61 protein-coding genes are annotated in these 55,140 nt (G+C 64.3%); 30 read left to right on the top strand and 31 right to left on the bottom strand.

Annotation, left to right across the window (positions count from 1 at the left end; genetic code table 11):
• Positions 1-12 precede the first annotated feature (12 nt).
• The 6 genes from KVT37_RS20810 (at position 13) to phnN (ending at position 4,261) form a co-directional block, all read left to right on the top strand.
• A complete protein-coding gene (locus KVT37_RS20810) occupies positions 13-225 on the top strand; it encodes a DUF3329 domain-containing protein (protein WP_217576479.1) in 213 nt (70 codons plus the stop codon).
• Between the two features lie 377 nt (positions 226-602).
• Entirely contained in the window at positions 603-1,415 is an 813-nt protein-coding gene (gene iolB, locus KVT37_RS20805; protein ID WP_217576477.1) for a 5-deoxy-glucuronate isomerase, read from the top strand.
• Positions 1,397-1,645, top strand: coding sequence for a hypothetical protein (locus tag KVT37_RS20800; protein ID WP_217576475.1), 249 nt, complete (start codon positions 1,397-1,399; stop codon positions 1,643-1,645). The genes iolB and KVT37_RS20800 overlap by 19 nt, the downstream gene beginning before the upstream one ends.
• A 12-nt stretch (positions 1,646-1,657) precedes the next feature.
• On the top strand, positions 1,658-2,365 hold the full coding sequence (locus KVT37_RS20795) for a DUF1045 domain-containing protein (RefSeq protein ID WP_217576473.1): 708 nt from the start codon (positions 1,658-1,660) through the stop codon (positions 2,363-2,365).
• 133 nt (positions 2,366-2,498) lie between these two features.
• Positions 2,499-3,638, top strand: coding sequence for an alpha-D-ribose 1-methylphosphonate 5-triphosphate diphosphatase (locus KVT37_RS20790; protein WP_217576471.1), 1,140 nt, complete (start codon positions 2,499-2,501; stop codon positions 3,636-3,638).
• Entirely contained in the window at positions 3,635-4,261 is a 627-nt protein-coding gene (gene phnN, locus KVT37_RS20785) for a phosphonate metabolism protein/1,5-bisphosphokinase (PRPP-forming) PhnN (protein ID WP_217576469.1), read from the top strand. Before KVT37_RS20790 ends, phnN begins: the two co-directional genes overlap by 4 nt.
• Before the next feature lie 163 nt (positions 4,262-4,424).
• On the opposite strand, the gene KVT37_RS20780 is transcribed toward phnN, so the two are convergent.
• From KVT37_RS20780 to KVT37_RS20750, 7 genes are all read right to left on the bottom strand, one after another.
• Positions 4,425-5,237 (bottom strand): ABC transporter ATP-binding protein, encoded by an 813-nt coding sequence (locus tag KVT37_RS20780; protein ID WP_217576467.1) that lies wholly within the window; start codon positions 5,235-5,237, stop codon positions 4,425-4,427.
• Complete coding sequence (locus tag KVT37_RS20775; protein WP_308642693.1) at positions 5,237-5,974, bottom strand: ABC transporter permease; 738 nt, start codon at positions 5,972-5,974, stop codon at positions 5,237-5,239. Before KVT37_RS20775 ends, KVT37_RS20780 begins: the two co-directional genes overlap by 1 nt.
• 3 nt (positions 5,975-5,977) lie before the next feature.
• Positions 5,978-6,724, bottom strand: a complete 747-nt coding sequence (locus tag KVT37_RS20770) for an ABC transporter permease subunit (protein WP_308642692.1) — start codon at positions 6,722-6,724, stop codon at positions 5,978-5,980.
• A 77-nt stretch (positions 6,725-6,801) separates the two neighbouring features.
• Complete coding sequence (locus KVT37_RS20765) at positions 6,802-7,644, bottom strand: transporter substrate-binding domain-containing protein (RefSeq protein ID WP_217576465.1); 843 nt, start codon at positions 7,642-7,644, stop codon at positions 6,802-6,804.
• A 184-nt stretch (positions 7,645-7,828) separates the two neighbouring features.
• Positions 7,829-8,824 (bottom strand): ABC transporter permease, encoded by a 996-nt coding sequence (locus KVT37_RS20760; RefSeq protein ID WP_217576463.1) that lies wholly within the window; start codon positions 8,822-8,824, stop codon positions 7,829-7,831.
• On the bottom strand, positions 8,821-10,386 hold the full coding sequence (locus tag KVT37_RS20755; RefSeq protein ID WP_217576535.1) for a sugar ABC transporter ATP-binding protein: 1,566 nt from the start codon (positions 10,384-10,386) through the stop codon (positions 8,821-8,823). Before KVT37_RS20755 ends, KVT37_RS20760 begins: the two co-directional genes overlap by 4 nt.
• A 122-nt stretch (positions 10,387-10,508) precedes the next feature.
• Positions 10,509-11,471 carry a sugar-binding protein gene (locus KVT37_RS20750; RefSeq protein WP_217576461.1) on the bottom strand — a complete coding sequence of 321 codons (963 nt, stop codon included), beginning with the start codon at positions 11,469-11,471 and terminating at the stop codon, positions 10,509-10,511.
• Between the two features lie 609 nt (positions 11,472-12,080).
• On the opposite strand from KVT37_RS20750, the gene KVT37_RS20745 reads away from it, so the two are divergent.
• The 4 genes from KVT37_RS20745 to KVT37_RS20730 all read left to right on the top strand — a co-directional run bounded on the left by KVT37_RS20745 (position 12,081) and on the right by KVT37_RS20730 (position 15,332).
• On the top strand, positions 12,081-13,196 hold the full coding sequence (locus KVT37_RS20745; RefSeq protein ID WP_217576459.1) for a LacI family DNA-binding transcriptional regulator: 1,116 nt from the start codon (positions 12,081-12,083) through the stop codon (positions 13,194-13,196).
• A 93-nt stretch (positions 13,197-13,289) separates the two neighbouring features.
• Positions 13,290-13,589, top strand: a complete 300-nt coding sequence (locus KVT37_RS20740; RefSeq protein ID WP_217576457.1) for a DUF1778 domain-containing protein — start codon at positions 13,290-13,292, stop codon at positions 13,587-13,589.
• Positions 13,589-14,125, top strand: coding sequence for a GNAT family N-acetyltransferase (locus KVT37_RS20735; protein WP_217576455.1), 537 nt, complete (start codon positions 13,589-13,591; stop codon positions 14,123-14,125). Before KVT37_RS20740 ends, KVT37_RS20735 begins: the two co-directional genes overlap by 1 nt.
• A gap of 82 nt (positions 14,126-14,207) precedes the next feature.
• Entirely contained in the window at positions 14,208-15,332 is a 1,125-nt protein-coding gene (locus KVT37_RS20730; RefSeq protein ID WP_254634147.1) for a nitronate monooxygenase family protein, read from the top strand.
• Positions 15,333-15,365: 33 nt separating this feature from the next.
• On the opposite strand, the gene KVT37_RS20725 is transcribed toward KVT37_RS20730, so the two are convergent.
• The 4 genes from KVT37_RS20725 to KVT37_RS20710 all read right to left on the bottom strand — a co-directional run bounded on the left by KVT37_RS20725 (position 15,366) and on the right by KVT37_RS20710 (position 19,616).
• A complete protein-coding gene (locus KVT37_RS20725; protein ID WP_217576453.1) occupies positions 15,366-16,121 on the bottom strand; it encodes an ATP-binding cassette domain-containing protein in 756 nt (251 codons plus the stop codon).
• On the bottom strand, positions 16,114-17,175 hold the full coding sequence (locus tag KVT37_RS20720; RefSeq protein WP_217576451.1) for a ribose ABC transporter: 1,062 nt from the start codon (positions 17,173-17,175) through the stop codon (positions 16,114-16,116). The genes KVT37_RS20725 and KVT37_RS20720 overlap by 8 nt, the downstream gene beginning before the upstream one ends.
• Before the next feature lie 103 nt (positions 17,176-17,278).
• The gene (locus tag KVT37_RS20715; protein WP_217576449.1) at positions 17,279-18,256 is read right to left on the bottom strand and encodes an ABC transporter substrate-binding protein; all 978 of its coding nucleotides are present in this window, start codon (positions 18,254-18,256) and stop codon (positions 17,279-17,281) included.
• Positions 18,257-18,707: 451 nt separating this feature from the next.
• The gene (locus KVT37_RS20710) at positions 18,708-19,616 is read right to left on the bottom strand and encodes a sugar-binding transcriptional regulator (protein WP_217576531.1); all 909 of its coding nucleotides are present in this window, start codon (positions 19,614-19,616) and stop codon (positions 18,708-18,710) included.
• A gap of 266 nt (positions 19,617-19,882) precedes the next feature.
• Between KVT37_RS20710 and KVT37_RS20705 the strand changes: the two genes are divergently transcribed.
• The 3 genes from KVT37_RS20705 to KVT37_RS20695 all read left to right on the top strand — a co-directional run bounded on the left by KVT37_RS20705 (position 19,883) and on the right by KVT37_RS20695 (position 23,249).
• A complete protein-coding gene (locus KVT37_RS20705; RefSeq protein ID WP_217576447.1) occupies positions 19,883-20,788 on the top strand; it encodes a tagatose-bisphosphate aldolase in 906 nt (301 codons plus the stop codon).
• Positions 20,789-20,941: 153 nt separating this feature from the next.
• On the top strand, positions 20,942-22,375 hold the full coding sequence (locus KVT37_RS20700; protein ID WP_217576445.1) for an ROK family protein: 1,434 nt from the start codon (positions 20,942-20,944) through the stop codon (positions 22,373-22,375).
• Between the two features lie 76 nt (positions 22,376-22,451).
• Positions 22,452-23,249, top strand: a complete 798-nt coding sequence (locus KVT37_RS20695) for a class I SAM-dependent methyltransferase (protein ID WP_217576443.1) — start codon at positions 22,452-22,454, stop codon at positions 23,247-23,249.
• A gap of 15 nt (positions 23,250-23,264) precedes the next feature.
• Here the strand turns inward: KVT37_RS20695 and KVT37_RS20690 are convergent, their stop codons facing one another.
• Positions 23,265-23,969 carry a YafY family protein gene (locus KVT37_RS20690; protein ID WP_217576441.1) on the bottom strand — a complete coding sequence of 235 codons (705 nt, stop codon included), beginning with the start codon at positions 23,967-23,969 and terminating at the stop codon, positions 23,265-23,267.
• A 127-nt stretch (positions 23,970-24,096) separates the two neighbouring features.
• Here KVT37_RS20690 and KVT37_RS20685 point away from each other — a divergent pair, with 127 nt between their 5' ends.
• On the top strand, positions 24,097-24,732 hold the full coding sequence (locus KVT37_RS20685) for a LysE family translocator (RefSeq protein ID WP_217576439.1): 636 nt from the start codon (positions 24,097-24,099) through the stop codon (positions 24,730-24,732).
• Between the two features lie 97 nt (positions 24,733-24,829).
• Here the strand turns inward: KVT37_RS20685 and KVT37_RS20680 are convergent, their stop codons facing one another.
• Positions 24,830-25,921 (bottom strand): 3-deoxy-7-phosphoheptulonate synthase, encoded by a 1,092-nt coding sequence (locus KVT37_RS20680; RefSeq protein WP_217576436.1) that lies wholly within the window; start codon positions 25,919-25,921, stop codon positions 24,830-24,832.
• On the opposite strand from KVT37_RS20680, the gene KVT37_RS20675 reads away from it, so the two are divergent.
• On the top strand, positions 25,908-26,384 hold the full coding sequence (locus KVT37_RS20675; protein WP_217576434.1) for a hypothetical protein: 477 nt from the start codon (positions 25,908-25,910) through the stop codon (positions 26,382-26,384). The genes KVT37_RS20680 and KVT37_RS20675 overlap by 14 nt on opposite strands.
• A 32-nt stretch (positions 26,385-26,416) precedes the next feature.
• Here KVT37_RS20675 and KVT37_RS20670 read toward each other — a convergent pair whose 3' ends face one another.
• The 8 genes from KVT37_RS20670 to KVT37_RS20635 form a co-directional block, all read right to left on the bottom strand.
• Positions 26,417-26,839, bottom strand: coding sequence for a type II toxin-antitoxin system VapC family toxin (locus KVT37_RS20670; RefSeq protein WP_217576432.1), 423 nt, complete (start codon positions 26,837-26,839; stop codon positions 26,417-26,419).
• On the bottom strand, positions 26,836-27,102 hold the full coding sequence (locus KVT37_RS20665; RefSeq protein WP_217576430.1) for a type II toxin-antitoxin system prevent-host-death family antitoxin: 267 nt from the start codon (positions 27,100-27,102) through the stop codon (positions 26,836-26,838). The genes KVT37_RS20670 and KVT37_RS20665 overlap by 4 nt, the downstream gene beginning before the upstream one ends.
• Before the next feature lie 137 nt (positions 27,103-27,239).
• Positions 27,240-28,034: an SDR family oxidoreductase gene (locus KVT37_RS20660; protein ID WP_217576428.1), complete on the bottom strand. Its 795-nt coding sequence runs from the start codon at positions 28,032-28,034 to the stop codon at positions 27,240-27,242.
• An 83-nt stretch (positions 28,035-28,117) separates the two neighbouring features.
• Positions 28,118-29,110, bottom strand: a complete 993-nt coding sequence (gene iolG / locus KVT37_RS20655) for an inositol 2-dehydrogenase (RefSeq protein ID WP_217576426.1) — start codon at positions 29,108-29,110, stop codon at positions 28,118-28,120.
• Positions 29,111-29,192: 82 nt separating this feature from the next.
• On the bottom strand, positions 29,193-29,963 hold the full coding sequence (locus KVT37_RS20650; protein WP_112097201.1) for an ATP-binding cassette domain-containing protein: 771 nt from the start codon (positions 29,961-29,963) through the stop codon (positions 29,193-29,195).
• A 2-nt stretch (positions 29,964-29,965) separates the two neighbouring features.
• Complete coding sequence (locus tag KVT37_RS20645; protein ID WP_217576424.1) at positions 29,966-31,042, bottom strand: ABC transporter permease; 1,077 nt, start codon at positions 31,040-31,042, stop codon at positions 29,966-29,968.
• 191 nt (positions 31,043-31,233) lie between these two features.
• On the bottom strand, positions 31,234-32,175 hold the full coding sequence (locus KVT37_RS20640) for a sugar ABC transporter substrate-binding protein (RefSeq protein ID WP_217576422.1): 942 nt from the start codon (positions 32,173-32,175) through the stop codon (positions 31,234-31,236).
• Positions 32,176-32,531: 356 nt separating this feature from the next.
• Entirely contained in the window at positions 32,532-33,563 is a 1,032-nt protein-coding gene (locus tag KVT37_RS20635) for a LacI family DNA-binding transcriptional regulator (protein WP_217576420.1), read from the bottom strand.
• Positions 33,564-33,739: 176 nt separating this feature from the next.
• Between KVT37_RS20635 and KVT37_RS20630 the strand changes: the two genes are divergently transcribed.
• From KVT37_RS20630 to KVT37_RS20615, 4 genes are read left to right on the top strand one after another with little or no spacing between them, the layout of a single operon-like run.
• Complete coding sequence (locus KVT37_RS20630) at positions 33,740-34,846, top strand: fatty acid desaturase family protein (protein WP_217576418.1); 1,107 nt, start codon at positions 33,740-33,742, stop codon at positions 34,844-34,846.
• A 39-nt stretch (positions 34,847-34,885) separates the two neighbouring features.
• Entirely contained in the window at positions 34,886-35,200 is a 315-nt protein-coding gene (locus KVT37_RS20625; protein ID WP_217576416.1) for a MocE family 2Fe-2S type ferredoxin, read from the top strand.
• Positions 35,201-35,205: 5 nt separating this feature from the next.
• Entirely contained in the window at positions 35,206-36,435 is a 1,230-nt protein-coding gene (locus tag KVT37_RS20620) for an NAD(P)/FAD-dependent oxidoreductase (RefSeq protein ID WP_217576414.1), read from the top strand.
• Between the two features lie 35 nt (positions 36,436-36,470).
• Complete coding sequence (locus KVT37_RS20615) at positions 36,471-37,280, top strand: 3-methyl-2-oxobutanoate hydroxymethyltransferase (protein WP_217576413.1); 810 nt, start codon at positions 36,471-36,473, stop codon at positions 37,278-37,280.
• Positions 37,281-37,296: 16 nt separating this feature from the next.
• Here the strand turns inward: KVT37_RS20615 and KVT37_RS20610 are convergent, their stop codons facing one another.
• The 7 genes from KVT37_RS20610 to hslV form a co-directional block, all read right to left on the bottom strand.
• Positions 37,297-38,256, bottom strand: a complete 960-nt coding sequence (locus KVT37_RS20610) for a DUF1402 family protein (protein ID WP_217576411.1) — start codon at positions 38,254-38,256, stop codon at positions 37,297-37,299.
• 200 nt (positions 38,257-38,456) lie between these two features.
• On the bottom strand, positions 38,457-38,900 hold the full coding sequence (locus tag KVT37_RS20605) for a type II toxin-antitoxin system VapC family toxin (protein ID WP_217576409.1): 444 nt from the start codon (positions 38,898-38,900) through the stop codon (positions 38,457-38,459).
• The gene (locus tag KVT37_RS20600) at positions 38,897-39,136 is read right to left on the bottom strand and encodes a hypothetical protein (protein WP_217576407.1); all 240 of its coding nucleotides are present in this window, start codon (positions 39,134-39,136) and stop codon (positions 38,897-38,899) included. Before KVT37_RS20600 ends, KVT37_RS20605 begins: the two co-directional genes overlap by 4 nt.
• 136 nt (positions 39,137-39,272) lie before the next feature.
• On the bottom strand, positions 39,273-40,583 hold the full coding sequence (gene hslU / locus KVT37_RS20595; RefSeq protein WP_217576405.1) for an ATP-dependent protease ATPase subunit HslU: 1,311 nt from the start codon (positions 40,581-40,583) through the stop codon (positions 39,273-39,275).
• A 5-nt stretch (positions 40,584-40,588) separates the two neighbouring features.
• Positions 40,589-41,185: a DUF2585 domain-containing protein gene (locus KVT37_RS20590; RefSeq protein ID WP_217576403.1), complete on the bottom strand. Its 597-nt coding sequence runs from the start codon at positions 41,183-41,185 to the stop codon at positions 40,589-40,591.
• A gap of 4 nt (positions 41,186-41,189) precedes the next feature.
• Positions 41,190-41,714 carry a GNAT family N-acetyltransferase gene (locus KVT37_RS20585; RefSeq protein WP_217576402.1) on the bottom strand — a complete coding sequence of 175 codons (525 nt, stop codon included), beginning with the start codon at positions 41,712-41,714 and terminating at the stop codon, positions 41,190-41,192.
• A 23-nt stretch (positions 41,715-41,737) separates the two neighbouring features.
• Complete coding sequence (hslV, locus tag KVT37_RS20580) at positions 41,738-42,289, bottom strand: ATP-dependent protease subunit HslV (protein ID WP_217576400.1); 552 nt, start codon at positions 42,287-42,289, stop codon at positions 41,738-41,740.
• Between the two features lie 216 nt (positions 42,290-42,505).
• Between hslV and hisB the strand changes: the two genes are divergently transcribed.
• The 11 genes from hisB to KVT37_RS20525 all read left to right on the top strand — a co-directional run bounded on the left by hisB (position 42,506) and on the right by KVT37_RS20525 (position 51,210).
• The gene (hisB, locus tag KVT37_RS20575; RefSeq protein WP_217576398.1) at positions 42,506-43,102 is read left to right on the top strand and encodes an imidazoleglycerol-phosphate dehydratase HisB; all 597 of its coding nucleotides are present in this window, start codon (positions 42,506-42,508) and stop codon (positions 43,100-43,102) included.
• Positions 43,103-43,105: 3 nt separating this feature from the next.
• Positions 43,106-43,579 (top strand): DUF2628 domain-containing protein, encoded by a 474-nt coding sequence (locus tag KVT37_RS20570; protein ID WP_217576395.1) that lies wholly within the window; start codon positions 43,106-43,108, stop codon positions 43,577-43,579.
• A gap of 1 nt (position 43,580) precedes the next feature.
• The gene (gene hisH / locus KVT37_RS20565; RefSeq protein WP_217576393.1) at positions 43,581-44,231 is read left to right on the top strand and encodes an imidazole glycerol phosphate synthase subunit HisH; all 651 of its coding nucleotides are present in this window, start codon (positions 43,581-43,583) and stop codon (positions 44,229-44,231) included.
• A 94-nt stretch (positions 44,232-44,325) separates the two neighbouring features.
• Positions 44,326-45,072, top strand: coding sequence for a 1-(5-phosphoribosyl)-5-[(5-phosphoribosylamino)methylideneamino]imidazole-4-carboxamide isomerase (hisA, locus tag KVT37_RS20560; RefSeq protein ID WP_217576391.1), 747 nt, complete (start codon positions 44,326-44,328; stop codon positions 45,070-45,072).
• On the top strand, positions 45,069-45,908 hold the full coding sequence (locus KVT37_RS20555) for an arginase family protein (protein WP_217576389.1): 840 nt from the start codon (positions 45,069-45,071) through the stop codon (positions 45,906-45,908). The genes hisA and KVT37_RS20555 overlap by 4 nt, the downstream gene beginning before the upstream one ends.
• Positions 45,905-46,699, top strand: a complete 795-nt coding sequence (hisF, locus tag KVT37_RS20550) for an imidazole glycerol phosphate synthase subunit HisF (protein WP_217576387.1) — start codon at positions 45,905-45,907, stop codon at positions 46,697-46,699. The genes KVT37_RS20555 and hisF overlap by 4 nt, the downstream gene beginning before the upstream one ends.
• Positions 46,700-46,708: 9 nt before the next feature.
• Positions 46,709-47,032, top strand: coding sequence for a phosphoribosyl-ATP diphosphatase (locus KVT37_RS20545; protein ID WP_217576385.1), 324 nt, complete (start codon positions 46,709-46,711; stop codon positions 47,030-47,032).
• Between the two features lie 23 nt (positions 47,033-47,055).
• Entirely contained in the window at positions 47,056-48,015 is a 960-nt protein-coding gene (gene coaA, locus KVT37_RS20540; RefSeq protein WP_217576383.1) for a type I pantothenate kinase, read from the top strand.
• Positions 48,016-48,087: 72 nt separating this feature from the next.
• Positions 48,088-49,122: a glycosyltransferase family 2 protein gene (locus KVT37_RS20535; RefSeq protein ID WP_217576381.1), complete on the top strand. Its 1,035-nt coding sequence runs from the start codon at positions 48,088-48,090 to the stop codon at positions 49,120-49,122.
• A gap of 14 nt (positions 49,123-49,136) precedes the next feature.
• Positions 49,137-49,607 carry a GtrA family protein gene (locus KVT37_RS20530; protein WP_308642689.1) on the top strand — a complete coding sequence of 157 codons (471 nt, stop codon included), beginning with the start codon at positions 49,137-49,139 and terminating at the stop codon, positions 49,605-49,607.
• 37 nt (positions 49,608-49,644) lie between these two features.
• Complete coding sequence (locus KVT37_RS20525; RefSeq protein WP_217576380.1) at positions 49,645-51,210, top strand: hypothetical protein; 1,566 nt, start codon at positions 49,645-49,647, stop codon at positions 51,208-51,210.
• A gap of 76 nt (positions 51,211-51,286) precedes the next feature.
• On the opposite strand, the gene KVT37_RS20520 is transcribed toward KVT37_RS20525, so the two are convergent.
• From KVT37_RS20520 to KVT37_RS20510, 3 genes are all read right to left on the bottom strand, one after another.
• Complete coding sequence (locus KVT37_RS20520) at positions 51,287-52,261, bottom strand: ketopantoate reductase family protein (protein ID WP_217576378.1); 975 nt, start codon at positions 52,259-52,261, stop codon at positions 51,287-51,289.
• Positions 52,262-52,355: 94 nt separating this feature from the next.
• On the bottom strand, positions 52,356-54,011 hold the full coding sequence (locus KVT37_RS20515) for an FAD-binding dehydrogenase (RefSeq protein WP_217576376.1): 1,656 nt from the start codon (positions 54,009-54,011) through the stop codon (positions 52,356-52,358).
• A gap of 36 nt (positions 54,012-54,047) precedes the next feature.
• On the bottom strand, positions 54,048-55,034 hold the full coding sequence (locus KVT37_RS20510) for a Gfo/Idh/MocA family protein (RefSeq protein WP_217576374.1): 987 nt from the start codon (positions 55,032-55,034) through the stop codon (positions 54,048-54,050).
• Positions 55,035-55,140 lie beyond the last annotated feature (106 nt).

Raw genomic sequence — 55,140 nt, 5'->3', positions numbered from 1 at the left:
TGGATTGGCGCGATGAAAGACTATGAGCACCCCTTCTTCCGGCCGCTGTGGCGACGCATCGCCGTCGTCGCCGTCTGCCTGGTCTGGTCGGTGATCGAATTCGCTTCCGGCACGCCCTTCTGGGGCGTTATCGCGCTCGGCTTCGCCGGTTATGCGGTGTGGCAGTTTTTCTATCTCTACAAGCCGGCCGAGGAGAACAAGTCTCCGGTCGAGCCGAAGGAGTGAAGCGGTCGATGGGGTGGAGGTCCCGATGTTACCTGCATGGAGGATCGCAAGCGTTGGCGATTGGCCGCAACGCTCCTCGCATCGTCATCCTAGGGCGGAGCAAGGAGCGCAGCGACGCGGCGCAGACCCTAGGATCCATGCCATGACTTTGACGTGTTGCAACTGTGCAGAATTCTGCTCCGCTGCGCCCTTCGACAGAGGGAACGGCATGGATCCTAGGGTCTTCGCGACGGAGCTTCGCTCCTGCTTCGCCCTAGGATGACGAAGTTGAGAGGAACCGGCCAATCTCCAAGGTTTTCGCCATGGTCCAACGAACGGTGAAAAATCCTGCAACCGGGTCTGAAAGTCAAAGCGTCGAGGAATTAGGAGAGACAAAAATGTCGAAACTGATCGTCAAGGCCGATAAGGGCCACGGCCACGTCGCTCATGTCACGCCGCAAAGCGCCGGCTGGACCTATGTCGGCTTCGACCTGCATCGGCTGAAAGCGGGCGAGACGGCGTCCGGCAAGACCGGCGACCGCGAGGTCTGCCTGGTCTTCGTCACCGGCAAGGGCAAAGCCTCGGCCGGCGGCGAGGATCTCGGCCTGCTCGGCGAACGCATGTCGCCCTTCGAAGGCAAGCCCTGGTCGGTCTATGTGCCGCAAGGCACCGAATGGTCGGTGACCGCCGATACCGAACTGGAGCTGGCTGTCTGCTCGGCGCCGGGCTTGAGTGGCGGCCTGCCGGTGCGCGTCATCGGACCGGACGATCTCGGCCAGGAAGTGCGCGGCAAGGGCACCAACACCCGCTACGTCACCAACATCCTGCCCGAGGGCAAGCCGGCGGATTCGCTGCTGGTGGTCGAAGTCATCACCCCCGGCGGCCACACTTCCAGCTATCCGCCGCACAAGCACGACCGGGACAATCTCCCCGTGGAATCCTATCTCGAGGAGACCTATTACCACCGCCTCAACCCGCCGCAGGGCTTTGCCTTCCAGCGCGTCTATACCGATGCCGACCGCAACGGCGTGCGCGAACTCGACGAGGCGATGGCGATCGAGGACGGCGATGTCGTGCTGGTGCCGAAAGGCTATCATCCCTGCGCGGCCTGCCACGGCTACGACCTCTATTATCTCAACGTCATGGCCGGCCCGAAGCGAACGTGGAAATTCCACAACGCCGCCGAGCATGAGTGGCTGATGAAGGCCTGAACAGGCAGCTCGGCAAAGCCGTTGGTCCAGTTGGGAAAAATCGTCGGCTAACGACCTTGCGGCTGGACTTGCCTTCGAAAACCCATGAAAGCTTCGTCAATCCGTCATGGAAATCACCTATGGCAGCGGGTCTGATGCATGTCGCCGCAAGCGCTGACGCGTTTTTGGGACCTGCCAAAAACAATGACTTGAAGCGCGTCGCATACTCCTTCGGGCGCAGCGCGCTTTGATGAGGAACGTTCATGCGCTACGCCATCTACTACACCCCGAGACAGGACGAGGCTCTGGCGCGCATTGCCGCCAACTGGCTGGGTCGCGACCCGTTTGGCGCGGCGACGCGACCGGTCGAGGCCGTGGGTGATCTGTCGGCGGCGGAAGTCGCTTTCCACACCGCTTCCGCCAGGCGCTATGGGTTCCATGCGACGCTGAAAGCGCCGTTCCGGCTGGCGCCCAACGAAACGGAAACTTCGCTGCGCGCCGCGCTCGACGCCTTTGCCGAAGCGACGCCGCCGGTCGTCATTCCGCGTCTGGTTCTCGGCCAGATCGACGGCTTCTTCGCGCTGGTGCCGGAGACCCAGTTTGCGCCGCTCAACGATTTCGCCGGCGAGGTGGTGCGCGCCTTTGATCGCTTCCGCGCACCCCTGACGGAAGCCGAGATCGAGCGTCGCAGCCCGGATGCGCTGAAGCCGGACGAATTCCGTAACCTCTGCCAATGGGGCTATCCTTACGTCTTCGACACATTCCGCTTCCACATGACGCTGTCCGGGCGCGTCGGGCCACAGGAAAGCCCACGTCTTCGCGCGGCGATCGACGGCCTGTTCACCGACGTGCTGCGGCAGCCGGTGCTGGTGGATGGGTTGACATTGTTTGTCGAAAGCGAGCACGGCGCCCCGTTCATGGTGCTTTCCCACCATGCGCTTGGCCGTGGCCCGGCCCGCAAGACCGCATAGGGCGGATCAGCGGGAACGCTGAACCGCCCTATCTCTTTGTTTTTACGCAATTCCGAACGGAAAACCACAAAACACTTTTCCTGGAATTGCTCTATTTGATCGCCGACCGACCGCTCGAGATAGGACGCCTGAGATGACCGCCGAAACCGTTCTCACCAATGCCCGCATCGTGCTGCCCGACGAAATCGTCGAGGGCTCGCTCCTGTTGCGCGACGGCCTGATCGCCGCCGTCGAGCCGGGTGCTGCCCGCACCGGCGAGGACATGGGCGGCGATTACATCATTCCGGGTCTCGTCGAGCTGCACACCGACCACCTCGAAGGCCATTACGCGCCGCGCCCGAAGGTGCGCTGGAACCCGATCGCCGCCGTGCTTGCCCATGACGCCCAGGTCGCGACCGCCGGCATCACCACGGTGCTCGACGCCCTGCGCGTCGGCATGGACGAGGACGCCGACCTCACCTCCGACGATATCCGCAAGCTTGCGGACGCGATCGAGGACAGCGTGCGCGAGGATCGGCTGCGCGCCGATCACTTCATCCATCTACGCTGCGAGGTCTCGGCGCCGGATTGCCTCAAGGCCTTCGCCAATTTCGAGACCGACGACCGGGTGAAGCTCGCCTCGCTGATGGACCATGCGCCGGGACAGCGTCAGTTCGTCAACCTTGAGACCTATGCCTATTACTACCAGCGCAAGCTGAAGCTGAGCGATCAGGATTTCAAGAAATTCTGCGACAAGCGGATGGGCGAATCGGCCCGCAATTCCGGTCCGAACCGCGTCTTCATCTCGGCCGCCTGCCATGAGCGCGGCATCGTGCTGGCCAGCCACGACGACGCCACCACCCGCCATGTCGACGAAGCCATCGAACAGGGCGTGCGCGTCGCCGAGTTTCCGACGACGGAAGAAGCGGCCAAGGCCTCCAAGGCAGCCGGCCTCGGCGTGCTGATGGGCGCGCCGAATGTCATGCGCGGCGCTTCGCATTCCGGCAACGTCTCGGCGCGCACGCTTGCCGCCGAAGGCCTGCTCGACATCCTGTCGTCCGACTACATTCCCTTCAGCCTGATCCAGTCGGCCTTCTTCCTCGGCGATGTCGTCGAGGGCATCTCGCTGCCGCAGGCGGTCGCGATGGTGACGAAGAACCCGGCCGAGGCGATCGGCCTTGCCGACCGCGGCGTCATCGAACCCGGCCGCCGCGCCGATCTGGTGCGCGTGCGCGTCGACGACCATGTGCCGGTGGTGCGCACCGTGTGGCGTCAGGGCAGCCGGGTCGCATGATGGTCTCGGCTTTGATCGAGCGCGAGCTGGCGGAGAGCCTGCCGATCCGCAACGGCGTCTTCGTCGCGGTGGTCGGCCCGAGCGGCGCCGGCAAGGATACGGTGATCGGCTACGCCAAACAGCGCTTTGCCGGCGAGACGCGGCTGGAATTCGTGCGCCGCGTCATCACAAGGCCGAGCGACGCGGCGAGCGAGGACCACGATACGCTGGCCGATGCCGCCTTTGCAGAAGCTGAGGCCGACGGCGCCTTCTCGCTGTGCTGGGACGCGCACGGCCTGCGCTACGGCCTGCCGGCCGATGTCGACTGGGCCGTGGCGAACGGCCATGTGGCGGTCGCCAACGTGTCGCGCGCGGTGATCCCGGCGCTGCGCGAGCGCTACGCCAACCTGGCCGTGGTCGAGATCACCGCCACGCCGGAGATCCTGGCCGAACGGCTGGCGGCGCGCGGCCGCGAGTCTCGCGGCGAAGTGCTGGCGCGGCTGGCGCGCAGCACGAGCGTGCAACTGTCGGGGCCGGACGTGACTTCCATCGACAACAGCGGCGACAAGGACATCGCCGGCGAACGCTTCGCCGAGGTGCTGCGCAAGGCGATGGCGTTCTCCGATCTGTCGGACATGATCTAAGATGTGCTGATATTCAGGTGAGGCCGGCCTGCAAGTGGCGGCTCCCTGCGCTTCCGGTGCTCACGTACTTAAGTACGCTCCGCTCCGGTTTCTCGGAAGCCACCACTTTCGGCTCGGCCTGACCTGAATCTCAACACATCTTGGCGCCGAGCAAGGTCTGTCTTCACTTGTTGAAGTTGGCGATGAACTGCTTGAACTGCGGCGTCGGCGGCCTGGCGAACATCTCCTTCGGCTCGCCGACCGAATCCACCTCGCCCTTGTGCAGGAACATAACCTTGCTCGACACGTCGCGGGCAAAACCCATCTCATGCGTGACGACCAGCATGGTGCGGCCTTCTTCGGCGAGCGATCGCATGACGCGCAGCACCTCGCCGACCAGTTCCGGATCGAGCGCGGATGTCGGTTCGTCGAACAGCATCACCTTGGGATTCATCGCCAGCGCCCGCGCTATGGCCGCGCGCTGCTGCTGGCCGCCCGACATATGAGGCGGGTAGTAGTTGCGGCGTTCCCATATGCCGACGCGCTTCAGCAATGCCTCGGCCTGCTCCAGGCACTCCGCGCGCGGCCGTTTCAGCACATGCGTCGGCGCGGCGACGAGGTTTTCCAGCACGGTCATGTGCGACCACAGATTGAAGCTCTGGAAAACCATGGCGAGGTTGGCGCGGATGCGCTCCACCTGCCGAATGTCCGCCGGCGCTTGATGGCCGTCCCGAATTTGCTTCATCTTGATCAGCTCGCCGTCGACCCGCACCTCGCCGGAGTCCGGGGTCTCCAGCAGGTTGATACAGCGCAGCATCGTGCTTTTGCCCGAACCCGAGGAGCCGAGGATCGAAATGACATCGCCCTTGTGGGCTTCGAGCGAAATTCCCTTGAGCACCTCATGATCGCCGAAGCACTTGCGCATATCCTTGACGCTGATGGCGGGCGTATCAGCGGACGGCGCGGCTTTCGCGGCAGCGGCGACATTTGCCGACATCACAACACCTCCGGTACGGGTTTGATTTGCTGGCTCTGCTCGGGCGGGGGACGCAGATGCGGCGAAAGCCGGTATTCGACCCAGGCGAACAGACGGGCGATCGACAGGTTGAGCAGCAGGTAGATCACGCCGGCGCAGGTCAGCACCTCGATCGGCCGGAACGTGTCATGCTGGATCTTCTGCGCCGTTCCCATCATCTCCATGATGGTGACCACGGAAGCGAGCGCGGTCGCCTTGGTCATGAGGATGATCTCGGTCGAATAGGCCGGCAGTGCCAGCCGCAGCGCGATCGGCAGCGTGACAAGGCGGAAGCGGGTGAACGCCGGCATGCCGAACGCCTTGGCCGCTTCGATCTGGCCGACCGGCACCGCCCGCAGCGCGCCCCGGAAAATCTCGCTCTCATAGGCGGCCGTGTTCAAGGCCATGGCGACGATCGTGCAATACATCGGATCGCGCAGGATCGGCCACAGGATCGGGCTGTGGCGAACGAAATCGAACTGGGAAAGCCCGAAATAGATCAGATAGAGCTGAACCAGCAGCGGCGAGCCGCGGAAGATGAAGACATAGGCGCGGGTGAAATATTCGCCCAGTTTGTGACCGGAAGCCCGGAGCCAGGTCAGGCCGGTGGCGATGACGAGCCCGAAGGCGATGCCGAAGAACCAGATCTCGAGCGTCAGCGGCAGCGCCTTGAGCACGCTCCACATGGTCGAAAGGTAGAAGTCGAAATCCACCGCCACCTCTCACTTCGGCCGCGTGAAGCTGCGGGAGGTGTAACGCTCGGCTTTCTCGAAGATCGGCGTCGAGACCGAGGTCATCACCAAATAAAGGATGCCGGCGACAGTGTAGAAAAGCAGCGAATGGTGCGTCGAACGCGCCGCCTTGTTTGCGGTGAGCATCAGCTCGGCGACGCCGGTGACCGAGATCAAAGCAGAATCCTTGATAGTGAGCTGCCAGACATTGCCCAGTCCCGGCACGGCCAGGCGCAGGACCTGCGGCATGATCACGAGGCGAAACCGCAGCCAGGCCGACATGCCGTAGGCACGCGCCGCCTCCAGCTCGCCGCGATGGATCGCCAGGAACGAGCCGCGAAAGACCTCGGCCTGGTAGGCGCCGGAAATGATGCCGACCGCAAGCACGCCGCCGAGGAAGCTCGGCATGTTCAAAATGTCGGTCGAGCCGATCGATCCGGTCGACCGCGCCACGCCGGTCAGAACCTGCGTGCCGCCGTAATAGAACAGATAGATGATCAAAAGTTCCGGTTCGCCGCGGAAGACGGTGGTGTAGCTCTCGCCGATAAACCTCAGTCCGCCGCGAGGCGAAAGCTTGGCCGCCGCCACCAGCGACCCGAGCATCGCGCCGATCAGCATCGAGACCATGGTGACGGCGAGCGTCCAGGCGATGCCCCAGAGCAGTTGCACGCCCCAGCCGGCGGCCAGCAGCTCATAGGCCGTCGACACCTGCGCCTGCAGATCGCTGAGAAACTCCACGTACGCCTTCCCTCCCGGCGACGGTTGCTCATCTCAAATGCAAAACGGGAGCAGCCTTGGCTGCTCCCGTTGCGACATCACTTGGTAATGTCGATCTTGAACCACTGCAGGCTGTATTTCGACACCGAGCCGTCATCGATAGCGGCCTTGAGCGCCTTGTTGTAGATATCCTGCAGGTCCTTGTCGGTCTTGCGGAAGGCAGCACCAATGCCCGGTCCGAGGATCGGGCCGCCCTTGAACTGCGGGCCGACGAATGCCAGGTCCTTGGCATCGGGCTTGGCCAGCGTGCCGAGGAAATAGGTGGTGTCGGCGAAAGCCACATCGATGCGGCCGGCCATCAGGTCGAGGTCGTGCTCGTCGGTGGTCTTGTATTCATGGACGTTGGCGACGTCCTTGAGATACTTGTCGGCAAAGGTCGCCTCGGTGGTCGAAACCTGCAGGCCGAGATTCTTGCCGGTAAGCTCCTTGCGCAGCGTGTCGAGCGCCGCCTTGGATTCGGCGTCGTCCTTCGACAGATCGATCATCTTGCCGCTGTTGGACAGCTTGGCCAGCGGGCCGTTCTTGTCGGCAAGGAAAGCCACCGGCGACGACGCGTAGGGGATCGAGAAGTCGATGGTCTTCATGCGCTCTTCGGTGATCGACATGCCGTCCATCACGATGTCGAACTTGCCTGCCGTGAGGCCGGGAATGACGCCGTCCCAGTCCTGCGCCACGATGTTGCATTCGAGCTTCGCGCGGGCGCAGACGTCGTTCAGGATGTCGACCTCGAAGCCAACGATCTTGCCGCTGGCATCCGTCTGGTTCCAGGGGGCATAGGAGCCCTCCATGGCGACCGACACGGTCTTCCAGTCCTTGGCCATTGCAGGCGTCGAACAGGTCAATGCTAGCGCGGCCAGCGCAATCCAACGTGATGATGTCACGATACTTTCTCCCATTTTTTGTTCTTGGAACCCTCAGATACCAATTGCTTAGCCCAGCCCCAATTCTGCGACAAGGGCTGTTTTCCGGTTCACGTGTTGTTGCAATCCGCCAGCGAATCCGGACCGGCGCGCCGGCTTCCACCGCGAGCATCGATCCAATCAGGATCTTAACGGAAAACCGAGGCTACTCCGCCGGCGCGCCGGCGACGTTCTGGCGCGTCGCCTCCACCATGCGGCGGCGGGCGCGGAAGACACCCCATTGCTGGTCGACCAGCACGCCGATCAGGATCACGCCGCCCATCACCGCGAAGTTGAGCGAGGACGGGATGCCGAGCAGATTGACGAGGTTCTGTAGCTCCTGCAGCAGCACCGTGCCGAGGATGACGCCGACCAGCGAGCCCTCGCCGCCGCGCAGCGAGAAGCCGCCGAGCACCGCCGCCGCGATGGCATAGAGCTCGTAGAACTGGCCGTGGCTCGCCGGCGAGATCGAGCGCGTGTACATGGCGAAATAGATGGCTGACAGCGCCGTCAGCACGCCGCAGATGACGTAGGCCGCGATAACGATGCGCCCGGTGCGGATGCCCGAATATTTCGCCGCTTCCTCGTTCTTGCCGATGGCATAGAGATAGCGGCCGAACACCGAGCGATGCAGCACCACCCACATGACGATGGCGATGATGATCAGGGCGATGAAGCTGTTCGGCACGCCACCCGAACGGCCGGCCGTCAGGAATTCGAGGTCCGGGAAATTCTGACCGAAGGCGAAGCCGGCCGTACCGTCGGCGGTGTAGAAGCGCGCCACGCCGCGATAGATGAGCAGGCCGCAGAGCGTCACCACGAAGGGCTGGAGCTTGAGCCGCGTGATCAGCCAGCCATGCACGAAGCCGATGATGGCGCCGAGCAGGATGATCACCACGAAGGCCAGCGGCCAGTCGAGCTCGCGCACGGCGATGAAGTCGATGAACAGCGTGCCGAGCAGCGCGACCAGCGAGCCGACGGAAAGCTCGATGCCGCCGGTGATGATGACGAAGGCCTGGCCGATGGAAAGGATGCCGAACAGGCCGATCAGGTTGGAGGTGTTGGCGAGGTTGATCGGCAAGAGGAAGCGCGGGTTGATGGCCGTCACCACCGCGCCGACCACCAGGATCAGCACCAGCAGGCCGAGATCTTTCTTGCTCATTCAACTCCTCCCGCCGCCTGCAGCAATTTCGGCTTCTTGCCGACCGCCAGCAAGAGCACGTTCTCCTGGCTGAAATCGTCTTTGTCGAGGATGCCGGAGATCTGCCCCTCATGCATGACCGCGATGCGGTCCGAGACGCCGATCACCTCTTCCATGTCGCTGGAGATCATCAGCACCGCGACGCCGGCATCGGCCAGCGCCCGCATCAGCCCGTAGATCTCGGCCTTGGCGCCGATGTCGATGCCGCGCGTCGGCTCGTCCAGGATCATCACCTTCGGGTTCATCGCCAGCCATTTGGCGAGAACCACCTTCTGCTGGTTGCCGCCCGACAGCGTGCCCGTGCGGGTAAGCACCGACGGCGCCTTGATGCCGAGGTTCTTCTTCTGCTTTTCGGCCGTCGCGAGCTCGGCGCCGGTCGAGACCAGCTGATGCTTCGCATGCGCCGGCAGATTGGGCAGCGAGATGTTCTGCGCGATCGACAGATCGAGCAATATGCCGGTCAGCTTGCGGTCCTCCGGCACCAGGAAGATGCCGGCCGCCACAGCGTCGGCGGCGGAGCCGACATCGAGCGGCTTGCCGTCGAGCGCGACGCTGCCGCCGAGCCGTTCGTCGATGCCGAACAGCACGCGTGCCAGTTCGGTGCGGCCGGAGCCGACCAGGCCCGCAAGGCCGAGGATCTCGCCACGCCTCAGCTCCACGCTGACCGGCCGATCCGGATAGGTGCTGGTGCGTATGGCATTGGCCGACAGGGCCACGCCGCCTGGAGCCCGCGCGGCCTCACCCGCCTTCTCGCGCTCCTTCAGCATGCGGCCGATCATCAGCCTGACCATCTCGTCGTGGTTGATCTCAGCCTTCGCCAGCGTGCCCGCCAGCGTACCGTCGCGCAGCACCACCACACGGTCGGCGACGCGCTCGATCTCGTGCAGCCGGTGCGAGATGAAGATGACGCTGATGCCTTGCGCCTTCAGTCCCTTGATGACGTCGAGCAGCTTTTCCGTCTCGGCGATCGGCAGGCTGGAGGTCGGCTCGTCGAGGATCACAAGGCGGGCCCTGATCGACAGCGCCTTGGCGATCTCGACCATCTGCTGCTGGGCGAGCGACAGCGAGGCGACCGGCGCATCGGCCGAGAAATTGGCGCCGACACGTTTCAGGAGCGGCGCCACCATGTCGCGCAATTTCGCGCGGTCGACCAGCTTCAGCGGCCCGGCGCGCAGCGGCTCGCGGCCGAAGAAAATGTTGGCGGCGACATCAAGATTGTCGAAGAGGTTCAGTTCCTGGTGCACGAAGGCGATGCCGGAACCGATGCTTTGCTCGACGGTCAGGCCGTCATGCGCCGCGCCGTCGACGGTGACGGTGCCGCTGTCCGGCCGCGTCACGCCGCCGAGGATCTTCATCAGCGTCGATTTGCCGGCGCCGTTTTCGCCGACGAGGCCAATGACCTCGCCGGGCCGGACCTCCATCGAAAACCTGTCCAGCGCCACAACACCCGGATAGGTCTTGCGCACGGCCTCCAGGCTCAGGAACGGAGCGGTGTTTGGGTGAGTGGTGTCGGTAGAGATCATCACGCCATAATAACCGCACTTGGCAGCAGCCGGTGGGCCACAGACTGACGAGCCTCGGCGGCTCCGTCAATACGAACGCCGGCTCAAGGTGCACCCTTGAGCCGGCGCAACTGTTTCTGGGCTTATTTGCCCGCCATCGCCTTGAGGTTGGCGGCATAGGCGTCGACATCATCCTTGCCGATGATCTTGGTCGGGATGATGATCAAATTGCCCGCCGGGATGCCCGACTTGTCGCCCTTGAGATAGGCGGCCATCAGTTTCATGCCCTGATAGGCCCATTCGAAGGGCTGCTGCACGACGGTGGCGGCGACGGTGCCTTCCTTGACGCCGCCCAGCGTGATCGGATCGTCGTCGAAGCCGACGACGGTGATCTGGCCGAGCTTGCCGGCGTCGCGCAGCGCTTCATAGATGCGCGGCGTGTTGTAGGAGTAGAAGCCGACCATGCAGGTGATGTCGGGGCTGGCGACCAGCGCGTCCTCGACATTCTTCTTGGCGCGCGCCTGGTCGATATCGTCGCCGCGCACGTCGACCAGCTCGATCTTGCTGCCGGCGAGCCCGTCCTTCATGCCCTGGATACGCTCCTTGGCGTTGTCGGCGCCGAGCAGGCCTACGAAGCCTAGGCACTTGCCGCCGTTCGGCATCGCCTTCTTGGCGATCTCGGCGGCCTGCTTGCCTGCATCGACGTTGGACGAGCCGATATAGGCGACGCGCTTGGTCTGCGGCGCATCCGAGTCGGTGGTGAACAGCGCGGTTTCCGACGCGATCTTGTTCAGCCCGTCGGTCGAGGTCTTGGGATCGACGGCCGAGACCATGATGCCCTTGACGCCCGCCGTCACCAGATCGTCCATCAGCCGCTGCTGAATGGCGACCGAGGACTGTTCCGGATATTTGAGCTCGAGATTGTAGTCGGGCAGTTCGCCCTGCGCCTTCTTCACGCCGGCTTCCGCCGCCTTCCAGAAGTCTGACGCACCGTTGACGACGAAGGCCAGCGTCGGCTTGTCGTCCGCGCGGGCAACCGCTGTGGCCGTAAGCCCGATGAGCAAGGCCGCCGCGGCGACAGATGCGTTACGGATCATGGATTTCATAGTTCAACCTCCCTTGTAGAACTCGTCGCTGATGTCTCGGCTGCGGCCTGGATAACCCTCCTCCTCAAGGGTCCGGCGAAGGTCCGCCGACTCAAGAACGGTGCCGATCCGGGCCGCTACGCGAGACACTAGACACTGATGTGGCGTTCGTAAATAGTCCGATTTGTCTGACATTTTCGTGAGATGGACACGAGTCCGATCCGGCGATGCAGCCGGGCTGTCGAGCGGGCGTCCTTCGCAGTTGCCGGCACCGATCCGACGTCCGGACGGCTACGGCGAGTTGACAGTAGAACGCTTACGGCTATTAGTAAATAGTATTAGTTATGAAGCCAGGAGGCGCGATTTCGAAGCGGAGGAGACGCTGGTCGAAAGACGCGCCGGGAGTGAGGAGAATGAGCGCGGCAAAGTCCGCAGTTCGCGCGGAAAACTCCAGAAATTGTCAGCATTGCTTGTCGTCGATTTCGTCGCGATGCAGCGGGGCTAGTGATTTGCGCGTCGCGCATGCTAATACCTATTAGTTTGTCGCGATTCCGATAAACGCATCGACCTCGACCATCTTGCCGTTGCCGCCGCCTTTGCTCTAGAGCCGGCTGGGTTTGGGAAACGACCATGAGTGAACCGACGGAACACCGCGATCCTCCCGGGGCTTCCAGGCGCCGCAAGCCGGCCGCCAAGCCCAAAGGGCGAGTCACCATGACCGACATTGCGCGCGCCGCCGGCTGCTCGCAGGCGACGGTGTCGTTCGTGCTCAACAATTCGCCGGGCATCAGGCTGTCGCAGCAGACGCGCGACCGGGTTATCGAGGCAGCCAAAGCGCTGGGCTACTCGCCGCCGGTCTTCTCGGCGCTGCGGCCGCCGGTGATGCCGTTCGAAGGCCTGGATGGCGTGATCGGTTTCGCGGTCGACCAGCTCGCCACCAGCCCCGAGGCGGTGGTCGCCATCGAGGGCGCGCGGCAGGCCTCGTGGAACGCCGGCAACGTGCTTCTGGTGGCGCAGACCATGGGTGATTCGGTGATGGAGCCGCGCGCCATCCAGGCGCTGACGAGGCGCGGCATCTCGGCGCTGATCTACATGACCATCTTCACCCGCGAGATCACCGCGCCAGACTTTCTCTACAGCCTCGAGATGCCGGTCATCCTGCTCAACTGCTACACCGCCGACTATGCCTTCCCGGCCGTGGTGCCTTCCGAGATCGCCGGCGGCCAGAGCGCCACCAGGCATCTGATCAGCCACGGCCATCGCCGCATTGGCACCATCACCGGCGAGCCGTGGATGCAGGCGGCGCAGGACCGGCTCAAGGGCTATCGCCGCGCTTTGGCCACCGCCGACATCCCCTTCGATCCCGATCTGGTGGTCGAGGGCGACTGGTCGGCCAGCGCCGGCTACGCCGCAACCGTGAAGCTGCTCGCGTTGAAGGATCGGCCGACCGCGATCTTCTGCCAGAACGACCGCACCGCGATCGGCTGCTACGAAGCGCTCAAGGAAGCGGGGTTGCATATCCCGCGGGACATTTCCGTGGTCGGCTATGACGACGAGGAGATCGCCCGCCACCTCTTCCCGCCGCTGACCACCTCCATCCTGCCGCATCTGGCGATGGGCCAGTGGGCGATCGAGCAGCTCGAAACGCCGCCGACGCCCGGCCGCGGCCGCTACCCGATCACCAAGCTGGAATGCCCGCTGGTGGAACGGGAGAGCGTGGCGGGCGTTCGGGACAAATCGGGGTGACTCTCGACGCAGATCCTTTTGAGTGCTCGCGCTTGTATTGACATTGTCATGACGAACCTTTGGATAATCCATCCTGATGCAGGAGGATTTTCCATGGCTCAGCCCGGTCACCGCGATCATGATGCAGCACGCAAGGATGACGTGATTCAGATCCGTGCTTCGGCGGGGACAAAAGCCATCCTTAGCCGCGCCGCGCGTTTGCGTGGGCAGAAGCTGTCGGAGTTCATGCTGGACAGCGCCCGCAGGCAGGCGGAGGAAGCCATCCTGGATCAGCGAATCTTCTTTCTCGACGACGTCGCGCACGAGAAATTTCTCGATCTGTTGGATGCCCCGGGCAAACCGTCGGAGGAACTGCGCGCGCGGATGACGCGCAAGCCCGCCTGGGAGCGCTGATGGCCGCAGGTGAAGGGCGGGGACGGCGTGTCAACCCTCCGGAACGGCTGGCCGCGGCCCACGATGTCTCCGAGTTTCGCAATGGCAGGCATTCGTCCCTCGATGATTGGCTGCGTAGTCGCGCCCTTGCCAGCGAAGGTCTGCCCGCCCGAACCTATGTCGTCTGCGACGCGGAGGCTAAAAATCGCGTCGTCGGCTATTTTGCGATCTCGACGGCGATGGAAGAGCGGATGGCTCTGCCAAGCGCGAAACTCAGGCGCGGCGCACCTGAGCAGGTGCCGCTACTGCTGATCGGTCGGCTGGCGGTCGATCAGGCGTTCCAGGGAATGGGGCTTGGCGGCGACCTGCTTTCCGATGCGCTGCGGCGCTGTGTTGCGGTCTCGGAGATCGCCGGCGTCCGAGCCGTGGTGGCGCACGCCATCGACGATGATGCCGTCGGCTTCTACCAGCGTCACGGCTTCATCCAGTCTCCGTTGGGTGAGCGAGTCATGCTGATGCCGCTCGAGACCGTGCAGGCGCTGTTCTCGCGAAGCTGAAGCGAACCCGCCCCGCTTCCCGCCGCTCGCACCCCCGTCCGCACAATTCCGGTGACCGGGCCTTGATACAGGCCTATGATGAATGGCGTACCTCGGAATCACGCCGATGTGGCCGAACCGTCGTCTATGCGATCTGTTGAAGATCGAGCATCCGATCATCCAGGCTCCGATGGCTGGCTCGGCAACACCGGAACTCGCGGCGGCGGTGAGCAACGCCGGCGGGCTAGGGTCGCTCGGCTGCGCGTCGATGCTGCCGGATGGCCTGCGCAACGTCGCGCGCCTGCTGCGCGCCTCGACCGGGCGGCCGTTCAACCTCAATTTCTTCGTTTTCCCCAGACCCAGCACCAGCGATGCCGCGCTGGCGCGGGCCATCGACAGGCTGCGGCCCTATTACAGGGAGCTTTCGCTCGGCGAGCCGCCGGCGAGGCTTCCTCCGCTCGGGCCGGGCTTCGACGACGAAAAGCTTGATCTGGTGCTCGAGATCCGGCCGTCGGTCGTGAGCTTCCATTTTGGCATTCCGGACGCGGCCAAGGTCGACAAGCTGAAGCGGGCCGGGATCGTCGTCATCAGCACCGCGACAAATACCGCCGAGGCACGCGTGCTCGCCGAAGGCGGAGCCGACGCGGTCATAGCCCAGGGTTGGGAAGCAGGAGGTCACCGGGGTTCGCACGCGCCCAATGGCCTTGGCGACGGTGTTGGAACAATGGCGCTGGTTCCCCAGATCGTGGATGCCGTCAAGCTCCCGGTCATTGCCGCCGGAGGCATTGCCGACGGCCGAGGCATAGCGGCCGCCTTCGCGCTCGGCGCCAGCGGCGTGCAGATCGGCACCGGATTTCTGTCCTGCGACGAGGCCGGAACGGACGCGCCGCGCCGCGCCCTGATCCGCTCCGCGACGGATATGGACACGATGGTCACCGATGCCTACTCGGGCCGCGCCGCGCGGGCGAAACGCACACGCTACGCCCTGGAGATGGAGGAGATCCGAACGCGCCTTCCGGATTTCCCGCAAATGTTTGCGCTGAGCAACCCGCTTGGCGATGCCGGCCATGCGCGGGGCCGCGAGGACTTCGCCTTCCACCTCTATGGGCAGGCGGCGCCGTTGAACAGGGAGCTCCCGGCGGCCGAACTGATGCGGACGCTTGTCGCCGAAGCGAGAGGCATATTCGCCGCGCTGTCGGCACCAGCCGGCGGCGGGGGGCGTTCATAGAGGGGTGTAGTGGGGCGGACGGATCGTCCGCCCTTATCCGCCGACCATCAGCTTGACGACCTCGTCGTGATTGGTCTCGGCGATCTTGCGCTCGCCGGCCTGGACGCCGCGCCGCAGCACCACGATACGGTCGGAGACGGCGAAGATGTCCTGCAGATTGTGCGAGATGAAGATCACGCCGCGCCCTTGCGCCTTGAGCTGGTGGATCAGCGAGATCACCTTGCGCTGCTCGGGCACGCCGAGGGCCGCGGTCGGCTCGTCCATGATCAGGATCTGGGCGTCCCAGTAGACGGCGCGGCCGATGGCGACGGCCTGGCGCTGGCCGCCGGAGAAATTGCTGACCGGAGCCTCCAGCCGGCTGACATGGAAGTCGAGCCGGCTCATCGTTTCCTTGGCCGCCGCCGCCATTCGCTTGCGGTCCAGCACCGGCAGGAAGCCGAAGGCTTTGCGCATCGGCTCGCGGCCGAGGAAGATGTTGGCGCCGATCGACAGGTTGTCGGCAAGCGCGAGGTCCTGGTAGATCGTCTCGATGCCCTTCTCGCGCGCCTCCTGCGGCGTCGAAAAGCTCACCGGCTGGCCCCTGAGCAGGATTTCGCCGGCCGTCGGCTGGTAGACGCCGGATATCGCCTTGATCAGCGTCGTCTTGCCGGCGCCATTGTCGCCAGCCAGCGCCACCACCTCGCCCGGGCGCACCGCCATGGAGAAGTCGCTCAGCGCGCGCACGGCGCCAAAGTGCTTGGAAAGGTTCCTGACCTCGAGAAGAGGCGCGGTCTGCTCGGCGTTAGTCATCCTGGCGGGCTCCGCTGAACCGGCGCTGAGCCTGGTCGATGAGGACGGAAATGATGATGACGACGCCGACGGCGATGAACTGCCAGAACGGCTCGACATTGACGAAGACCAGCCCGTACTGGATGACCGCGATCACCAGCGCGCCGGCCACCGTGCCGAGAATGGTGCCGGAGCCGCCGAACAGGCTGGCGCCGCCGATGACCACGGCCGCGACGCTGTCGAGCAGCAGCGGCTCGCCGGCCTGGGCCGCGCCGGCGGTGAAGCGCGCGGCATAGAGCGCGCCGCCAAGGCCGGCGCACATCGCCGACAGGACATAGAGGCGCAATATGTGATCCTTGATGTCGATGCCGGCGCGGCGCGCCGCCTGGATGTTGGCGCCGATGGCGTAATTGTGCTGGCCGAACCGGGTCTGGCTCAGCACATAGTGCATCACGATGACGAAGATCGCGGTGATGATGACGAGGTAAGGCACGCCGTAGAGCTTGCCGTTGCCCAGCACCGCGAACCAGGAATTCTGCACTGGCACCGTGGTGCCGCCGGCCATCAGATAGGCAGCGCCGCGCGCCACGCCGAACATGCCGAGCGTGCCGATGAAGGGCGGGACCTTGAGGCGCGAGATCAAAAGGCCGTTGATGACGCCAGGCACGCCGGCGACGATCACGGCGACAAGAATGCCGGCCAGCATCGCCAGCGGCAAGGGAATGGCGGCGCCCGCCATGTTGGTGGCATGCGCGGCGATGACGGCGGCGAGCCCCATGATGAAGCCGAGCGACAGATCGATGCCGCCCGAAATGATGACGAAGGTCTGCCCGGTCGCCAGCAGCAGCGGCGCCACGGCGAAGATGGCGATGGACTGCACGTTGAACGGGTTGAGCACGAAGGTGGCGCCGAAGGCGAAGCGGGACCAGACCTCGAAGCAGATGATCAGGCCGGCAAGGAAAAGCCAGGCACGCCCTTCTGCGATCCTGCGGACCAGGCTCTTGGCCGTATCGCTGTGGTCGGCCTGAGGGGCAACATGCTTTTCGGCCTGCTGGGCTGGTGATGTCGAGGTCATGAACGCTCCGTCACGGGGCTTCCTTCGAACAGGATTCCGGTTGCCGCCGGAATCCGGCGCAAACCTCCTCCCGGCGGACCGGGAGGAGATCAGCCGTCAGGGCTCACTCGGAGTAAAGGTACTTCGAGATGTTCGGGTCGGCGATGTTGGACTTGTCCATGATCGTGAAGCCGGTGCCGATCGAGACCGGGATCGAATGTCCCGTCAGATGGGCATAGGCCGAAACGACGCCATAATAGCCGATCTCGGCCGGATGCTGGGCGATCGCCACGTCGACCAGGCCGGTGTTGATGTTGTCGACGATGCTGGTCGGCGCGTCGAAGGCGACCACCTTGACGGTGCCCGTCTGCCCGGCCTGCTTGACGCCGTTGGCGGCGCCCAGCGCCGAGAACAGATTGGCGCCGAACACGCCGACGAGATCGGGATTGCGCGCGAACACCGCCTGCAGCTGCGAAGCCGCCTTGTTGGCGTCGTCGTCGTTGAACTGCGTCTCCAGCACGGTGATGCCGGGGTGCTTGGCCATTTCCTGCTTGAAGCCTTCCTCGCGCTGGTCGGTGGTCGAGATGCCGGGCTTGACGTTGGAGACATAGACCTTGCCCTTGTCGCCGATGGACTTGGCGAGCGCCCGCGCCGCGATCTCGCCGCCGAGCACGTTGTCGGAGGCGATGTAGGCGAGCGGGAAGTCGGCGTCGCCGGCGCCGGTCTGGTAGGCGCCGGTGCCGATGAAGGTGTCGACGGTGATCACCGGGATGCCGGCATCATTGGCCTTGCGCAGCGGCTCGACCAGCTGGACCTTGTCGGTCGGCGCGATCAGGATCGCGTCCGGCTTCTTGGCGATGACGGCGTCGAGCACCGGAACCTGCGTCACCGGGTTGAAGTCGGGCGCGCCCTGGAAGACCAGGTTCACGCCGAGCGCGTCGGCCGCCGCCTGCGCGCCCTTGCGCATGGTGATGTAGAAGCCGTCGGTGGTCAGGCCCGGGATGAGGGCGATGGTGTATTTCTTGTCCTCGGCGTGGGCGGGCGCGATCAGCGCCGATGCCGAAACGGCGAGCACCGCAAGCGCGGCAACGATCTTCCTCATAAACTCCTCCTCAAGATGTTGGCAGATGTACGGTTGACGCTGGATGGTCTGTTGCCGTTGCGGGGCGGCCTTCCTCCTCAGCGCCCGGTCGTTGGTTCAGCCGGCCGAAACCGGCCGTTTTAGTGTCGCCGGCCTCGTTGCCTGCCTCCGCAGGATCCGGAAAACCGCGCCGCTCGGCGCGCCTCCGCGCCAAGTCGGCAACGTTGTAACACTTTGCTGAAATAAATTGCAAGAAGGTCTTGGGCAGGCCGAACCGCCGCTACTTCCCGACCGGACAAGCATCGTCTGCTCCGCTGAGCCCCGCGCGAGCGACTATCGCGCCAAGCCGTCGCCGGCACAATGGGAGATTTCCGCGGCGACTGCGCCTGTTCGGGGCGGCAGCACCTCGATGGCAGGTTCTGGAAATGTGCGGAACGAGTTCCGTCTGGAACCCAATCAAGAAATGGGATGCTCAGTTGCCCTGGTTGAGCCGCTCCAGGATGGCCTGCGCCGTCTTGGTGTCCGTGACCAGCGCGCTGATCAGCCTGGCGCGGGCCGCGCCGATGATGGCCTTGGCCTTCTCGGGCCCGGAGGCGACGCCGATCACCAGCGGAACGGCGCGGAGCTGATCGGGCGACATGGCGATCATCCGGCTCTCGCCTTCCCAGGAGATGAGGGCGCCGTCGGCATCGAAATAATGCCGGAGCACGTCGCCGGCGGCCTGCACCAGGGCCTGCTCGCTCAGCGTGGCGGCACTTGCCTCCGGCGCATTGATGGCATGCGGCAGACCGACGCCGACGATAGCGATGTCGGTCCGGTCCCAGAGCGCCACGGCGTCGTGTATGGCCGCATCGGCAAGAAAGACCTCGCGCAATTCGCTGGACGGCAGATAGGGCGCGTGGATGAAATGCGGCGTTCCGCCGAACTCCTCGGCCGCCAGCCGCACGAACTCGTTGATCTGGAAATGTGGCGCCTGTTGCTGCATGCCGCCGGTGGCGGCGACCGTCAGCACGCCGGGAATGCGCGGCAGGCCGGCGCGGATCACCTCGCGGATGGCGCGGCCCCAGCCGATGGCCACCACCGAGCCGGCCGAAAGTTCCGCCTGCTTGAGCAAGCCGCCCAGCGGCGCCGCGAGCGCCGTCAGCGCGCCCGCCGCCGGGGTCTCGACGATGGCGGCATCGCGCAGCCCGAGCCCCTCGACCAATTGCGTTGTGACCGCCTCGGGCGTGACGATGTCGAGCACCTCGATGCGCACGATGCCCTCGGCTCGCGCCCGCTGCAGAAGCCGCGAAATGGTGGCGGTGGAAACGCCAAGCCGGCGCGCGATATCGACCTGCGACATCTCCGCTTCATAATGCAGCTTGGCGACCATGTGCAGCATCGTGCGCGATGCGGTCGCGTCCTGTATGGGAGGCACAGACAGCTTGCAATTCCTTTCAGCAATGTGTTACAGGCCTGTCGACCGATGGGAGTTATCGCCCAAATTCGGCAAACCCGCAACTTGGGGCCGCTCCTTCGGCACGCTGTTTCGCCCGTCGCGGCAGGCGCGCCGGAACAGTGAAGCTTGCGGCCCCGGGACAGGCAAAAGGCACCTCCAAGGACAGCGCGTCCCGATGCGTAGGATGCGCCGAGATCGGACAGATGACCATGACCAAGATGACCACCGCGGAACTGCGCGGCTACCAGCAGATTTGCGGCAAGGACGGGGCCATGATGGCCATCGCCTGCGACCAGCGCGGCGGCATGCGCACGCTGCTCGCGTCGGACCCGGCCGAGCAGGCGGCAATCACCAACGACATGCTCGGCGACACCAAATCCGACATCACCCGATATCTCGCCAGCGAGGCGTCCTGCGTGCTGCTCGACCCGCTCTGCGCGGTGCCGCGTGTCGTCGACGAAGGCGTGCTCAACCGCGACACGGCACTGCTCATCGGCCTCGATGCCTCGGGCTATGACACCTCGCCGGAAGGCTATCGGCTGTCGCGCCTGGTGCCCGGCATCGACGCGCGCCGCGTGCGCGAGCTGGGCGGCACCGGTGGCAAGATCATGGTGTATCTGAGGGCCGACCGTGCCGAAGCGAACGGGCACAACATCGCGATCCTCAGGCAATGCATCGCCGACTTCGCCAAGGAGGATCTTCTGCTCGTCGTCGAATTCCTGACCTATCAGCTCGAAGGCGAAAGCGCCGAGGATTATGCCGCCAGGATCCCTTCGCTGGTCGAGGAAGGTACCCGAATTTCGCTGGACTGCGGCGCCAAGGTGCTGAAGTTGCCTTATCCCGGAACGCCCGAAGCCTGCGCCAACATCACCAGGATCGCCGGCGACGTGCCGTGGGCGGTGCTGTCCGCAGGCGTCAACCATGCGACCTTCCTCGGCCAGGTCGAGATCGCCATGAAGAACGGCGCCTCGGGCGTGATCGCCGGCCGCTCGCTGTGGAAGGACTGCATCTCGCTCGACCGCGACGTCCAGCGCGAGAAGCTCAAGACCATCGCAGTTTCCCGTTTGCGGGAAATTCAGGCGGTGATCGGCAACTACCGCCGCAAAGCTGCCTGAGGTGATTCAGGTGAGGCCGGCCTGCAAACGCCGGTTTCCTGCGCTTCCGGTGCTCACGTACTTTGAGTACGCTCCGCTCCGGTTCTCGAAAACCGCCGTTTTCGGCTCGGCCTGACCTGAATCACAGGTCGGCGCCAGACAGTACGGGACGTCATGCCACACAAATCGATGGCCATAGGGATCGATATCGGCGGCACCAACCTGCGTGCCGCATTGATCTCCGCCTCAGGTGAAATTGTCAGGCGCGTCTCCGAGAAGAGCGCGCCCGATCCGGAACTGGTGCTCGGCCGCATCGCCGATATGGTGCGCCGGCTGGACGGACCGCAGGTCGCGGCCATCGGCGTTGGCGTTCCCGGGCGTGTCGATGCCGAAAATCGTGCGGTGCTTTCGGGCGGCTATGTCGATCTTGCTTCGGTTGCCCTGGCGCATCGGCTGGAAAGCATGGCCGGCAAGCCTGTCGTCATCGACAATGACTGCAACATGGCGCTGGTCGCCGAAATGGCGCTGGGCACTGCCTCCGGCCATGGCAATGTCGTCATGTTCACCATCGGCACCGGCATCGGCGGCGCGGTGGCGGAAGGGCGGCGTATCGTACGCGGCAGCGCGACGGCGGGTCAGCTCGGCCATATCGGTGTCGAGCTCGACGGCGAAGTCTGCAAATGTGGCCGGCGCGGCTGCGTCGAAACCGTGAGCTCGGGCACCGCGCTCGGCCGTCACATCGCGCGCGCCGGTCTTGGTCCGGACGTCTCGGTCGACCAGCTCTTTGCCCGCGCCGCAGCCGGCGACGCGACGGCGCGCGGCATACTGGACGCCTGGGCGCGGCCGCTGCGTGCCGCGATCGACACGGCGGTCGCCATGTTCAACCCGGAGCTTGTGCTGCTCGGCGGCGGCCTTGGCGAGGCCGCGCATAGAGCGCTTGCCGATCTTCCGGCGCTGGCGCCCTGGTATCAGGCGACGGTCCAGCCGGCGCAGCTCGGCGACGATGCCGGCGTCATCGGCGCTGGCCTGCAGGCGCTCGCGGCTGTGCTTCCCAAGGCTTCGACCCGGCCGGCCACCGGCCGGCGCGCGGTGCTGGTCAACGGCATTCCGGCCTCCGGCAAGAGCACGGTCGCGCGCGGCATTTCCGAACGCATGGGATGGCCCCTGCTCGCGCTCGACACCATCAAGAACCCGTTCCTCGAAGCGCTGGGCGGCGCGGACCGCGAATTCAACCGCACGCTCGGCCGCGCCAGCTATGCCGCCATCTGGTCGGTGGTCGGCGAAGCGCCCGCAGGCGCCACTTTCGTCGTCGATGCCTGGTTCGGCTTCCAGCGGCGCGAGCTGCTGGAGGAGCATCTCGCCCGCGCCGGCGTCGGCCAGACCGCCGAGATCTGGTGCCATGCGCCGGGCGAGGCGCTGGCCGAACGCTACCGCGCCCGCCTCGACCAGCGCCTGCCGGGACACCCGGGCGCCGCCTACATCCCCGAGCTGGTGGAACTGGCCAAGCGCGCCGAGCCGCTCCGGCGCGGCCCGCTGTTCGACGTCGACACGACCAAGCCGATCGATTTCGAGGCGATCACCGACTGGCTGCGCGAGGTGATGGTCTAAGACCCGGACCCTCGTCCCTCGCTTGGCATCGAACCCGCCACGGGTTAGCCTGAGCTCCAGCGAAGGGGAGGGTTCGATGACATCAAGCTTCACCGTTCACGCGGCGTCCGGCTATGAGCAGCTGATGGGGCGCTGGAGCCGAAAGCTCGCGCCGCTGTTCATCGATTTTGCCGGATATGGCGCCGACGAAAAGGTCCTGGACGTTGGCTGCGGCACCGGCAGCCTGACCTTCGAGCTGGCAAAATCCGCCGATATCGCCGAAATCCAGGCCATCGATTTCTCAGCCGTCTTCGTCGAGGCGGCCAGGCAACGCAACACCGATCCGCGCATCACCATCAGCCAGGCCGACGCCACGGCGCTGCCATTCGCGGACGCCGCGTTCGACCGTGCCCTGGCGCTGCTGGTGCTGCACTTCGTTCCGGAAGCCGGCAAGGCGGTGGCCGAGATGCGCCGCGTGACGCGGCCGGGCGGCGTGGTGGCGGCCGTGGTCTGGGATCATTATGGCGGCATGACAGGCATGCGCATGATGATCGACACGGTGGCGGCGCTCAGCGAAAGCGGGCGCCAGATGCGCAGCCGCTATTGCTTCCAGCCGATGATGCAGCCGGGCGAGATGAAGCGGACCTTTGTCGAACAGGGTCTCACCGACGTCACCGAAACCGAGCTGATGATCCGCATGGATTACCAGAACTTCGACGACTTCTGGGCGCCGATCGGCGCCGGCGAAGGCCCGCTCGGCAGATACATGACTCTGAACGCGGCCGAGCGGGAGCGCGTCGAGGCCGCCGTTCGCGATGCCTATCAGGCCGGCCGGCCCGATGGCCCGCGATCCTTCGCCAATGTCGCCTGGGCCTGCCGCGGCATCGTGCCCTGAGATTCGGGCGGCGCCTCAGTTGCCTGCCGCGGATCCGGCATTGATCTCCCAGCCGTCGACCCAGACCTGCCGCAGCCGGTCGCCTTCGCCCTTGAACCACAGGCCGGCCGGCCGGCAGTCCTCGATGCGGTCGCTGCGGAAATTGCGGATGGCCTGGCGCAGTTCGCACCAGGCGACGATGTTGGCGGTCTCGGCATAATAGATCAGCGCGACCGGACGGACGATGCGTTCAGTCATCCGCCCCGCCTCGTCGCGATAGGACAGGCTGAGCTTCTCCTCATCGCGGATGGTTCGACGGACCAGCGCGAGATCAACGGCGGAGGCGGAAGGCGCGGCAAACCCCCAGGCATGCAGCGCATTGGCGTCCAGCGTCTGCCGCAAGGGCGGCGGTACCGCGCCGGCGATCTTGGCGCCGACGCGTTTTGCCGCCTGCTTCAGCTCGTCGTCGCCGGTGCGTTCGAGCAAGGCCAGCGACAAGACGATCGCCTCCATCTCCTCGATGGAAAACATCAGCGGCGGCAGGTCGAAGCCGGGGCGCAATATATAGCCGATGCCGCGCCCGCCCTCGATCGGCACGCGCATCGCCTGCAGGGCAGCGATGTCGCGATAGACCGAGCGCACCGTCACTTCCAGCCGCTCGGCGATGGTCGCAGCCGTCACCGGCCCCCTGGCCAGCCGCAGGATCTGGATGATCTCGAACAGGCGCGAGGCCTTGCGCATTTTTCACACCCGGCAGAAACGCAACTGACACATCCCCGTCAGTTGGGGTGACCTATAGGGCCGCCTACGCGCTTGAAAATCAACAGATTCCTTTTGGGTGCGGCGAGTGAGGCAACAGGCAACTGACATGAGCTATGGCGAAAACCTCTGGCTCTTCTTCGTGCTTCTGTTCGGCATCATCGCCGTTCCGGGCATGGATATGCTGTTCGTGCTGGCCAATGCGCTGACCGGCGGCAGCAATCGAGGTCTCGCGGCGACCGCCGGCATCATGCTGGGCGGCGCGGTGCACACGCTGAACGGCGCGATCGGCGTCGGCCTGCTCATGCATTTCGTGCCGATGCTGTTCACGCCGCTGCTGGTCGCCGGCGCCGCCTACATGGCCTATATCGGTATCTCGCTGATGCGCAGCTCCATCACCGTTGGCGGTGACGGACCCTCAGGCAGCCGCTCGGCCTGGAAGGCGTTTCGGCAAGGCATGCTCACCTGCCTGATCAACCCGAAGGCCTATCTCTTCATCATCGCCGTCTATCCGCAGTTCCTGAAGCCGGCCTACGGTCCGATCTGGATGCAGGCGACCATCATGGGATTGCTGACCCTCGCCACGCAGGCGGCGATCTATGGCGGGCTCGCCGTCACAGCCGGCCGCAGCCGAGGGCTGCTGGTCGACAATCCGCAAGCGACCATCATCGCTGGACGCGCCGCCGGGCTGCTGCTGTTCGCCGTTTCGATTTTCACCGCCTGGGAAGGGTTGAGGGCGGCGTGAGCCTCAAAGAACCCACGCCGCGTTTCTTCACGCCCCTCATCCGTCTCGGCGCTGCGCGCCGAGCCACCTTCTCCCGCAAGGGGAGAAGGAAGAGGGCTCAAGCCGCGCCCTGACGGCTGGCGAGCATTTCGCGCTTCACGGACCGGCGCCATTCGACGGCGCCGGCGAGGCCGTGCAGCACCGTCTCGGTGGTCGCCCAGTCGATGCAGCCGTCGGTGATGCTCTGGCCGTAGGTGAGTGGCTTGCCGGGCACCACGTCCTGCCGGCCGGCGACGAGATTGCTCTCGATCATGACGCCGATGATGCGCTCGTCGCCCGCCGCGACCTGACCCGCCACATCGGCCGCGACCTTGGGCTGGTTCTCCGGCTTCTTGGCGCTGTTGGCGTGGCTGACATCGATCATCAGCCGCGGTGCGATGCCGATACGGCCAAGCTCGATAGACGCAGCGTCGACGCTTGCCACGTCGTAGTTGGGCTGAACGCCACCGCGCAGGATGACATGGCAGTCCTCATTGCCGGTGGTCGCGGCGATCGCGCTCCGGCCGCCCTTGGTCACCGCCATGAAATGATGCGGTTGCGCGGCCGACTTCACCGCTTCGGCGGCGATCCTGAGGTTACCGTCGGTGCCGTTCTTGAAGCCGACCGGGCAGGACAGGCCCGACGCCAGTTCGCGATGGATCTGGCTTTCGGTGGTGCGCGCGCCGATGGCGCCCCAGGCGACGAGGTCGGCGATGTATTGCGGAATGGTCATGTCGAGGAACTCGGTCGCCGCCGGCAGACCGAGATTGTTGACGGCCGCGAGCACGTTGCGCGCCATGCGCAAGCCCTTCTCGATGTTGAAGCTGCCGTCGAGGTCGGGATCGTTGATCAACCCCTTCCAGCCGACCGTGGTGCGCGGCTTCTCAAAATAGACGCGCATAACGATCTCGAGCCGGTCGGCCAGGGCTTCGCGCAGCGCCGCCAGACGGCTGGCATAGTCAACGGCCGCGACCGGATCGTGGATGGAACAAGGGCCGACAATGACGACCAATCGGTCGTCGACGCCGGTCAAGATCGAGTGGATGGCGTTGCGCGAAGCGGCAACGGTACGCGTCGCGGTGAGTGAGCGCGGTATCTCGCGCATCACCTCGTCGGGCGTGCTCAAGGCTCTGATTTCGGTGACCCGAAGGTCGTCGGTGGTGGTCAACACGGCTTTCTGCTCCTGGTTAGGAGACCTGCCGGCTGAAACAAAAAAGCCGCCAGGTCTGGCGGCTTGTCGGATTTTTGATCTGCAATCTTCAGATCGAGCGCAATCCTCCCGCCGCCAGCGAGCTGCTAAAGTACCAATAGGTGGCGGACAGGTTGATCATGCGGCTCATATAGTCGATGCGAAGGCGGTTGTCACGTGTCTGATGACGCTACGCATTGTCCCAGTCAGCGATGTGATCTTGGCCCTGGGGAAACCAGATACCGCGCCGAAGCCAGTTGGCCCCACCCAAATTGGGTATCACGTGATTCTGATCGAGATCGTTCATATTCTTGATGATCTCGATGCTGACTGCTTTTTTGGATGGGAAGGCAAGCGCGAACAGTTGCAGCGCGTCGCCTTCCGACCGCGCAGTGACGCCAACGCCAAGATGACCGCTTATCGTGATCCAATATGGATGCATTGAGACGTCCACTTGTGACTATGGCAGCGCGGTGGTCATGCAGTCCAGGGATCGAAGAGTTCGATTCCAAAGCCTTCGAAATCCCTCGTGTTGCGCGTTGCCAAGGTAAGTTGTTGCGCAATCGCGGTGGCTGCGATCATCCCATCCATCGAGGACAGACCGCGTCCGCGGCGCTTGGCAAGGCCCATTAGGTCGCCCCAAGCTAAGGCAACGGCTTCGTCCACCGGCAAAACCCTCTGCTCGAAGCGCTGCGGCAGATCGTGGGCAAGCCATTCAGCCAGCGCGTCTCGTTTGCGGCCCTCGTCCATGAGAGCAACGCCGCGCCGGATCTCGGCGATCGACACGACACTGATGAAGGAGCGGTCCTCATCGAGTCCATCCAGCCAATTTAGAACGCGTGCGTCCGGCGCCGGTCTTGTCACCTCGGACAGGACATTCGTATCGAGCAGCAGCCTCACAGCGGCAGATCACGCGGTTCGTCGCGTTGACGCTCAAGGTCCAGATCGGAGCCGCGCAGCGGCGAGTCCAGCAGGAATTCCGCAAGCGTACCCTTGCGCGCGGTCTTTCGCTGCCATTCCTCGGCCGAGACGACAACCACACTTGGCTTGCCGTTTCTGGTGATCGTCTGAGGCGAAGACTGCGCCCGCTCAATCACCTCCGACAGCCGGGCTTTTGCCCCGGCCACCGTCCAATTCTTATCGTCCTTGGGCTCGGGTCGCATAGCAATCTCATGACTATTCTGACCATCTTGACTATATGGTAATGGCGATGTCGCGGCAACAGCAAAAGCGCGCGGGTTTTCGGAACCCGCGCACTTTGGCCGCCGATCCGCACCGGCGTGAGACTACCCGGCTGCCCCTACTCGCCGATCACCCCAGCGATGTTCTGATCATAGTCAACCAGCGAGCCGGTCATGACACCAGCCTGCGGGCTGATCATATAGGTGATCAGCCGGGCAAGCTGGGCCGGCTTGACCAATTGGCCCATCGGCTGCGAGGCCTCGGCCTTTGCCAGCCAGTCGTCGGGCGCGTCGTGCCATTTCTTCTGCACGATGTCCTCGCCCTCGGTGTCCATCCATCCCGGCAGCACGGCGTTGCAGCGGATGCGGTTCTTCCGGTAGGCGCTGGCGACATTCTTGGTAAGCGTCATCAGCGCGCCCTTGCTGGTCGAATAGGGCGTCAGGAAGGATTGGCCGGCATGCGCCGACATCGACAGCACGTTGACGATCGAGCCCGGCGCCTTGCGCTCCAGGAGATGCGCGACGAGGCCCTGCATCAGGAAGAACGGGCCGCGCACATTGGTGTCGAAGATCTGGTCGAAGACCTCTTCCGTCGTTTCGATCAGTGAGCCGCGCGCCGAGGTGGCGGCGGCGTTGACCAGCGCGTTCAGCGTGCCGAAATGCGCAAGCGCCGTTGCCATGGCGCGCTTGCAGTCGGCGACCTTGGCGACATCGGCGCTGATGAAGATCGCGTCGACGCCGCTCTTCTTCAGGGCCACGACCGCCTTGTCGCCCTTCTCCTGCGAGCGGCCGATCAGCGCCAGCGCGCGGCAGCCCTCGTCGGCAAGTGCTTCCGCAACGGCGAAGCCGATGCCTTGCGCGCCGCCGGTGACGATGGCGCGCGTTTGTGAATTGCGACCGGCCAAACCGCTCATCGCTTTGCTCCTTGGTTACGTTCCAATGGTCCAGGTGTGTTGAGAGTCAGGTCAGGCTTGCCCTCACCTGAATATCGATGCAGCTAGTCGACGCGTATGGTCTTGCCCGTCGTCGCCGACTTCAGCGCCGCGTCGGCCAGCTTGAGCGCGATCAGCCCGTCCGTGCCGCTCGGCAAGGCCTTCTTGCCGGCCGCCTTGGCGGCGATGAAGGCCGCGATCTCGTTGGCGTAGGCGTCGATGTAGCGGGTCATGAAGAAGTCGTGCAGCGGCGGGCGGGTGTAGCCCTTGTCGTTGGCAAGCTCGATCGATACCGGCCGCTGGTTCTCGGCCGCGACCATGCCTTTCGAACCATGCACCTCGATGCGCTGATCATAGCCATAGGTGGCACGGCGCGAGTTGGAGATGACGGCCTGCTTGCCGGACGCGGTCTCGAGGATGACGCTGACCGAATCGAAGTCGCCGGCTTCGCCGATCTTCTTGTCGACCAGCACAGAAGCGTGGGCGCTGACGGCGACGGGTTCTTCACCCAGCAGGAAGCGCGCCATGTCGAAATCATGGATGGTCATATCGCGAAAAATGCCGCCGGAGCGGGCGATATATTCGAGCGGCGGGGCGCCGGGATCGCGCGACGTGATGGTGACCATCTCGACGGTGCCGATGGCGCCGTCGTCTATCGCCTTGCGCACGGCGGCGAAATGCGGGTCGAAGCGGCGGTTGAAGCCGACCATCAGCGTGGCCTTGGTCTTCTCGACCGTGGCCAGGCATTTTTCGACACGCTTGACGCTAAGATCGATCGGCTTCTCGCAGAAGATCGCCTTGCCGGCCTTGGCGAAGCGCTCGATCAGATCGGCATGGGTGTCGGTCGGCGTGCAGATGATGACGGCGTCGATGTCCCCGGACTTCTCGATGAAATCGATCGTGCGCACTTCGGCGCCGTAGGCGGAGGCCAATTCCGTCGCCGCTTTCTCGAAGGCATCGGCCACGGCCACCAGCTTAGCCTGCGGGTTGGAGGCAACGGCGCGAGCATGCACCTTGCCGATGCGGCCGGCGCCGAGAAGAGCGAAACGCAGTGTCATGGAATGTCCTTCGAGGATGGTTTTTACAGGCATGTCCGCGCCGGCCGGCGCGGACGATTGGTTGATCCCGTCGTGGCGCCCGTCAGGCGGCCTGCAGTTCCGCCTGACCGGTCTTGGCGCCGGTGATGTAGGCGACGATGTCGTTGCCGTCGGTGTCCTGCTTGCGCAGATTGGCGACGATCTTGCCGCGGCGGAAGACGACGATGCGGTCGACCAGGTCGAACACCTGGCGCATGTTGTGGCTGACCAGGATCAGCGGCTCGCCGTTCTCCTTCAGCGTGCGGATGATGTTTTCGACCTGCGCGGTTTCTTGCACGCCGAGTGCCGCCGTCGGCTCGTCCATGATGATCAGCTTGGAGGCGAAGGTCGCGGTCCTGGCGATCGCCACGCACTGACGCTGGCCGCCCGACATGTGGCGGATGGTGCTGGAGAGGTTCGGGATCTTGACCGCAGTGCGGACAAGCGCTGCCTCGGTCGCCTTGCGCATCGCCTTGCGGTCGAGGATGGAGAACGGGCCGAGATTGAACAGCACCTTCTCGCGGCCGAGGAAGAGGTTCGACGGCACGTCGAGATCGTCGGCCAGAGCGAGGTTCTGGAACACGGTCTCGATGCCAGCCTCGCGGGCTTCGATCGGGCCGGAGAAATTCACCTCCTTGCCGTCGAACCAGATCTTGCCGTCGGTGCGCTGCTCGACGCCGGTGATCTGGCGCACGAAGGTCGACTTGCCGGCGCCGTTGTCGCCCATGATGGCGACATGCTCGCCCTTGCGCAGCTCGAAATTCGCCTCCTGCAGCGCGTGCACGCCGCCATAGTGCTTGGTAAGGTTTTCGGTCTTCAGAACGATGTCGGACATGTTCAAGCTCCTATCGCACGGCGGCGCTGGCGCCATTGATCGAGAACGACCGCGCCGACGATGATCACGCCCTTGACCATCTCCTGATAGTAGGCGTCGAGGCGCAGGAAGGTGAAGCCGGAAATGATGACGCCGAAGATCAGCGAACCGATCACGGTGCCGATGATCGAACCGCGGCCGCCCGACAGCGAAACGCCGCCGATGACCGCCATGGCGATGGCGTCGAGCTCATACATCACGCCCATGCCGGACTGAGCCGTGAGGTTCTTGGAGCAGAGCACGACGGCGGCGAGCGAGGCCAGAATGCCGGCGATGACGTAGACCAGGACCTTGTGGTTGGCGATCTTGATGCCGGACATGCGCGCGGCATCTTCGTTGGAGCCGATGGCGTAGCAGTGCTTGCCGTATTTCGTGTAGGTCAGGATCAGCTGGAACAGGATCGCCAGCGAAATGAAGATGATGACAGGCATCAGGCCCTTGCCGATGGCCGCGAAACCTTCGGTCGGAAACGAGATCGGCTCACCCTTCGACCACCATTTGGCGATGCCGCGGGCGGTGACCATCATGCCGAGGGTGGCGATGAAGGGCGGGATGCGCGTGTAGGCGATCAGCAGTCCGTTGACCAAGCCGGCGATCAAGCCGCAGGCCACGGCGACAAACAAAGGCACGATGACCGGGAGGTCGGTCCAGCCATAGGCAAGGAACATGGCCTTGGGGTTGGGGTTGCCGTTGACCGTCGCCACCTGCGCGAAACTCATGGCGATCATGGCGGTAGCGCCGACGACAGAGCCGGAGGACAGGTCGATACCGCCGCAGATGATGACCTGGGTGACGCCGATGGCGATGATGCCGACGATCGACACCTGCAGGATGATGATCTGCAAGCGCTGCTCGTTGAAGATCGCGTCGACGTTCGGACGCGTGTTGAACAGGAAACTGTCGCCGAGGAAGATCCTGCCAATCAACTCGAACAGGCCAACCAGGATCACGAGCGCCAGGAGAACGTTGAATTCGGCGGGCCAAGGGCGCTTCTTGGCATCATAGGTGAGCCCACCAACGCCATGCGATGTCTGTGCCACGTTCTTCTCCTCCGAGTGACCGCGCCCGTTCTCCCGCCCGGTCAGGCGGGAGAGGAACAGGGCGGCGCCGCTTCGCAAGCAGCCGATTTCAGCCAGTCCGATGCGTCGCGGCACCACTCCGCGATTTGTCTACACCCAACTCCATCCAGGAAAACCGCTGCACGGTTTCCTGGAATTGCGTCGGCGCGACCTCAGTTCTTCTTCAAGAACTTGTCGATGTTGGCCGGCGTCACGAGCTGGAAGGGGATGTAGACCTTATGATCCACCTTCTCGCCCTTGGCGAGCTTCAGCGCGGCGTCGAGCGCACCGGCGCCCTGGCCGGCAGCGTCCTGGAAGACGGTTGCGTCGAGATCGCCGGCCTGCATGGCGGCCAGCGCATCCTGGGTGGCGTCGACGCCACCGACGACAACCGACTTCATGTCGATGTTGGCGGCCTTCATCGCCTGGATGGCGCCGATGGCGCTTTCGTCGTTGTTGGCGATGACGCCGTCGAACGGCTTGCTGGTCGACAGCCAGTTGGTCATCAGGTTCTGCGCCTGGTCGCGCTGCCAGTTCGAGGTCTGCTTGTCGATGATCTTGATGAAGTTGCAGTCCGGCGTGGCGATGACTTCGTCGATGTCCTTGGTGCGCTGCACCGCGGCCTGGTTCGACAGTTCGCCCATGATCACATAGACATTGGCTTCCTTCTTGCCGGCTTCCTTGAACAGACGGCAGACCTCCTTGGTCTCGAGCGTGCCGGAATCGGCTTCGTTCGAAGCGACGAAGGCCTGGTTGTCAGGCAGCGAGTTGACGTTGACCGGCTCGCGGTTGACGTAGACCAGCGGAATCTTGGCCGCGGCGGCCGCGTCCGACATCGCCTGCGTGGCCGAGGTGTCGACCGGGTTGACGATGATGGCATCCACGCCCGAAGCGGCGAAGTTCTTGATCTGGTCGAGCTGCTTGGCCACGTCGTTCTGCGCGTCCTCGACCTGCAGCTCGACACCGCTCATGCCCTTGGCCTGGGCGATCATGCCGTTGCGCAGCACGGTCAGGAAGTTGTCGTCGAAGCGCGCCATCGACACACCGATTTTGGCGGCGAAGGCGGATGAACACATCAGCGCCGAAAGCGCGACGCCCAAAAGCAGTTTCTTCATTTTAACTCTCCTCCACTTGGTGTCCGGCTGCACCTATTGAACCGGAATCCCCGGTTTGCCCGGAGAATCTCTCCCTGCGGCCATGCGGCGTTGCCAGTCGATGGAACGCCTCGTCCTCCCGTTCGAACAGACATTCCGGAACGAAAGAACCAAAAAGCCTAGTTAGTGAAATATTTATTCCATTTCGTTTTGGAAACGTCAAGGGCGATTCCGACCGGGGCAGCCGGTTTTTCGATCACTATCGACGTCACGAAGGCCAAGACCGTCGAAATTTACGCCGGAACGAGGATCAACCGTGATGAAAGAATCCATCAGCCTGATGGATTACATCACACGGGTTTACGCACGCTCGGTGCCTAGATGTTTTCCGGCAGATAGATGTCGAAGGGCAGGAAGGTCTGTCCCGGCGCGTTGGCGGCGCCGCTTTCGATGGCATGCGCCATCAGCCCGAGTAATTCCCGGCAGAGCGCGGCAAGCGGCGTCGAGATCACCATGGTGAGGATGTTGTCGGCAAGTGCGGCGCGCGAGACGGCGTTGATCTCGTTGCAGATGACGACCGGCATTTCGACCGGGTTCGCAATCCTCAGCGCCGAGACCGCGCCTTCCATGCCGCCGCCGGCGACATAGCAGCCGGCAAGATCGGGATGGCGCGCCAGGAGATCGAGCATGGCGTCATGCGTCACGTCATTGGCCTCGAGGTTGACCAGCGTCTCCATCACGGTGAAATCCGGCGCATGCTCGCGGAAGAAAGAGCGGAAGCCGATCTCGCGCAGCTCATGGCCGTGGAAGCGATGGCTGCCGACGAACAGCGCCACCTTGCCGGGCTTCCTGGCGGTCTTGGCGATCATCCAGGCAGCGCTGCGCCCCACCTTGCGGTTGTCGAGCCCGACATAACCCTCGCGGATGCCGGCGGCAAAGTCGGACAGCAGCGAGAAGACCGGCTGCCCCCTCGCCTTCAGCGTCTCCACGACCGCCGTCAGGTTGGGATGGTCCGGGCCGACAACGGCGATGGCCCTCGATTTCGCCGCCAGCTTGCGCATCTGGGCGGCGATCTCGTCCGGCGCCAGGGAAGCGGCGAACTCGACGGTTGCAACGCCGCGGAAGCGCTGCGACTGGGCGACCGCCAATTCGAGCTCCCTGGCGAAATCGCCATAGAAGACATCATTTCCCCTGAGCAGCAGGAAGCCGAGCCGATATTCCGGCAATTCCTGGCGCATGCGCTGCTTGATCAGCCCGGCAGCGTGGTAGCCGATCTCGGTCGCGGCGTCGTAGACGCGGCGCGCGGTTTCCTCGCGCACCGGCAGGCGGCTGTTCAGCACCCGGTCGACGGTGGCGACGCTGACGCCCGAGACGCGCGCCAGATCGGTGATTGTCGGCCGCTTTGCCATGAGTGACGCTCCATCGCCCAACCCGACTCAGGATAACCCATCCTGATAGGAAATGATAGAAACTATCTTTGTGACGTTGAGACTATCAGCCCTTGCGGCTATGGTGAAGCTGAAAGTCGGCGATGCGCGAGCCCCACGCGGTGGAGCTGCCAGCGAGGCGCTGATGGAGGAACCCAATGACCGCAATCACGTCTTCGGCAGCGTCGGCGCGCGACTACAGCCTGACCGGGCGAGACGCCAGGCTCGCGGTCGAGAACGGGCTTTCGGCGGCCGAGTGGTATCATACCGACATCCCGCGCAAGCAGATGAAGGAGCTGATGCAGCGTTCCGACCAGCCGGCGATCCGCGACACCATCATCTGGCTGGCCGCATTCGCCGTCAGCGCCGCGGGCGGCATCTGGTTCTGGGGCAGTTGGTGGTGCGTGCCGTTCCTGTTCGTCTATGGCACGCTCTACGGCTCCTCGACCGATTCCCGCTGGCACGAATGCGGCCACGGCACCGCCTTCCGCACGCAGTGGATGAACGATGCCGTCTACCAGCTCGCCTGCTTCATGATCATGCGCAATCCGGTGACCTGGCGCTGGAGCCATACGCGCCACCACACCGACACCATCATCGTCGGCCGCGACCCGGAGATCGCCGTCATGCGGCCGCCGGACCTGCTGCGCGTCGTGCTCAACTTCTTCGGCATTCTCGATGTCTGGCATGCGATGGCCGACATGGTGCGCAACGCCGCCGGCGTCATCAGCGCGGCGGAAAAGACCTTTATTCCCGAGCAGGAGCAGCCGAAGGCGATCCGCGTAGCCCGTATCTGGCTGGCCATTTATATCGCGACCATTGCATTGGGGCTCTATCTGCATTCGTGGCTGCCGCTGATGCTTGTCGGCCTGCCCCGTCTCTATGGCGCCTGGCATCACGTCATGACCGGCCTGCTGCAGCATGGCGGCCTCGCCGACAATGTCATCGACCATCGGCTGAACAGCCGCACGGTTTACATGAACCCGGTCAGCCGCTTCATCTACTGGAACATGAACTACCATGTGGAGCATCACATGTTCCCGATGGTGCCCTATCATGCGCTGCCGAAGCTGCATGAGATGATCAAGCACGATCTGCCGGCGCCGACGCCCTCGATCCTGGCCGGCTACCGCGAAATGATCCCGGCCTTCCTGCGCCAGCTGCGCAACGAGGATTATTTCCTCAAGCGCGCGCTGCCGCCGACGGCGAAGCCCTACCGGGAAGAATTGCACAACGACCATCCGGTGGCGGCGGCGGCCGAGTGAGCGGCCCAGCCAGCTGACCATGAATTTTTGGAGGACGAGATGAGCGACTGGGTCGAGGCCTGCGCGGCCGGGGATATCGATGAAGAGGACGTGATGCGGTTCGACCATGCCGGCCGCACCTTCGCCATCTACCGCAGCCCGGACGACGAGTATTTCGCCACCGACGGCCTGTGCACGCATGAAAAGGTGCATCTGGCCGACGGGCTGGTGATGGACGACATCATCGAATGTCCGAAGCACAATGGCCGCTTCAACTACAAGACCGGCGACGCCCGCGGCGCCCCGGTCTGCGTCAATTTGAAAACCTACCCGGTCAGGGTCGACGCCGGAAAAGTCCTCATTCAGGTCGGGTGACGACGATGACGGGAGGAATGGTGATCATCGGCGCCGGCGAATGCGGCGGCCGCGCCTCGCTTGCGCTGCGCGATCTCGGTTATGAAGAGCCGGTGGTGCTGGTCGGCGACGAGCCGCATCTGCCTTATGAGCGGCCGCCGCTGTCGAAGGAGGCCATGACCGGCGAAGCCCCGGTCATCAAGGCGATCGCCACCGACGAACTCTTCGCCGAACGCTCGATCCGGCACATCCATTCCGTCCGGGCCGTGGCCATTGACCGGGCCGCACACCAGGTGCGGCTGTCGGACGGTTCTTCGCTTACCTATGACAGGCTGCTCATCGCCACCGGCTCGGTGCCGCGCAAGCTGCCGATGCCGGGGCTGGACGGACGCTGCGTTTATCTCAGAACCTTCAACGATGCGCTGGCCATCCGCGCCCATCTCAGCGCCGGAAACCGCGTCGCCATCATCGGCGGCGGGTTCATCGGCCTCGAATTGGCGGCTTCGGCGCGCAAGCTCGGTGCCGCCGTCACCGTCATCGAGGCGCAGCCGCGCATCCTGATGCGCGGCGTGCCGGCCGAGATCGCCGAGATCATCCACAAGGCGCATGAGGCCGAGGGCGTTTCGATCCGTACCGGCCAGGGCATCACGGCGATTGCCGACGATGGCTCGCAAGTTCGTATCACGCTTGGCGATGGACAGGAGGTTGTCGCCGATCTTGCTGTGATCGGCATCGGCGCCGTGCCGGTGACAGCGCTCGCCGCCGAGGCGGGGCTCGCCATCGACAACGGCATCGCCGTCGATGCGACGCTGCGCACCGCCGATCCGGATATCTTCGCCGCCGGCGATTGCTGCTCGTTCCCGCTCGCCGTCTATGGCGGACGGCGCGTGCGCCTCGAGGCCTGGCGCAACGCCCAGGAACAGGGGGCGCTCGCCGCCAGGAACATGCTGGGCGCCAATGAGGCGCATGCCGCCGTGCCGTGGTTCTGGTCGGATCAGTACGGCCTCACGCTGCAGATCGCCGGGCTTTCGGACGAGGGCCGCGCGATCGTCCGGCGCGACCTCGACGACGGCGCCTTCATCCTGTTCCATCTGGCCGAGGACGGCAGGCTGGTCGCCGCCAGCGGCATCGGCCCCGGCAATGCGGTGGCGCGCGACATCCGCCTGGCCGAAATGCTGATCGCCAGGCGGGCGACACCGTCGCCGGAAGCGCTGGGCTCGCAGGCGGTCAAGCTGAAATCGCTGTTGGCGGCGTAGTCCGCCTCCAACCCGGCATTAAGGGATCAAGAGATATGGCACGCAGCAGACCGACCGTCGCCGATTTGCGATCGCTGAAGGGCAAGCGGCAGCTTTCCAAGCTGCGCGTCTTCTCGCTGGAAGAGGCCGAGGCAGCCGAACGCGCCGGCATCGACCTCATCTCGGTTCCCTATGATGTGATGCTCGATCCGCGCTTTCGCGACGCCGCGCCCACCTGCTTTGCCATTCCCGGCGATGAACGCATCAAGCTCGGCGCCACCACGAACGAAATCCTGCGCATGGCGGTGAAACTGCGCGCGGCAAGCGCCGATGCCATGTATTGCTCGGCCAGCCTGCAGACGATCCGCCGCCTGCGCGACGAGCACATTCCGGTCTGCGGTCATGTCGGCCTGATCCCGGCGCACGCGACCTGGACGGGCGGCTTCAAGGCGGTCGGCAAGACCGCCGAAAGCGCTACCTTCGTGTGGAAGCAGGTCAAGGACCTCGAAGCGGCTGGCGCCTTCGCCGCCGAGATCGAAGTGGTGCCGGCCGGCGTCGCCGCGGCGATCTCGCGGCGTACGCCGCTGATCATGATCTCGATGGGCGCAGGCACCGGCTGCGACGCGCAATATCTGTTCTCGGAAGACGTGCTCGGCTCCAATCGCGGCCGCTATCCGCGCCATGCCAAGCGCTACCGCGACTTCACCGCAGAGTTCGATCGGCTCCAGAACGAGCGCATCGCCGCCTTCCGCGAATATGCCGACGACATCCAGTCAGGCGCCTATCCGGAGCCGCGACACATCGTCGAGGCGGACCCGGAGGAAATGCGCAAATTCGAAGCGTATCTCGCCTCGGAAGGCTATTGAGCCCCGGCGCGGGTGATTAGAAAAGCGCCTTCAGCTCGTCCAGCTTGTCGTTGACCAGCCAGCCGTAATAATTTTCCTCGGGCAGCTTTTCCGGCTCGCCGGCCGCGCGGCGCTTGTCGTTCTCGGCCTTCAGCGCATAAGCGCGCTGCTCGGGATTGCCGACATTGTAGAGCGTGGCGGTCAGGCCCGGATTTTTCGAGATGTCGAAGCCGGCAATGGTGCGGTAGGCGTCGATCGACTTCTTGATGGTCGCGGCGACGTAGGGCAGCGTCAGGTCCGGATCCATGATCGTCTTGTAGACGGCGTTGGGATCGTTGACGTCGAGCTCGGGCAGGCCGGAGACCTTGTGCACCAGATCGCTCATTTGCAGCGCCGTCAGCGGGTTGAGCTGGCCAAGGCCAAAGGTCTGGCCGGCATAATAGGGCTGGAAGAAGGTCGCGCCGAAGCGGTCGTTGGGGAAATCCTCGCCGCCGACATTCTTGCCGCGGAAGGAATGATTCCAGACCTGCTCGCGGCACTCCCAAAGGTCGTAGCTGTCGCTCAAGCCGGCGCATTTCTTGAATTCCGGCCGCTTGATGAAATCGCTGACGTCCTCGCCGTCATAGGCAAAGGTCAGCTTGCTCGACAGATAGGAGATCGCCTTGACATAATAGGTCTGCAGCCGGTCATAGGCGTCGACATTGTAGGTGTGCTCGCCGACGATGGCGCCGACGATATGCATCGGATCGATGCCGTACGCCGCCGCCGCCTTCCTGATCTTGGCGCGCAGGTCGGGGTCGTTCTGCAAGAGGGCGTAGACCTTGCGGTACTTGGCCTGGAAGGTGGTGTTGGTCGCCTGGGTGCGCCGGCTGGACGCGCCCGGAATATCAGGCTGAACGCTGTTGCGATTGCCGGGCGGCACCATGGTTGCCGCATCGGCGGTTGTCACCGCCGCCGCCAAAGCGATGCCCAGAAAAAGCAGGATATATTTCTTCATGCCGCCGCCTTTGAATTCGCGGCAAACTAGGAAAAGCGCACGACAGAGTCGAGAGAAGGCGCGGTCAAACCGGATCGAAAGGTGGCCAGATGGTACCATCTGGCCACACTGCAGGTTTGAGGTAAAAGGACCGTCACCAAGAGATGAGGCGCGCCGTTGCGTTGCCGCCTGACAAGAACAGGCGGGTATGATCGACGGCATTAATTCGAATCGGCTGAGAGCTGCTCCAAGGTCACGCAGAGATTGGCGATTTCACGGGGAGCCTTCTGGTGGAGCACTCGGACCAGGCGCTCATCCGCGGTCACAAAGCGACAGTTTCGACTCATCGCAAGGCAGACATACATGCAGTCATAGGCCGGATGACCGATATCCGTCGCCAGTTCGGTCGCTTTGGCGAGCAATCCCCGCATGCCGAACAATTCGATATCGCTACGTTCCAGCAAGCTTGCGGCCATCTTCGCCTCTTCGCGATTGACTTCACCGCGCTGGACCTTTTTCCAGAGAATGTTGGCGCACTCAACGATCAGCAGTTCCGGCGCTGCGAAGCGTCGACCATGCCGCAAGCCAAGCGCCAGAGGCGTACCCTCCTCCTCGACCACCCACTTGACCGCGATGCTGGCGTCGACGACGAGCGTTTCCGTCACCGTTCGTCACGTCCTTCGCGCAGCAGCACTTCGGAGGGTGTCTGCTTTCGCTGCGCAGTGAGCAGCCGCAGCTGAGCGGCCAGCTCATCGAACGAGGGCTCGCTCTCCTTTTCCAGCGCCTGTCTAAGGATTTCACGGTGCTCGGCCTCAGCCGAGCGCCCATGCCGGGCGGCACGCATCTTCAACTTGGCAATCAAGTCGTCATCCAGATTGCGGACGTGTAGATTTCCGGCCATGCGCTCTTCATGCTCTCATTGAGCACAATGATAGCAGCGCGACAGCATTCAATCAAGACCCGCGCCGGATGCGGCAGATATCGATCCCATGCGCGCGACGAGCGAGAGGAAGGAGAGCTGCCGCCGGCAACGGAGCCTACAGAATGAACCGCGACAGGTCGGTGTTGCGCGACAGGTCGCCGACATGCTTCTCGACGTAGGCGGCGTCGATGGTGACCGCCGTGCCGTTGCGGTCCGGCGCGTCATAGGAGATTTCGTCCAGCACGCGCTCCATCACCGTCTGCAGGCGCCTCGCGCCGATGTTCTCGACGCTGGCGTTGAGGTCCACCGCGATGCCGGCGAGCGAATCGATGGCGTCGTCGGTAAAGGTCAGCTCGACGCCCTCGGTCTTCATCAGCGCGATATACTGCTTGATGAGGCTCGCCTCCGTCTCGGTGAGGATGCGGACGAAGTCCGACTTTTCCAGCGCGCGCAGCTCGACGCGGATCGGCAGACGGCCCTGCAGCTCCGGCAAAAGGTCGGACGGCTTCGAAACGTGGAAGGCGCCGGAGGCGATGAACAGGATGTGATCGGTCTTGATCGGCCCGTATTTGGTCGCCACCGTCGTGCCTTCGACCAAAGGCAGCAGGTCGCGCTGCACGCCTTCGCGCGACGGGCCGCCCGAAATGTCGCTCCGGGCCGCGATCTTGTCGATCTCGTCGAGGAAGACGATGCCGTCGTTTTCGGCCGATTCCAGCGCCCTGCGCACCACTTCGTCCTGGTCGAGCAGCTTGTCGGACTCGTCATTGACCAGCAGCGCGTAGGAATCGCGCACCGTGGTCTTGCGGGTCTTGGTCCTGCGGCCGCCCATTGCCTTCGACAACATGTCGTTGATGTTGAGCACGCCGACATTGGCCCCGGGCATGCCGGGAATCTCGAAGCCGGGCATGCCGCCGGTGCCGGTGTCGGCGACCTCGATCTCGATCTCCTTGTCGTCGAGCTCGCCGTCGCGCAGCCTCTTGCGGAAGGAATCGCGGGTCGCCGGGCTCGCCGTCTTGCCGACGAGGGCCTCCAGCACGCGTTCCTCGGCATTGATCTGGGCGCGGGCGGTGACGTCCTCGCGCATCTTCTCGCGCGTCAGGCCGATGGCGACCTCGACGAGGTCGCGCACGATCTGCTCGACATCGCGGCCGACATAGCCGACCTCGGTGAATTTTGTCGCCTCGACCTTGACGAAGGGCGCGCCGGCGAGGCGGGCAAGACGGCGCGAGATCTCGGTCTTGCCTACGCCGGTCGGGCCGATCATCAGGATGTTCTTCGGCATCACCTCTTCGCGCATCTGGCCCTCCAGCTGCTGGCGGCGCCAGCGGTTGCGCAAGGCAATGGCGACGGCGCGCTTGGCGTCCTTCTGGCCGATGATGAAGCGGTCAAGTTCCGAAACGATTTCACGGGGAGAAAAGGTGCTCATAAGACTCAAATTCCACTTTGCCACTGCCTGATGGACTCGAACGGATGCAGCAGCATGATCACGTTGAGCGTCAGATTGTCCCGGATGATGTAGCCCGTGCCGAGCTCGAAGATGAGCGCCAGAGCCACGATCACCCATATAGGTAGCTTTCGCGCCATCACAAATCCCAGCGCCATGAACAACGTGTCGGACACCGAGTTGATGATCGAATCGCCGTAGTAGTTGAGCGAGATGGTGCCGGCGCGGTAGCGCTCGATGATGAACGGGCTGTTTTCCAGCAGCTCCCAGCCGCCCTCGATGAGGACCGCGAAAGCGAGCCTTAAGCCCACCGGCGAGCGCGGAAACAGGAATGTCGCCAGCGCATAGAACAGGAAGCCGTGGATGATGTGCGAGAAGGTGTACCAGTCGGCGATGTGCTGGGAATTCTCCGAACTGTTGACCACGCCGTGCCAGAGCTTGACGTAGCCGCAGGTGCAGATCGGCGGATGCCCCATGCCGTACAGGGCGCCCGCCTGGAAGATGATCAGGGTAAGCACGAGCAGCAGGCCCATGCGCCAGCTGTCCTCATAGGCGGAAAGCGTCTTGTCCTCGGGCGCGGTCATTCGGTCAGTCCCCCAGATTTTCGTCGTCCTCGGCCGCATCGACCGCCATCAGCACGACGTCCCCATATTGCGAATGCCTGCGGCCGATCGATCTGAAGCCGGCCTTCTCATAGGCGCGGATGGCGCGACCATTGTCGGGATGCGGATCGATGATGACGCGCGGCGCGCCTTCCTCGAACAGCTCCTCGACGAACTGGCGCACGATGGCCGAGCCATGACCGACGCCGACCAGCTCCGGCGGACCGATCGTGAGGTCAATGCCCAGCGTGCCGAAGGGCTGGTCGGCATAGGGATGGTCGTCCTCCATATGCGGATCATAACTCTGCAGGTAGGCGATCGGCCGACCGTCGAGCTCGACGATCAGCGGCTCCACCGAAACCGAATCGATATGCTCGCGGATCTCGGCGATTTCCTTGCCCGGGTCGTCCCACCATCGAGCGACATGCGGCTCCTCGAGCCAGCCCGCGATCATCGGCAGGTCTTTTTCCGTGACCGGCCGAAAATCGTAGCTATTTCCTTGTTGGGCCATGATCTTCTCCCCGATCATGGACCTCAGGCGGCGTCGAGCGTTTCGACAACAAAATTGTTGTTGGTGTAGACGCAGATGTCGGACGCGATCTGCATCGCCTTGCGGGCGATCTCCTCGGCGTCCTTGTCGGTGTCGATCAGCGCCCGGGCCGCGGCCAGCGCGTAATTGCCGCCGGAGCCGATGGCCATGACGCCATGCTCAGGCTCGAGCACGTCGCCATTGCCGGTCAGCGCCAGCGAGACGGACTTGTCGGCGACCAGCATCATGGCTTCCAGCCGGCGCAGATAGCGGTCGGTGCGCCAGTCCTTGGCGAGCTCGACGCAGGCGCGGGTCAGCTGGTCCGGATATTGCTCGAGCTTGGCTTCAAGCCGCTCCAACAGGGTGAAGGCATCGGCGGTGGCGCCGGCGAAGCCGGCAATGACGCTGCCGTCCTTGCCGATGCGGCGCACCTTGCGGGCGTTGCCCTTCATGATCGTCTGGCCAAGGCTGACTTGGCCGTCGCCGGCGATCACCACCTTGTTGCCCTTGCGCACACTGACGATGGTCGTGGCGTGCATGCTGAGTTCATTCGACATTTTTAGCTCCGATGCGCGCTATCCCTCTTGAAGGCGATTGGCGCGGTACGAGTGAGTTGGATCGGCCATATGTATGCATGAGGCTAACGATTGCAAACCGCCTCCAGGCCAGCCCGATAGCGACCGGAATGGCAACTGGCAATCACCGGATCATGCTGATAGAAGGCTCTCGTTTTCAAGCCCGAAGCCTCCGAGCGGGGCAACAAGGACAGAGCGATGACGCGTTCCGCCGAAGTCAGCCGCAAGACCAGGGAAACCGAGATTTCCGTTTCGGTCCATGTCGACGGCAAAGGCAAAGCCGACATTTCGACCGGCGTCGGCTTCTTCGACCATATGCTCGACCAGCTGTCGCGTCATTCGCTGATCGACATGACCATCAAGGCCAAGGGCGATCTGCATATCGACGACCACCACACGGTCGAGGATACCGGCATCGCGATCGGCCAGGCGCTGAGCAAGGCGCTGGGCGAGCGGCGCGGCATCATGCGCTACGCCTCGATCGACCTTGCCATGGACGAGACGCTGACCAGGGCGGCGATCGACGTCTCCGGCCGGCCTTTCCTGGTCTGGAACCTCGCCTTCTCGTCGCCCAAGATCGGCACGTTCGACACCGAACTGGTGCGCGAATTCTTCCACGCGCTGGCCCAGAATGCCGGCATCACGCTGCATGTGACCAACCATTACGGCGCCAACAACCATCACATCGCCGAAACCTGCTTCAAGGCGGTGGCGCGCGCGCTGCGCGCCGCACTTGAGCCAGACCCGCGCCAGCCCGACGCGGTGCCTTCCACCAAGGGATCCCTGAAAGGATAGGCTATGGCGATCTATGTCGTGATGGAACCGCCGGCCGGCGAGAAAGCCGAAGACATCCATTTCGTGCGCGACAGCTTCACCTGGCTGGGCTTCCTGTTCTCGCCGCTCTGGCTCGCCTGGAACCGTCTGTGGATCGAGGCGGTGTTGGCCTTCGTCGTCATGGCGGTGCTGTCGGCGGTCGGTGAGCGGCTCGGGCTCGAATGGGCCGGATCGATGCTGTCGCTGCTGGTCTCGCTCTATGTCGGGTTCGAAGGCCAGCCCCTGCGCATTGCGGCGCTGCGCCGGCGCGGCTGGCGCGAATGGGGCGTGGTCGAGGCCGCCAATCTCGGCGACGCCGAGCTGCGCTATGCGGCGGAGGCCGATGACTATGAGGCAGAGCCGGCGCCGATGCCGCGCATCGTACCGGACGCGTCGCTGGCGCGGCCACCGCAGACCGGCATGGCGCTGGGACTGACCCACACGCCTGGAAGGTCCTGAGATGCGGGTAGCCATCATCGACTACGGCTCGGGCAATCTGCGCTCGGCCACCAAGGCCTTCGAGCGCGCCGCGCATGAGGCGGGCCTCGCCGCGACGATCGAGCTTACGGCCGATGCCGAGCGCGTGCGCGGCGCCGACCGCATCGTGTTGCCGGGTGTCGGCGCCTATGCCGATTGCGCCGCCGGATTGCATGCCGTGGATGGCATGTGGGAGGCGGTAGAGGAGGCGGCTCTGCGCAAGGCACGGCCATTCCTCGGCATCTGCGTCGGCATGCAGCTGATGTCGGAACGCGGGTTGGAGAAGACCGTCACCAAGGGCCTCGGCTGGATCGCTGGCGACGTCAAGGAGATCCAACCCTCCGATCCAACGCTGAAAATCCCGCAGATCGGCTGGAACACGATCGAGCTTGTCCGCCCCCATCCGCTGTTTTCCGGCATCGAGACCGGCCCGGAGGGGCTGCACGCCTATTTCGTCCATTCCTATCATCTCGATGCGCGGGAGGCGGACGAAGTTCTGGCAACTGCGGATTATGGCGGCCCGGTAACGGCGGCCGTTGCCCGCGACAACCTTGCCGGCACGCAATTCCACCCCGAGAAGAGCCAGGCGCTCGGCCTGGCGCTGATCACCAATTTCCTGAAATGGAGGCCCTGATGACAGCCAAGAAGGGCTATTGGATCGCGCTGATCGATGCGCGGGACCGTGCCGGCTCCAGTGCCCATTTCGTCATCGTCGAGGGTGCCCGACCGTGATCCTGTTCCCGGCAATAGATCTCAAGGACGGCAAATGCGTGCGCCTGAAACACGGTGACATGGCCACCGCCACCATCTACAACGATGATCCTGCGGCCCAGGCCAAGGCCTTCGAGGACCAGGGCTTCGAGTGGCTGCACGTCGTCGACCTCAACGGCGCCTTCAAGGGCCAGAGCGTCAACAGCGCCGCGGTCGGCGCCATCCTGAAGGCGACGAAGAACCCGGTGCAGCTCGGCGGCGGCATCCGCACCTTGCCGCAGATCGAGGACTGGCTGGATCGCGGTCTGGCCCGCGTCATTTTGGGCACGGTCGCGGTGCGCGAGCCGGAGCTGGTCAAGCAGGCCTGCAAGGCATTCCCGGGCAAGGTCGCCGTCGGCATCGACGCCAAGGGCGGCAAGGTCGCCGTGGAAGGCTGGGCCGAGGCCTCCGAGCTCGGCGTCATCGAGCTGGCGAAGAAATTCGAAGGCGCGGGCGTCGCGGCCATCATCTACACCGACATCGACCGCGACGGCGTGCTTTCCGGCATCAACTGGGATTCGACGATCGATCTCGCCGAGGCGGTGTCGATCCCGGTGATCGCGTCCGGCGGCCTCGCCTCGATCGCCGACATCGTGCGTATGACCATGCCCGACGCGCAAAAACTCGAAGGCGCGATCTCGGGCCGCGCCCTATATGACGGGCGTATCGACCCGGCCGAGGCGCTGGCGATCCTGCGCGGCGAGAGGGCGGAGGCAAGACCGTGAACATTTCGATCATCCTGGCATCCTATGACAGCGGCCATTTCCACGGCGGCTGCGGCCAGGGTCCGGACGCGCTGATCTCCGGCGGGCTGGCCGAGGCGCTGAAGCTCGCCGGCCACGATGTCGACGTGACCGACATCGGCAAGGTGGTCGAGGATGAAGACGAGCGCGAGATCGGCACCGGCTTTGCCGTCTGCAACGCCGTATCGGGCGAGGTCCGCATGGCGCTGGACAAGAAGCGGTTTCCGATCGTGCTGGCCGGCAACTGTCTGACCGCCGCGGGCGCCGTGGCGGGCGCCGGCGCCGACGCCATCATCTGGGCCGACCAGCATGGCGACCTCAACACGCCGGAGACCACCACCACCGGTTTCCTCGACGGCATGGCGCTGGCCACCGTGCTCGGCCTCTGCTGGCGGCCGATGGCCGGCCAGATTCCCGGCTTCAAGCCGGTCGATCCGTCGCGCTGCGTCCTGGTCAATGCGCGCGACCTCGACGCGGCGGAAAAGGAACTGCTGGAGAAGCTGCCGATCATCCGGACCGAATGCCCGGACTGGAAGAGCGCGGCGCAAAGGCTGAAGATCGACGGCGCCAAACGGGTGCACATGCATGTCGACCTCGACGTACACGATCCGGAGAAGCTGCAGGCGAACCGCTACACCGCGCCTGGCGGACCGGCGCCAGAACAGGTGCGCACCGCCATGTGCGGCCTCGCCGGTCCGCTCGCCATCGCCGGGCTGACCATTTCGGCCTACGATCCGGCCTTCGACCCCAAGGGCGACGTGCCGCCGCTGGTCGGCGAGCTGGTGGTCGAGCTGCTCTCGACCCTGGAAGGCAAATGATGCTGAAGGCCCGAGTCATCCCTTGCCTCGACGTCAAGAACGGTCGCGTGGTCAAGGGCGTCAATTTCGTCGATCTCGTCGATGCCGGCGATCCGGTCGAGGCCGCCAAGGCCTATGACGCGGCCGGCGCCGACGAGCTCTGTTTCCTCGACATCACCGCCTCGTCGGACAATCGCGAGACGATCTTCGACGTCGTCGCCCGCACGGCCGAGCAATGCTTCATGCCGCTCACTGTCGGCGGCGGCGTGCGCCAGGTGGCCGACATCCGCAAGCTGCTGCTGGCCGGCGCCGACAAGGTGTCGATCAACACGGCGGCGGTGAAGAACCCGGATTTCGTCGCGGAAGCCGCCGACAAGTTCGGCAACCAGTGCATCGTCGTCGCCATCGACGCCAAGAAGGTTTCGGCTGCCGGCGAGGCCGATCGCTGGGAGATCTTCACCCATGGCGGACGCGAGAAGACCGGCATCGACGCCGTCGACTTCGCCAGAAAGATGGTCGAGCGCGGCGCCGGCGAGATCCTGCTGACCTCGATGGACCGAGACGGCACCAAGGCCGGGTACGACATCGCGCTGACCAGCGCGATCGCCGACGCGGTGCGCGTGCCGGTGATCGCATCGGGCGGCGTCGGCTCGCTCGATCACCTGGTCGAAGGCATTCGCGACGGCCATGCGGGCGCCGTGCTTGCCGCTTCGATCTTCCATTTCGGCACCTACACGATCGCCGAGGCCAAGGCGCATATGGCAAAGGCTGGCCTGCCGATGCGGCTGGACTCGACGGTTCAACGGCCTTAAACGGCTGTCATGGCTCAATTTTCGCTCGCCGAGCTGGAAACCATCATCGATCAGCGCGCCCATTCCGGCGACCCGGACTCGTGGACGGCGAAGCTGTTCGCCAAGGGCATCGACAAGGCGGCGCAGAAGCTCGGCGAAGAGGCTGTGGAAACCGTGATCGCCGCCATCCGCGGCGACCGGCAGGCGCTCGTTTCGGAAAGTGCGGATCTTATATATCATTGGCTTGTCGTCCTCGGCATAGCGGGCGTTCCGCTGGACGACGTGCTCAAGGAGCTCGAGGGCCGCACCGGCCGTTCGGGCATCGCCGAAAAGGCAGCCCGGTCAAAGGGTTGACCGGCAGAAGGGCAGGTAAAGCGATGGATCAGCTTGCTCCGACCGAGAAATATTCCCCCTATCGTTTCTTCTCGGCCGAGCAATGGTCGCAGTTCCGTGCCGACACGCCGCTGACGCTGACCGGCGACGAGATCGACCGGCTGCGCTCGCTCAACGACCCTGTCGACCTCGAAGAGGTCAAGCGCATCTATCTGTCGCTGTCGCGGCTGCTGTCGGCCCATGTCGAGGCAAGCCAGTTGCTGTTCAGGCAGCGCCAGGCCTTTTTCAATGCGCAAGACGTCGTCAAGACACCCTTCATCATCGGCATCGCCGGCTCGGTGGCGGTCGGCAAGTCGACCACGGCGCGCGTGCTGAAGGAGCTGCTGGCGCGCTGGCCGTCGAGCCCGAAGGTCGATCTCATCACCACCGACGGGTTCCTGTTGCCGAACGAGATCCTGCGCCGCGAGAACCTGATGGAGCGCAAGGGGTTTCCCGAGAGCTACGACGTCGGCGCGCTGCTCAGGTTCCTGTCCGGCATCAAGTCGGCGCAAAGCAGCGTCAGCGCGCCGGTCTATTCGCATCTGACCTACGACGTCATTCCCGGCGAGTTCGTCACCATCGACCGTCCCGACATATTGATCTTCGAAGGCATCAACGTCCTGCAGCCCGGCAAGCTGCCGAAGGACGGCAAGATCGTGCCGTTCCTGTCCGATTTCTTCGACTTCGCCATCTATATCGATGCCGACGAAAAGCTGATCCATCAATGGTACATCCAGCGTTTCATGCGGCTGCGCGAGACCGCCTTCCGCAATCCGGACTCCTTCTTCCACCGCTATTCGCAACTGTCGCAGGATTCCGCGCGGGCCATCGCCGAGGGGCTCTGGGCCAACATCAACCTGAAGAACCTGCGCGAGAACATCCTGCCGACCCGGGCGCGGGCCGACCTCATCCTGCGCAAGGGCGCCAACCACCTGATCGAGGAAGTGGCGTTGAGGAAGCTGTGACCATCGGGTTAACGGCAGCTTAGGCAATCCCGAATAGGTTGTACCCCAACCCCGGCGGGTTGGGAGCGACAGGTGGTCAACGCGAGCAATGCCGCGGGCAGCAAAGCCCCGGTTTATTCCCTGGTCATTCCGATCTTCAATGAAGAGGCGGTGCTGCCGTTGCTCGTGCGGCGGATCACGGCCTTGCTCGACAAGCTCGACGCCGGCGCCGAAGCCATCTTCGTCGACGACGGCAGCCATGACACCAGCGTCATCTTCTTGCGCGGCATGGCAGCCGAGGATCCGCGCTTCCGGCTGATCGAACTGTCACGCAATTTCGGCCATCAGATCGCGATCACCGCCGGCATGGATGCGGCGGCCGGCGATGCCGTGATCGTCATGGACGCCGACTTGCAGGATCCTCCCGAAGTGGTGCTCGACCTCGTCGCCAAATGGAAGGAAGGCTACGAGATCGTCTACGCCCGCCGCACCAGACGCGAGGGCGATACGCTGTTCAAGCGGCTCACCGCCAAGTTGTTCTACCGCGTGCTCGAACAGATGACGTCGGTCGACATCCCGCGCGACGTCGGCGATTTCCGCCTTGTCGGACGCAAGGCGCTGGATACGTTCAAGCGCATGCCGGAGCGCGACCGCTTCGTGCGCGGCATGTTCGGCTGGATGGGCTTCAAGCAGACGGCGGTGGCGTTCGAGCGGCCGGAGCGGGCCGCGGGCGAAACCAAATACCCGTTCTGGAAGATGGTGCGGCTGGCGGTGCACGGCATCGTCAGTTTTTCCGACAAGCCGCTGCGGCTGGCGCTGTGGGCGGGGCTGGCCATCTCGGGCTTTGCCGCCCTGCTCGGCGTCTATGCGCTGTTTTCCTGGCTTTTCGTCAGCAGCGTCGTGCATGGCTGGACGTCGACCGTGGTGATCATCTCCTTCTTGTCCGGCATCAATCTCTTCATGACCGGCATCATCGGGCTCTATGTCGGCGGCATCCATGCCGAGGTGAAGCGGCGGCCGCTCTATGTGATCGATCGACTGACCGGCTTCGAGGAAGCGATTGCCGCGATGCGAAACGCCGAGGCATCAAAGGATATGCCCGCGGCGCGCGAACGGCGGCTCGGCTGACTTTGCGGCAGGCGGTGAAATCCGAAGGCGCGTTTGCCGCTAGCGAGGAGATGGCCCCCGTCAGGCATCCATTCTGGTCCTGGGCGATGGGCCGTTCAGAGCCAGCGCGTGTCCTGCGGTTTGCCGCAATCGGCGGCCTGTCGACGCTGATCTATGCGACGGGCGCGCTAGCCCTTGCGGACCGGCACGGGTTTGGTGTGCCGGCAACGATCGCTTCGGTCGTCGCCTATTGCATCGCCGCGGTGTTTTCCTACTGGGGGCACCGCCTCGTGACCTTCATGTCCGATGGTGCGATCGGTTTCGAGGCCGCTCGCTTTGCCTGCGCCACCGCGCTCGGATTTCTCCTCTCCGTCGGGCTGGCCACGGTTCTTACAGATCTCGCCGGATTCGCGCCGTCGGTGCCGGTGATCCTGGCCTGCATCATGGTTCCGGTCCTGAATTTCATAATCCTGCGCAGGTTCGTCTTTGTCGGGGCAGCCCGATGAGCGCCGGTGGTCGCGTCCGCTCAAAGGGGGAAAGGCGATGACGGCCATCCAAGGGCGGCAAAGCGCCGATGTGTTGGGGCTCGACGCCGGCAGCCGACGGACACGGACAGCGCTTCTTTGCCTGCTGGTGCTGGGCGCCGCCATTGCCTGGCAGACAAGATGGGGCGTCATACCGGACACCAGCTGGATAATTACCATGTGCGAGCGGATGCTCGCCGGAGACCGGCTGTATATCGACCTGGTTGAAACCAATCCGCCTTTTACGCCCTGGATGCTCATGCCAGCGGTCGTGCTCGCGCGCGCGCTCGGCGTGTCGCCGGAAATCGTGGTCCATGTCTGCAGCTATGCGATTTGCCTTGCGGGACTGGGCCTTGCCGCCCTGATCGCCAGACGGGCGGGGTTTGCCGAGAACCGCGCGCTGTTTCCGATGCTGCCCCTGTTCCTGGCGCTGCTGATCATCTTCCCGGGCAATGCTTTCAGCGAACGCGAGCAGGTCGGGATTGCGCTGTTTTTGCCGCTGCTGATGCTGACGGCGTGGCGCGCGGCGCCGATCGAGGGACGAGCGCCGGGCCTTCAGACGGCGGTTCTTGCCGGGCTTAGCAGCAGTGTCCTGGTTCTGGTGAAGCCCTATTACGCACTGGTCGTACTTGTTCCGGCGCTCTACGTGGCCTGGCGCCGCCGGTCGATCCGGACGCTTTTCGCCACCGAATATTGGGTGATCGGCCTGGTCTGCGTCGCCTATGTCATTGCCGTCCAGTATTTCTATCCGGAATTCCTGAGCGTCATCTACCCGATGCTGGCCGACACCTATATGCGCGTGCGGGTGGAGACCATTCAGTCGCTGCTGACGGCCTATGGACCGATCTATGTGGCCGCGCTTGTAATGCTGCGCTTTGTTCGGCCGGGGTTGCCGTTGTCGCCGCTGGTCGGCGTGTTCACGCTCGCTTCGCTGGCTGCGACGGTGCCGCTGATCTACCAGGCCAAGGGCTGGCCGTATCATGCGCTTCCGGCCTTCAGCCTGATTCTGGCAGCCCTGCTGTTAAGGATGGCACAAGTCGACCCGGCAACATCCAGGTCGCCTGGCACGGCAATGGAGCCGTTGCGCAAGGTGCTGTTGGCTGCCATCATCTTGGGCAGCGCCATTCCATTCACGGAAACGCTGAAACCAAATGCCGAACTGGTCGCCAAGATCAAGGCCGCCGTCCAACAGCCGACGGTCGCGCTTGTCGGTTCCGATATCGCGGCCGGCCATCCGCTGACGCGCATGGTGGACGGACGATGGATCTCGAGCTATTGCAGCGACTGGCTTGGCGCAACCGCACTCTATTTTTTCCTGGTCGAGACACGGAACGGCAACAAGGTTGCCGCGAACCACTACCGGCAGATCACGGATCGCTACATCAATGACAAGCTCGCCGAGCTCCAAGCCAAACAGCCCGCCGTGATCATCGTCCAAAAGGCCGACAAGAACTGGATCGCGGAGCTTTCCCGGCAGCAGGATTACGTCGACTTCATGCGAAACTACCAGCAGATTGCCGAGGATGACGAGGTGCAGGTGCTGCTGCGCAACGCTGGAACTAGAGCAATTCCAGGAAAAGTGTGAGCGGTTTTCCGTCCGGAATTGCGTAAAAACAAAGAGCAAGGCCGAGTAACCCGCCTAAGCCTCAAATCCCTTTCGATTAGCCGGTCTTGTCGATCGCATCGATCATGGAAACGATCGTGTCGTCGCCGGCCGACTGTGGTTGCATGCGGCCGCTGGCCAGCTCGATCGACAGTTTGCAGAAGGCGGCGTTGACGGGCGTGGCCATGCCATGCAGCCGCCCGAGAAGGACTATCTCGCCATTGAGGAAGTCGGTTTCGAGAGAGCCGGTCCCCCTCACAATGCTCTGCAGCGTCGAGGAGCCAACGCGCTCGCGTCCCGGGACGGCGGTTATGGTCAGTTCCTCGCGGGCCAAGGCGTCAGTCTTGTCCCAGTCGATCCCGGCGGCGGTGAGCACCGCCTCGGCCTCGGCGCGCGCCTTGGCATACCATTTCCGCTGTAGCCCGGTGTCGCCCAGCGCCGCGTCGATGATGTTGCGAAGATTGGCGAGCAGCTTGCGGTATTTGCTGCTCATCACATTGTCCCGCGGGTCGACGATGAAGCCGGCCGTGCTGAGAACCCGGCACAGCTTGTCGACGGTGTCATCGGTTCCGGAAGGATGGCGGCCGATGTCGAAGGCGCCGATCTTGGGCGCGAAATAGGCCGCGACCTGGCCGGGCGTGTCGTAATCGGCCGGCAGCATCACCGTCGCGCCATAGACGTTGGCGAAGAAACGCAAGGCGAGCGCCTCGTTGGCGACGCCGTTCTGGAAGCAGAATACCGACTGCGCGGCCACGCCGGCGGCGTTGAGCCGTTGCAGCGCGCCGGGCGTATCAGGGGTCTTCATCGTCAGCAGCACGACATCGTCCGGCCTGAACGAAATCTCCGCCGGATCGGCATGCACGGGAAAGTGCGCGGTCCTGGTGCCTTGCACGGTGGACAGCGTCAGCCCCGAAGCGCGGATGGCGTCGAGCTGCCGGCCTCGGGCAATGCCGATGACGTCATGTCCGGCAAAACTCAGCTGAGCCGCGATGGCGCCGCCGACCGCGCCGATGCCATAGACGATGATGCGCATGCTCTTCCCGTTGTGATTGGCGTTGGGACCTCGGTCGTTGACCGAAAAAGCCTACAGCGTTGTCGCTGAAGCGGCGATCACCCACGCCCTCCGTTCACGCAATCGTGGCCGCCGCCGCCCGCCCGGCGCTGCGGCCGGAGAAGATGCAGCCGCCGAGGAACGTGCCTTCCAGCGCCGCATAGCCATGCACGCCGCCGCCGCCGAAGCCGGCCACCTCGCCCACCGCATAGAGCCCCGGCACCGGCTCGCCGGCCGCGTCGAGCACGCGGCTGTCGAGATCGGTCTCGAGCCCGCCCAGCGTCTTGCGGGTCAGGATGTTGAGGCGCACCGCGATCAACGGGCCGTTTGCCGGGTCGAGCATCTTGTGCGGTTTTGCGGTGCGGATCAGCTTGTCGCCAAGATAGGCGCGCGCACCGCGCAGCGCGGTGATCTGCGCATCCTTGGAGAACGGGTTATCGAGCTGCATGTCGCGGGCGCGGATCTCGCGCTCGACCTGCGCGACATCGAGCAGCGGCTCGCCGCCGGCCAGCGCGTTCATGCGCGCCACCAGCTTGGAAAGATCGGCCTCGACGATGAAATCCTCGCCCTTTTCCATGAAGGCTTTCACCGGACCGGGAATGCCGGACGTCGCGCGGCCCAGCACCTGCCGCCAGCTTTTTCCTGTCAGATCGGGGTTCTGCTCGGAGCCCGACAGCGCGAACTCCTTCTGGATGATCTTCTTCGTCAGGATGAACCAGGAATAGTCGAAGCCGGTGCCCATGATATGGCTGAGCGTGCCCAGCGTATCGAAGCCCGGATAAAGCGGCACCGGCAGCCGCTTGCCGCGCGCGTCGAGCCACAGCGAGGACGGCCCGGGTAGGATGCGGATGGCGTGCTCCGTCCAGATCGGAGCCCAGTTCTTGATGCCCTCGACATAGTGCCACATGCGGTCGCGGTTGATGATCCTGCCGCCCGCCTGTTCGGCGATCGCCAGCATGCGTCCATCGACATGGTCCGGCACGCCGGTGATCATCCGCTGCGGTGGCGCGCCGAGGCGCTGCGGCCAGTTCCGGCGCACCAGCTCGTGATTGCCGCCAATGCCGCCGGAAGCGACGATGACGGCTTGCGCATGAAGTTCGAAATCGCCGGCGATGTCGCGAGAACTCTTGCGGCCGCGCTCGACGCTGCTCCCTTCCAGCACATCGCCGCGCACGCCCATGACAATGTTGCCGGTGCGGAGGATCTCGTTGACCCGGTGACGGAATTTGAACTCAACCAGCCCGCGCTTTTGCGCCTCGCGCACGCGCAGCACGAAGGGTTCGACCACGCCGGGGCCGGTGCCCCAGGTGATGTGGAAGCGCGGCACCGAATTGCCATGGCCGACAGCATTGCCGCCGCCGCGCTCGGCCCAGCCGACGACCGGAAAGAACTTTATGCCGCGCTCCATCAGCCAGGAGCGCTTTTCGCCGGCGGCGAAGCCGACATAGGCCTCGGCCCATTTGCGCGGCCAGAAATCCTCTGGCCTGTCGAAGGCGGCAGTGCCCATCCAGTCCTCGAGCGCAAGATCGTGCGAATCGCGGATGCGCATGCGCCGCTGCTCGGGCGAATCGACCAGGAACAACCCGCCGAACGACCAGAAGGCCTGGCCGCCCAGCGACTGTTCCGGCTCCTGGTCGACGATGATGATTTTCTTGCCGGCCTCCGCCAGTTCCGCGGCGGCGATGAGGCCGGCCAGCCCCGCGCCGACAATGATCACGTCCGCGTCAGCCATTTTTCCTCCGAGAATTAGCCGGCGAATTTATCGCGTTCAGACGTTCTCCCAGCCGTCCTTTTCGCCGGCGCGGAAGATGGCGTCGATGACCTTCTGGTTGAGCACCGATTCCTCCAGCGTGAAGACGCGGTCCTTGCCGCCCTGGGCGGCGCGCACGAAGGCTTCGCATTCCAGCCGGTATTGCTGCGTGCCGGGGAAGCGGAACACCTGCGCTTCGGTGTGGTTCTGGTTGTGCAGTTCGATGCGGTGATGCTCGTAGAGCCCGGCGTTGAACGGCCCGAACACTTCGATGAAGCCCTTCTCGCCGTGGAACACCATCACCTGGCGCGCCGCCATTTGCGTCGACAGATAGAAGGACAGCTCGAAATCGCCGAAATCGGCGCGAATCGAGGAATAGATGTCGGTGCCGAAAGTTTTATCGCGCTCGATGGTGGCCTGCACGCGGAGCGGCTCCTTGCCGGTCGAAAACCGCGTCGATACCGTCGGATAGACACCGATATCGGGCAGCGCGCCGCCGCCGAGATCGAGCTGGTTGCGCATGTTCTTGGGGTCGACATTGTAGTAGGAGAACGCGCCCTGGACATGGCGCAGCCGGCCGATGGCGCCGCTGGCGATGAGATCGCGCACCTTGATCCATTGCGGGTGGTAGGTGACCATGAAGGCCTCGCAGACCAGCACCTTCTTTTCATCGCGCAGCTTGATCAGCGGTGGGATGTCCTTGGCATCGAGCGCCAGAGGCTTCTCGACCAGCACATGTTTCCCGGCCTCGATCGCCTTTGCCGTCCACTCGACATGCTGCGAGGTCGGCAGCGGGATGTAGACGCCGTCGACCTCCTTGGAGGCGAGCAGTTCTTCATAGGAGCCGAAGGCATGGCGGGCGCCGAAACGCTCACCCAGTGCCTTGGCCTTCGACAGGTCGCGGCTGGCGATTGCCGACAGAACGCCGTTCTCCGAATCCACGATTGCCGGCAAAAGCTGCTCGCGGCCGATCTTCGCCGTCGACAGAACACCCCATCGGAACATCACGCTTCTCCATGTCGATTACATCGATGGAGGTGTGCCCCAATTCTGGAGAAAAGCCAATGCGAGACGCGGGTCGCAAAGCGCCTTCGTCATCCTCGGGCCCGAG

The organism is Mesorhizobium sp. GbtcB19 (genome assembly GCF_019091085.1).
Lineage (GTDB): Bacteria > Pseudomonadota > Alphaproteobacteria > Rhizobiales > Rhizobiaceae > Mesorhizobium.
Note: the sequence above shows the minus strand (reverse complement) of the source record. Positions and strands in the feature narration are given on the sequence as shown.

Coding starts and splice junctions, on each gene's coding strand:
- KVT37_RS20630 (WP_217576418.1), top strand. CDS start 33,740: ATGACCGCAATCACGTCTTCGGCAGCGTCGGCGCGCGACTACAGCCTG.
- hslU (WP_217576405.1), bottom strand. CDS start 40,583: ATGAGCACCTTTTCTCCCCGTGAAATCGTTTCGGAACTTGACCGCTTC.
- KVT37_RS20665 (WP_217576430.1), bottom strand. CDS start 27,102: ATGCGACCCGAGCCCAAGGACGATAAGAATTGGACGGTGGCCGGGGCA.
- KVT37_RS20780 (WP_217576467.1), bottom strand. CDS start 5,237: ATGTCGGCAAATGTCGCCGCTGCCGCGAAAGCCGCGCCGTCCGCTGAT.
- KVT37_RS20690 (WP_217576441.1), bottom strand. CDS start 23,969: ATGCGCAAGGCCTCGCGCCTGTTCGAGATCATCCAGATCCTGCGGCTG.
- KVT37_RS20750 (WP_217576461.1), bottom strand. CDS start 11,471: ATGAAATCCATGATCCGTAACGCATCTGTCGCCGCGGCGGCCTTGCTC.
- coaA (WP_217576383.1), top strand. CDS start 47,056: ATGGATCAGCTTGCTCCGACCGAGAAATATTCCCCCTATCGTTTCTTC.
- KVT37_RS20695 (WP_217576443.1), top strand. CDS start 22,452: ATGACATCAAGCTTCACCGTTCACGCGGCGTCCGGCTATGAGCAGCTG.
- KVT37_RS20590 (WP_217576403.1), bottom strand. CDS start 41,185: ATGACCGCGCCCGAGGACAAGACGCTTTCCGCCTATGAGGACAGCTGG.
- iolB (WP_217576477.1), top strand. CDS start 603: ATGTCGAAACTGATCGTCAAGGCCGATAAGGGCCACGGCCACGTCGCT.
- iolG (WP_217576426.1), bottom strand. CDS start 29,110: ATGACACTGCGTTTCGCTCTTCTCGGCGCCGGCCGCATCGGCAAGGTG.
- KVT37_RS20570 (WP_217576395.1), top strand. CDS start 43,106: ATGGCGATCTATGTCGTGATGGAACCGCCGGCCGGCGAGAAAGCCGAA.
- hisB (WP_217576398.1), top strand. CDS start 42,506: ATGACGCGTTCCGCCGAAGTCAGCCGCAAGACCAGGGAAACCGAGATT.
- KVT37_RS20685 (WP_217576439.1), top strand. CDS start 24,097: ATGAGCTATGGCGAAAACCTCTGGCTCTTCTTCGTGCTTCTGTTCGGC.
- KVT37_RS20715 (WP_217576449.1), bottom strand. CDS start 18,256: ATGAGGAAGATCGTTGCCGCGCTTGCGGTGCTCGCCGTTTCGGCATCG.
- KVT37_RS20525 (WP_217576380.1), top strand. CDS start 49,645: ATGACGGCCATCCAAGGGCGGCAAAGCGCCGATGTGTTGGGGCTCGAC.
- KVT37_RS20810 (WP_217576479.1), top strand. CDS start 13: ATGAAAGACTATGAGCACCCCTTCTTCCGGCCGCTGTGGCGACGCATC.
- KVT37_RS20610 (WP_217576411.1), bottom strand. CDS start 38,256: ATGAAGAAATATATCCTGCTTTTTCTGGGCATCGCTTTGGCGGCGGCG.
- KVT37_RS20705 (WP_217576447.1), top strand. CDS start 19,883: ATGACCAAGATGACCACCGCGGAACTGCGCGGCTACCAGCAGATTTGC.
- KVT37_RS20635 (WP_217576420.1), bottom strand. CDS start 33,563: ATGGCAAAGCGGCCGACAATCACCGATCTGGCGCGCGTCTCGGGCGTC.
- KVT37_RS20600 (WP_217576407.1), bottom strand. CDS start 39,136: ATGGCCGGAAATCTACACGTCCGCAATCTGGATGACGACTTGATTGCC.
- KVT37_RS20625 (WP_217576416.1), top strand. CDS start 34,886: ATGAGCGACTGGGTCGAGGCCTGCGCGGCCGGGGATATCGATGAAGAG.
- KVT37_RS20720 (WP_217576451.1), bottom strand. CDS start 17,175: ATGACCTCGACATCACCAGCCCAGCAGGCCGAAAAGCATGTTGCCCCT.
- KVT37_RS20760 (WP_217576463.1), bottom strand. CDS start 8,824: ATGAGCAAGAAAGATCTCGGCCTGCTGGTGCTGATCCTGGTGGTCGGC.
- KVT37_RS20615 (WP_217576413.1), top strand. CDS start 36,471: ATGGCACGCAGCAGACCGACCGTCGCCGATTTGCGATCGCTGAAGGGC.
- KVT37_RS20545 (WP_217576385.1), top strand. CDS start 46,709: ATGGCTCAATTTTCGCTCGCCGAGCTGGAAACCATCATCGATCAGCGC.
- KVT37_RS20700 (WP_217576445.1), top strand. CDS start 20,942: ATGCCACACAAATCGATGGCCATAGGGATCGATATCGGCGGCACCAAC.
- KVT37_RS20650 (WP_112097201.1), bottom strand. CDS start 29,963: ATGTCCGACATCGTTCTGAAGACCGAAAACCTTACCAAGCACTATGGC.
- KVT37_RS20620 (WP_217576414.1), top strand. CDS start 35,206: ATGACGGGAGGAATGGTGATCATCGGCGCCGGCGAATGCGGCGGCCGC.
- KVT37_RS20740 (WP_217576457.1), top strand. CDS start 13,290: ATGGCTCAGCCCGGTCACCGCGATCATGATGCAGCACGCAAGGATGAC.
- KVT37_RS20755 (WP_217576535.1), bottom strand. CDS start 10,386: ATGATCTCTACCGACACCACTCACCCAAACACCGCTCCGTTCCTGAGC.
- KVT37_RS20745 (WP_217576459.1), top strand. CDS start 12,081: ATGAGTGAACCGACGGAACACCGCGATCCTCCCGGGGCTTCCAGGCGC.
- KVT37_RS20735 (WP_217576455.1), top strand. CDS start 13,589: ATGGCCGCAGGTGAAGGGCGGGGACGGCGTGTCAACCCTCCGGAACGG.
- hisF (WP_217576387.1), top strand. CDS start 45,905: ATGATGCTGAAGGCCCGAGTCATCCCTTGCCTCGACGTCAAGAACGGT.
- KVT37_RS20795 (WP_217576473.1), top strand. CDS start 1,658: ATGCGCTACGCCATCTACTACACCCCGAGACAGGACGAGGCTCTGGCG.
- hisH (WP_217576393.1), top strand. CDS start 43,581: ATGCGGGTAGCCATCATCGACTACGGCTCGGGCAATCTGCGCTCGGCC.
- KVT37_RS20585 (WP_217576402.1), bottom strand. CDS start 41,714: ATGGCCCAACAAGGAAATAGCTACGATTTTCGGCCGGTCACGGAAAAA.
- KVT37_RS20790 (WP_217576471.1), top strand. CDS start 2,499: ATGACCGCCGAAACCGTTCTCACCAATGCCCGCATCGTGCTGCCCGAC.
- KVT37_RS20510 (WP_217576374.1), bottom strand. CDS start 55,034: ATGTTCCGATGGGGTGTTCTGTCGACGGCGAAGATCGGCCGCGAGCAG.
- KVT37_RS20515 (WP_217576376.1), bottom strand. CDS start 54,011: ATGGCTGACGCGGACGTGATCATTGTCGGCGCGGGGCTGGCCGGCCTC.
- hslV (WP_217576400.1), bottom strand. CDS start 42,289: ATGTCGAATGAACTCAGCATGCACGCCACGACCATCGTCAGTGTGCGC.
- KVT37_RS20725 (WP_217576453.1), bottom strand. CDS start 16,121: ATGACTAACGCCGAGCAGACCGCGCCTCTTCTCGAGGTCAGGAACCTT.
- KVT37_RS20640 (WP_217576422.1), bottom strand. CDS start 32,175: ATGAAGAAACTGCTTTTGGGCGTCGCGCTTTCGGCGCTGATGTGTTCA.
- KVT37_RS20660 (WP_217576428.1), bottom strand. CDS start 28,034: ATGAGCGGTTTGGCCGGTCGCAATTCACAAACGCGCGCCATCGTCACC.
- KVT37_RS20730 (WP_254634147.1), top strand. CDS start 14,208: ATGGCGTACCTCGGAATCACGCCGATGTGGCCGAACCGTCGTCTATGC.
- phnN (WP_217576469.1), top strand. CDS start 3,635: ATGATGGTCTCGGCTTTGATCGAGCGCGAGCTGGCGGAGAGCCTGCCG.
- KVT37_RS20520 (WP_217576378.1), bottom strand. CDS start 52,261: ATGCGCATCATCGTCTATGGCATCGGCGCGGTCGGCGGCGCCATCGCG.
- KVT37_RS20710 (WP_217576531.1), bottom strand. CDS start 19,616: ATGCTGCACATGGTCGCCAAGCTGCATTATGAAGCGGAGATGTCGCAG.